Source organism: Hymenobacter aerophilus DSM 13606, from assembly GCF_000382225.1.
In the GTDB taxonomy this organism is placed as follows: Bacteria; Bacteroidota; Bacteroidia; order Cytophagales; family Hymenobacteraceae; genus Hymenobacter; species Hymenobacter aerophilus.
Genome location: NZ_KB907802.1, coordinates 1 through 56,019 on the forward strand (window position 1 = coordinate 1; position 56,019 = coordinate 56,019).

The 56,019-nt window shown below is 61.8% G+C and carries 53 protein-coding genes; 27 read left to right on the forward strand and 26 right to left on the reverse strand.

Features of this window, described 5'->3' with window-relative positions:
• The 3 genes from H145_RS23895 to H145_RS0102725 all read right to left on the reverse strand — a co-directional run.
• Positions 1–252, reverse strand: a 252-nt coding sequence (locus H145_RS23895; RefSeq protein ID WP_169513155.1) for an IS1 family transposase, incomplete at its 3' end; no start/stop codon positions are given.
• A 22-nt stretch (positions 253–274) separates the two neighbouring features.
• Complete coding sequence (locus H145_RS24580; RefSeq protein ID WP_205619293.1) at positions 275–559, reverse strand: hypothetical protein; 285 nt, start codon at positions 557–559, stop codon at positions 275–277.
• A gap of 46 nt (positions 560–605) precedes the next feature.
• Positions 606–4,115: a methylmalonyl-CoA mutase family protein gene (locus H145_RS0102725; protein WP_019946603.1), complete on the reverse strand. Its 3,510-nt coding sequence runs from the start codon at positions 4,113–4,115 to the stop codon at positions 606–608.
• A gap of 149 nt (positions 4,116–4,264) precedes the next feature.
• Here H145_RS0102725 and H145_RS0102730 point away from each other — a divergent pair, with 149 nt between their 5' ends.
• A complete protein-coding gene (locus tag H145_RS0102730) occupies positions 4,265–4,570 on the forward strand; it encodes a hypothetical protein (RefSeq protein ID WP_019946604.1) in 306 nt (101 codons plus the stop codon).
• 36 nt (positions 4,571–4,606) lie between these two features.
• Positions 4,607–5,035 (forward strand): hypothetical protein, encoded by a 429-nt coding sequence (locus H145_RS0102735; RefSeq protein WP_157541043.1) that lies wholly within the window; start codon positions 4,607–4,609, stop codon positions 5,033–5,035.
• 369 nt (positions 5,036–5,404) lie between these two features.
• Here H145_RS0102735 and H145_RS0102740 read toward each other — a convergent pair whose 3' ends face one another.
• From H145_RS0102740 to H145_RS0102750, 3 genes are all read right to left on the reverse strand, one after another.
• Entirely contained in the window at positions 5,405–6,169 is a 765-nt protein-coding gene (locus tag H145_RS0102740) for a peptidase associated/transthyretin-like domain-containing protein (RefSeq protein WP_157541047.1), read from the reverse strand.
• Positions 6,170–6,421: 252 nt separating this feature from the next.
• Positions 6,422–6,826, reverse strand: a complete 405-nt coding sequence (locus tag H145_RS0102745) for a GlcG/HbpS family heme-binding protein (RefSeq protein ID WP_019946607.1) — start codon at positions 6,824–6,826, stop codon at positions 6,422–6,424.
• A gap of 74 nt (positions 6,827–6,900) precedes the next feature.
• Complete coding sequence (locus tag H145_RS0102750; protein ID WP_019946608.1) at positions 6,901–7,251, reverse strand: hypothetical protein; 351 nt, start codon at positions 7,249–7,251, stop codon at positions 6,901–6,903.
• Between the two features lie 196 nt (positions 7,252–7,447).
• On the opposite strand from H145_RS0102750, the gene lepA reads away from it, so the two are divergent.
• The 7 genes from lepA (at position 7,448) to H145_RS0102785 (ending at position 14,535) form a co-directional block, all read left to right on the forward strand.
• Positions 7,448–9,235, forward strand: coding sequence for a translation elongation factor 4 (lepA, locus tag H145_RS0102755; RefSeq protein WP_019946609.1), 1,788 nt, complete (start codon positions 7,448–7,450; stop codon positions 9,233–9,235).
• A gap of 103 nt (positions 9,236–9,338) precedes the next feature.
• The gene (locus H145_RS0102760) at positions 9,339–9,542 is read left to right on the forward strand and encodes a hypothetical protein (protein WP_019946610.1); all 204 of its coding nucleotides are present in this window, start codon (positions 9,339–9,341) and stop codon (positions 9,540–9,542) included.
• Between the two features lie 22 nt (positions 9,543–9,564).
• A complete protein-coding gene (locus tag H145_RS0102765; RefSeq protein ID WP_019946611.1) occupies positions 9,565–10,473 on the forward strand; it encodes a bifunctional 5,10-methylenetetrahydrofolate dehydrogenase/5,10-methenyltetrahydrofolate cyclohydrolase in 909 nt (302 codons plus the stop codon).
• A gap of 186 nt (positions 10,474–10,659) precedes the next feature.
• Positions 10,660–11,298 carry a 7-carboxy-7-deazaguanine synthase QueE gene (locus H145_RS0102770; RefSeq protein ID WP_019946612.1) on the forward strand — a complete coding sequence of 213 codons (639 nt, stop codon included), beginning with the start codon at positions 10,660–10,662 and terminating at the stop codon, positions 11,296–11,298.
• A 41-nt stretch (positions 11,299–11,339) separates the two neighbouring features.
• Positions 11,340–13,289, forward strand: coding sequence for an OmpA family protein (locus H145_RS0102775; protein WP_026351221.1), 1,950 nt, complete (start codon positions 11,340–11,342; stop codon positions 13,287–13,289).
• Positions 13,290–13,625: 336 nt separating this feature from the next.
• The gene (locus H145_RS0102780; protein ID WP_157541051.1) at positions 13,626–13,994 is read left to right on the forward strand and encodes a hypothetical protein; all 369 of its coding nucleotides are present in this window, start codon (positions 13,626–13,628) and stop codon (positions 13,992–13,994) included.
• A 175-nt stretch (positions 13,995–14,169) separates the two neighbouring features.
• Positions 14,170–14,535, forward strand: coding sequence for a hypothetical protein (locus H145_RS0102785; RefSeq protein ID WP_019946615.1), 366 nt, complete (start codon positions 14,170–14,172; stop codon positions 14,533–14,535).
• A 127-nt stretch (positions 14,536–14,662) separates the two neighbouring features.
• On the opposite strand, the gene H145_RS0102790 is transcribed toward H145_RS0102785, so the two are convergent.
• The 5 genes from H145_RS0102790 to H145_RS0102810 form a co-directional block, all read right to left on the reverse strand.
• On the reverse strand, positions 14,663–15,958 hold the full coding sequence (locus H145_RS0102790; RefSeq protein WP_019946616.1) for a citrate synthase: 1,296 nt from the start codon (positions 15,956–15,958) through the stop codon (positions 14,663–14,665).
• Positions 15,959–16,191: 233 nt separating this feature from the next.
• A complete protein-coding gene (gene mnmE, locus H145_RS0102795) occupies positions 16,192–17,613 on the reverse strand; it encodes a tRNA uridine-5-carboxymethylaminomethyl(34) synthesis GTPase MnmE (protein WP_240471648.1) in 1,422 nt (473 codons plus the stop codon).
• Between the two features lie 114 nt (positions 17,614–17,727).
• A complete protein-coding gene (locus H145_RS0102800; RefSeq protein WP_019946618.1) occupies positions 17,728–18,387 on the reverse strand; it encodes a metal-dependent transcriptional regulator in 660 nt (219 codons plus the stop codon).
• Positions 18,388–18,501: 114 nt separating this feature from the next.
• Positions 18,502–19,521: a 3-oxoacyl-ACP synthase III family protein gene (locus H145_RS0102805; protein WP_019946619.1), complete on the reverse strand. Its 1,020-nt coding sequence runs from the start codon at positions 19,519–19,521 to the stop codon at positions 18,502–18,504.
• A gap of 83 nt (positions 19,522–19,604) precedes the next feature.
• A complete protein-coding gene (locus tag H145_RS0102810; protein ID WP_019946620.1) occupies positions 19,605–20,840 on the reverse strand; it encodes a glycosyltransferase family protein in 1,236 nt (411 codons plus the stop codon).
• A gap of 170 nt (positions 20,841–21,010) precedes the next feature.
• Between H145_RS0102810 and H145_RS0102815 the strand changes: the two genes are divergently transcribed.
• Positions 21,011–21,835, forward strand: a complete 825-nt coding sequence (locus tag H145_RS0102815) for a 2,3,4,5-tetrahydropyridine-2,6-dicarboxylate N-succinyltransferase (protein WP_019946621.1) — start codon at positions 21,011–21,013, stop codon at positions 21,833–21,835.
• Positions 21,836–22,079: 244 nt separating this feature from the next.
• Positions 22,080–22,877 carry a hypothetical protein gene (locus H145_RS0102825; protein ID WP_019946623.1) on the forward strand — a complete coding sequence of 266 codons (798 nt, stop codon included), beginning with the start codon at positions 22,080–22,082 and terminating at the stop codon, positions 22,875–22,877.
• A 109-nt stretch (positions 22,878–22,986) separates the two neighbouring features.
• Here H145_RS0102825 and msrA read toward each other — a convergent pair whose 3' ends face one another.
• Together msrA and H145_RS0102835 are read right to left on the reverse strand one after the other, a co-directional pair.
• A complete protein-coding gene (gene msrA / locus H145_RS0102830; RefSeq protein ID WP_019946624.1) occupies positions 22,987–23,526 on the reverse strand; it encodes a peptide-methionine (S)-S-oxide reductase MsrA in 540 nt (179 codons plus the stop codon).
• 189 nt (positions 23,527–23,715) lie between these two features.
• The gene (locus H145_RS0102835; protein WP_019946625.1) at positions 23,716–24,603 is read right to left on the reverse strand and encodes a 3-hydroxyacyl-CoA dehydrogenase family protein; all 888 of its coding nucleotides are present in this window, start codon (positions 24,601–24,603) and stop codon (positions 23,716–23,718) included.
• Between the two features lie 342 nt (positions 24,604–24,945).
• On the opposite strand from H145_RS0102835, the gene H145_RS23900 reads away from it, so the two are divergent.
• Positions 24,946–25,104, forward strand: coding sequence for a lmo0937 family membrane protein (locus H145_RS23900; protein WP_019946626.1), 159 nt, complete (start codon positions 24,946–24,948; stop codon positions 25,102–25,104).
• 123 nt (positions 25,105–25,227) lie between these two features.
• Here H145_RS23900 and H145_RS22440 read toward each other — a convergent pair whose 3' ends face one another.
• Together H145_RS22440 and H145_RS0102850 are read right to left on the reverse strand one after the other, a co-directional pair.
• Positions 25,228–26,031: a hypothetical protein gene (locus tag H145_RS22440; protein WP_019946627.1), complete on the reverse strand. Its 804-nt coding sequence runs from the start codon at positions 26,029–26,031 to the stop codon at positions 25,228–25,230.
• Between the two features lie 125 nt (positions 26,032–26,156).
• Complete coding sequence (locus H145_RS0102850) at positions 26,157–27,779, reverse strand: ABC-F family ATP-binding cassette domain-containing protein (RefSeq protein ID WP_019946628.1); 1,623 nt, start codon at positions 27,777–27,779, stop codon at positions 26,157–26,159.
• A gap of 282 nt (positions 27,780–28,061) precedes the next feature.
• On the opposite strand from H145_RS0102850, the gene H145_RS22445 reads away from it, so the two are divergent.
• Entirely contained in the window at positions 28,062–28,535 is a 474-nt protein-coding gene (locus H145_RS22445) for a DUF4199 domain-containing protein (RefSeq protein WP_019946629.1), read from the forward strand.
• A 357-nt stretch (positions 28,536–28,892) separates the two neighbouring features.
• Positions 28,893–29,291: a hypothetical protein gene (locus tag H145_RS0102860; RefSeq protein ID WP_019946630.1), complete on the forward strand. Its 399-nt coding sequence runs from the start codon at positions 28,893–28,895 to the stop codon at positions 29,289–29,291.
• 189 nt (positions 29,292–29,480) lie between these two features.
• Here the strand turns inward: H145_RS0102860 and H145_RS0102865 are convergent, their stop codons facing one another.
• Positions 29,481–29,891: a hypothetical protein gene (locus H145_RS0102865; RefSeq protein ID WP_157541053.1), complete on the reverse strand. Its 411-nt coding sequence runs from the start codon at positions 29,889–29,891 to the stop codon at positions 29,481–29,483.
• A gap of 129 nt (positions 29,892–30,020) precedes the next feature.
• On the opposite strand from H145_RS0102865, the gene H145_RS0102870 reads away from it, so the two are divergent.
• The gene (locus H145_RS0102870; RefSeq protein WP_019946632.1) at positions 30,021–30,872 is read left to right on the forward strand and encodes a murein L,D-transpeptidase catalytic domain family protein; all 852 of its coding nucleotides are present in this window, start codon (positions 30,021–30,023) and stop codon (positions 30,870–30,872) included.
• Between the two features lie 95 nt (positions 30,873–30,967).
• On the opposite strand, the gene H145_RS0102875 is transcribed toward H145_RS0102870, so the two are convergent.
• Positions 30,968–31,162 carry a hypothetical protein gene (locus tag H145_RS0102875; RefSeq protein ID WP_019946633.1) on the reverse strand — a complete coding sequence of 65 codons (195 nt, stop codon included), beginning with the start codon at positions 31,160–31,162 and terminating at the stop codon, positions 30,968–30,970.
• 177 nt (positions 31,163–31,339) lie between these two features.
• On the opposite strand from H145_RS0102875, the gene H145_RS0102880 reads away from it, so the two are divergent.
• Positions 31,340–32,149 (forward strand): M48 family metallopeptidase, encoded by an 810-nt coding sequence (locus H145_RS0102880; protein ID WP_019946634.1) that lies wholly within the window; start codon positions 31,340–31,342, stop codon positions 32,147–32,149.
• Positions 32,150–32,267: 118 nt separating this feature from the next.
• Entirely contained in the window at positions 32,268–33,200 is a 933-nt protein-coding gene (locus H145_RS0102885; RefSeq protein ID WP_157541056.1) for a diacylglycerol/lipid kinase family protein, read from the forward strand.
• On the opposite strand, the gene H145_RS0102890 is transcribed toward H145_RS0102885, so the two are convergent.
• Both H145_RS0102890 and H145_RS0102895 read right to left on the reverse strand, forming a co-directional pair.
• Entirely contained in the window at positions 33,175–34,401 is a 1,227-nt protein-coding gene (locus H145_RS0102890; RefSeq protein ID WP_019946636.1) for a metallophosphoesterase, read from the reverse strand. The two genes, H145_RS0102885 and H145_RS0102890, sit on opposite strands and share 26 nt — an antisense overlap.
• A 94-nt stretch (positions 34,402–34,495) precedes the next feature.
• Positions 34,496–35,128, reverse strand: a complete 633-nt coding sequence (locus H145_RS0102895) for an LON peptidase substrate-binding domain-containing protein (RefSeq protein WP_019946637.1) — start codon at positions 35,126–35,128, stop codon at positions 34,496–34,498.
• A gap of 194 nt (positions 35,129–35,322) precedes the next feature.
• On the opposite strand from H145_RS0102895, the gene mtgA reads away from it, so the two are divergent.
• A complete protein-coding gene (mtgA, locus tag H145_RS0102905) occupies positions 35,323–36,069 on the forward strand; it encodes a monofunctional biosynthetic peptidoglycan transglycosylase (protein ID WP_019946638.1) in 747 nt (248 codons plus the stop codon).
• Between the two features lie 204 nt (positions 36,070–36,273).
• On the forward strand, positions 36,274–36,735 hold the full coding sequence (locus tag H145_RS0102910; RefSeq protein WP_019946639.1) for a YybH family protein: 462 nt from the start codon (positions 36,274–36,276) through the stop codon (positions 36,733–36,735).
• Between the two features lie 134 nt (positions 36,736–36,869).
• On the opposite strand, the gene H145_RS0102915 is transcribed toward H145_RS0102910, so the two are convergent.
• On the reverse strand, positions 36,870–38,006 hold the full coding sequence (locus H145_RS0102915) for an App1 family protein (protein WP_019946640.1): 1,137 nt from the start codon (positions 38,004–38,006) through the stop codon (positions 36,870–36,872).
• Positions 38,007–38,134: 128 nt separating this feature from the next.
• Positions 38,135–38,944 carry a M48 family metalloprotease gene (locus tag H145_RS0102920; protein ID WP_019946641.1) on the reverse strand — a complete coding sequence of 270 codons (810 nt, stop codon included), beginning with the start codon at positions 38,942–38,944 and terminating at the stop codon, positions 38,135–38,137.
• Positions 38,945–39,236: 292 nt separating this feature from the next.
• Here H145_RS0102920 and H145_RS0102925 point away from each other — a divergent pair, with 292 nt between their 5' ends.
• Positions 39,237–40,349 (forward strand): DNA topoisomerase IB, encoded by a 1,113-nt coding sequence (locus tag H145_RS0102925; protein WP_019946642.1) that lies wholly within the window; start codon positions 39,237–39,239, stop codon positions 40,347–40,349.
• A gap of 134 nt (positions 40,350–40,483) precedes the next feature.
• Here the strand turns inward: H145_RS0102925 and H145_RS0102930 are convergent, their stop codons facing one another.
• The gene (locus H145_RS0102930; protein WP_019946643.1) at positions 40,484–42,082 is read right to left on the reverse strand and encodes a hypothetical protein; all 1,599 of its coding nucleotides are present in this window, start codon (positions 42,080–42,082) and stop codon (positions 40,484–40,486) included.
• 320 nt (positions 42,083–42,402) lie between these two features.
• Here H145_RS0102930 and H145_RS19685 point away from each other — a divergent pair, with 320 nt between their 5' ends.
• Positions 42,403–44,001, forward strand: coding sequence for a hypothetical protein (locus H145_RS19685; RefSeq protein ID WP_019946644.1), 1,599 nt, complete (start codon positions 42,403–42,405; stop codon positions 43,999–44,001).
• Positions 44,002–44,124: 123 nt separating this feature from the next.
• Here H145_RS19685 and H145_RS0102940 read toward each other — a convergent pair whose 3' ends face one another.
• The gene (locus H145_RS0102940) at positions 44,125–44,547 is read right to left on the reverse strand and encodes a hypothetical protein (RefSeq protein WP_019946645.1); all 423 of its coding nucleotides are present in this window, start codon (positions 44,545–44,547) and stop codon (positions 44,125–44,127) included.
• A 157-nt stretch (positions 44,548–44,704) separates the two neighbouring features.
• Between H145_RS0102940 and H145_RS0102945 the strand changes: the two genes are divergently transcribed.
• Positions 44,705–45,136 (forward strand): hypothetical protein, encoded by a 432-nt coding sequence (locus tag H145_RS0102945; RefSeq protein ID WP_019946646.1) that lies wholly within the window; start codon positions 44,705–44,707, stop codon positions 45,134–45,136.
• A gap of 6 nt (positions 45,137–45,142) precedes the next feature.
• On the opposite strand, the gene H145_RS0102950 is transcribed toward H145_RS0102945, so the two are convergent.
• The 3 genes from H145_RS0102950 to H145_RS0102960 all read right to left on the reverse strand — a co-directional run bounded on the left by H145_RS0102950 (position 45,143) and on the right by H145_RS0102960 (position 48,671).
• Positions 45,143–46,648, reverse strand: coding sequence for an exonuclease domain-containing protein (locus H145_RS0102950; RefSeq protein ID WP_019946647.1), 1,506 nt, complete (start codon positions 46,646–46,648; stop codon positions 45,143–45,145).
• A gap of 240 nt (positions 46,649–46,888) precedes the next feature.
• Complete coding sequence (locus H145_RS19690; RefSeq protein ID WP_019946648.1) at positions 46,889–47,353, reverse strand: ferritin-like domain-containing protein; 465 nt, start codon at positions 47,351–47,353, stop codon at positions 46,889–46,891.
• Between the two features lie 130 nt (positions 47,354–47,483).
• Positions 47,484–48,671 carry an AI-2E family transporter gene (locus H145_RS0102960; protein ID WP_157541062.1) on the reverse strand — a complete coding sequence of 396 codons (1,188 nt, stop codon included), beginning with the start codon at positions 48,669–48,671 and terminating at the stop codon, positions 47,484–47,486.
• A gap of 196 nt (positions 48,672–48,867) precedes the next feature.
• Here H145_RS0102960 and H145_RS0102965 point away from each other — a divergent pair, with 196 nt between their 5' ends.
• The 5 genes from H145_RS0102965 (at position 48,868) to H145_RS0102985 (ending at position 55,981) form a co-directional block, all read left to right on the forward strand.
• Complete coding sequence (locus tag H145_RS0102965) at positions 48,868–50,778, forward strand: DNA topoisomerase IV subunit B (protein ID WP_019946650.1); 1,911 nt, start codon at positions 48,868–48,870, stop codon at positions 50,776–50,778.
• Between the two features lie 30 nt (positions 50,779–50,808).
• The gene (locus tag H145_RS0102970) at positions 50,809–51,264 is read left to right on the forward strand and encodes a hypothetical protein (protein ID WP_019946651.1); all 456 of its coding nucleotides are present in this window, start codon (positions 50,809–50,811) and stop codon (positions 51,262–51,264) included.
• Positions 51,265–51,870, forward strand: coding sequence for a PIN domain-containing protein (locus H145_RS0102975; RefSeq protein ID WP_019946652.1), 606 nt, complete (start codon positions 51,265–51,267; stop codon positions 51,868–51,870).
• An 87-nt stretch (positions 51,871–51,957) separates the two neighbouring features.
• Entirely contained in the window at positions 51,958–54,900 is a 2,943-nt protein-coding gene (locus tag H145_RS0102980) for a DNA gyrase/topoisomerase IV subunit A (RefSeq protein WP_262489207.1), read from the forward strand.
• A 160-nt stretch (positions 54,901–55,060) separates the two neighbouring features.
• The gene (locus H145_RS0102985) at positions 55,061–55,981 is read left to right on the forward strand and encodes a tetratricopeptide repeat protein (RefSeq protein ID WP_019946654.1); all 921 of its coding nucleotides are present in this window, start codon (positions 55,061–55,063) and stop codon (positions 55,979–55,981) included.
• The last annotated feature ends 38 nt before the right edge of the window (positions 55,982–56,019 follow it).

Sequence of the window (56,019 nt, forward strand, 5' to 3'; positions counted from 1 at the left end):
TAGCTGCGCCATCACGGTTTGCGCGCTGATGCCCAGTACGCGGGCCGTGTCGCGAATGCCGCTGCCGTTCAGGGCCAACTGCTCAATTTTGTCGGCCGTGCCAGGCGCCGCGCCTTTGTGCTGATAGTGTAGCTGAAAGCGGCGGCGACACCTCGTGCAGCGGTAGCCCTGTCGTCCATCGGCTGTACGCCCATGCCGGTACACGTGTTCAGGCTGGTGGCAATGCGGACAAACAACAGCTTCGTAGATCATACCCCAAGATAGTACTTTCTACTTATCTAACACACGACCATGATTTGAAATAAAATATAATAATAGTAACACCGATAAACAAAAGAAATAAACCTAGCATAGTTCCGCTCTTCTTCTCGAATGCCAACCCACTTAATAGACAAATCCCTAAACCAAAGAAAAACCTTATGGCGCTTGCACTCTCCGGCTCTTCAGGGACTTGTAATATTGGTGCTACAGGTTCTTTAGGAGCTTGTGGTGTTTGTGGAATTGCGTTTAGAGCCGCCTGAATTTCAGGCGGAATCTTTACGATGGGGTACGTCGGCATGATAAATATTTGTCAAGAAGAAATTAGTCTATTATCGTCCTTCTGTCTACATATTCCGCCGATACTGCCCGCCGACCTCGAACAGGGCGTTCGTAATCTGGCCGAGCGAGCAGAACTTGACGGTGTCCATTAGCTCCTCGAAGAGGTTGCCGTTGGCCACGGCTACTTGCTGAAGCTGCTTGAGGCGGGCGGGGGCCTGGTCGGCGTTGCGGGCCTGCAGGGCCTCCAGCATCGTAATCTGGTACTGCTTTTCCTCCTCGGTGGCGCGGATTACCTCGGCGGGTACCACCGTGGGCGAGCCCTTGGAGGAGAGGAAGGTGTTGACGCCGATGATGGGGTACTCGCCCGTGTGCTTGAGCATCTCGTAGTGCATGCTCTCCTCCTGAATCTTGCCGCGCTGGTACATGGTTTCCATGGCGCCCAGCACGCCGCCGCGCTCCGTGATGCGGTCGAATTCGAGCAGCACCGCTTCCTCCACCAGGTCGGTGAGCTCCTCGATGATGAAGGAGCCCTGCAGCGGGTTTTCGTTCTTGGCCAGGCCTAGCTCGCGGTTGATGATGAGCTGGATGGCCATGGCCCGGCGCACCGACTCCTCGGTGGGCGTGGTAATGGCCTCGTCGTAGGCGTTGGTGTGCAGCGAGTTACAGTTGTCGTAGATGGCGTACAGGGCCTGCAGGGTGGTGCGGATGTCGTTGAAGTCGATTTCCTGGGCGTGCAGGCTCCGGCCGCTGGTCTGGATGTGGTACTTGAGCATCTGCGAGCGGGCGTTGGCGCCGTACTTGAGCTTCATGGCCTTGGCCCAGATGCGGCGCGCCACCCGGCCAATCACGGCGTACTCGGGGTCGATGCCGTTGGAGAAGAAGAACGAGAGGTTGGGGGCAAAGTCGTTCACGTCCATGCCCCGGCTCACGTAATATTCCACGAACGTGAAGCCGTTGGAGAGCGTGAGGGCCAGCTGGGTGATGGGGTTGGCGCCGGCCTCGGCAATGTGGTAGCCCGAAATCGACACCGAGTAAAAGTTGCGGACCTTCTCGTTGATGAAGTACTGCTGCACGTCGCCCATGAGGCGCAGGGCGAATTCGGTCGAGAAGATGCAGGTGTTCTGGGCCTGGTCTTCCTTGAGAATATCGGCCTGCACGGTGCCGCGCACCTGCGTGAGGGTGCGGGCCTTGATGCGGGAGTACACGTCGGCGGGCAGCACCTGGTCGCCGGTTACGCCGAGCAGCAGCAAGCCCAGGCCGTCGTTGCCTTCGGGCAGCGGGCCCTGGTAGTGGGGGCGGGGCTGGCCATACTCTTTATAGATGGCGTCGATTTTCTGGCTGACTTCCTCTTCCAGCCCCTGCTCCTTGATATACAGCTCGCACTGCTGGTCGATAGCGGCGTTCATAAAGAAGGCGGCCAGCGTGGCGGCGGGGCCGTTAATGGTCATGGAAACCGACGTGCTGGGGTTGGCCAGGTTAAAGCCCGAGTAGAGCTTCTTGGCGTCGTCGAGGCAGGCGATGCTCACGCCGGCGTTGCCGATTTTGCCATAAATATCGGGCCGGAGGTCCGGGTCCTCTCCGTAGAGCGTCACCGAATCAAACGCCGTGCTCAGGCGCTTGGCGGGCAGGCCCATGCTCACGTAGTGGAAGCGGCGGTTGGTGCGCTCGGGGCCGCCTTCGCCGGCAAACATGCGGGTAGGGTCTTCGCCCTCGCGCTTGAAGGGGAACACGCCGGCCGTGTAGGGGAACTCGCCGGGCACGTTTTCCTGCAGCTGCCAGCGGAGCAAATCACCCCAGGCGGTGTAGCGGGGCAGGGAAACCTTGGGCACCTGGGTGCCCGACAGGCTTTTAGTATGCGTCTGGATGCGGATTTCTTTGTCGCGCACCTTGAACACGAACTCGGGGGCCTGGTAGGCGGTTACCGTTTGCGGCCAGGTCTCCAGGAGTTTCCAGTTCTGCCCGTCCAGCCGAAGCTTGACCTCCTCGAAGGTGCTCTCCAGGCCGGCCACGAGTGCTCCGGGCTCGACTCCGGCACCTGCTGGGCCGCCGCCGTTACCAGCTCCTCCGGCACTGTTTCCAATTCGGTCGTTGCCGAGGCTTTCAACGGCTCCGACGGCTTGTCGGATTCCATAGAGCTGCTGCGCTGTGGCAGACTGTTTTTGAACCCACTGGTCATACTGGCGGTTGGTTTCGGCTATTTCGGAAAGATACCGCGTGCGGTGCGGCGGAATGATGTAGATTTTCTCGGAGTCTTCGCCCGAGGTTTCGAGCTGCGAGGCAAAGGCGTGGCCGGTGCGCTCCTCGATAACGCTCAGCACGGCGCGGTAGAGGCGGTTCATGCCGGGGTCGTTGAACTGCGAGGCGATGGTGCCGAACACGGGCATCGTGTCGAGCGGTTTCTCCCAGAGGCCGTGGTTGCGCTGGTACTGCTTGCGCACGTCGCGCAACGCATCGAGCGCGCCGCGCTTGTCGAACTTATTGAGGGCAATGACGTCGGCGAAATCGAGCATGTCGATTTTCTCCAGCTGCGTGGCCGCGCCGTACTCGGGCGTCATCACGTAGAGGCTGGCGTCGGAGTGCTCGATGATTTCGGTGTCGGACTGGCCGATGCCGGAGGTTTCGAGGATGATGAGGTCGAAGTCGGCGGCCCGCACCACGTCCACGGCATCCTGCACGTACTTGCTCAGGGCGAGGTTGCTCTGGCGCGTGGCCAGGCTGCGCATGTACACCCGCGGCGAGTTGATGGCATTCATCCGGATTCGGTCGCCTAGCAGCGCCCCGCCCGTCTTGCGCTTGCTGGGGTCGACGGAGATGATAGCAATGGTTTTCTCCGGAAAGTCCAGCAGAAAGCGCCGCACCAGCTCATCCACGAGGCTCGACTTGCCCGCCCCGCCCGTGCCGGTGATGCCCAGGATTGGAGAGGTCTTTTTAGCTGTTAGCTGAGAGCTGTTAGCCGTTGGCTTGTCGTTGTTTTGGCCAGATTCGTCGGCCGAAGAGCTATCAGCTAACGGCTCTGAGCTAAAAGCTTTTTTAAACTCCTCGGGGAAGTTTTCGGCGGCGGAGATAAGGCGGCCGATGTCGCGGGCGTTCTTGTCTTTGAGGTGGGCGGCCTCGCCGTTGAGGTTCTGGCCGGTGGGGAAGTCGGACTGTTCGAGCAGGTCATTAATCATGCCCTGCAGGCCCATGGCGCGGCCATCGTCGGGCGAGTAGATGCGGGTGACGCCGTGGTTCATCAGGTCCTCAATCTCGGAGGGCAGAATCACGCCGCCGCCGCCGCCGAAGAGCTTGATGTGGCCCGCGCCGCGCTCTGCCAGTAAATCGTGCATGTACTTGAAGTACTCGTTGTGGCCGCCCTGGTAGGAGGTAATGGCAATGGCCTGGGCGTCCTCCTGAATGGCGCAATCCACGATTTCCTGCACCGAGCGGTTGTGGCCCAGGTGAATAACCTCGGCGCCGCTGCTCTGAATAATGCGGCGCATGATGTTGATGGCGGCGTCGTGCCCATCAAACAGGGCGGCGGCCGTTACGATGCGGACGTGGTTTTTGGGTTTATAAGGCGCTACGGGAGCTTGCATATCGAAGGGCGGTTTGGGTGGGTTTCAGGAGGGCTAAGGTACGAAACAGGCAGCGAGGGCGCGTTTGCTACCCCAGATACCATGCAGGTATCTGCTAAGTGGCAGCACCGCTAACGGGTTTCACTAACTTTACGCAAAGCTGAATCAGGATGCTGAAAAACCTGCCGCATGTATTGATAAGCCTGTTGCTGCTGGGCGCGGCGGCGTGGCTGTACGGGTTCTTCATGCCCGCCTTCATCGAGGGGAAAAACATCGACGACCTGTACAGTATTATGTACACAGCTGGCCCGGCCGATGAAGTCAGGAATACCCAGTCAGACGGCACTACCGACTACCGTAAGACCTATTACGCCGCGGAGAAAGCCTGGCGCACCAGCCGTAACGACTGGCTAGATACCGGCTCCGGCGTGGCCATCAGCAGCCTCACGGTTTTACTGTTTCTGCGCGCCAACTGAGTACAGACATGGAAGCAGTTTCGGCGAGTAAAAACCGTGAGTAAAACTCGCTTTTTCGTTTGGCTGAATGTCGGGTGGGCTTTGCTGTGGGCTTCGCTGTACTGGTATTATCACTACCGTTCTATTCGCGGCGACTTTCCTCCCTTCGCCGATTCTATCGGCATTCCATTAATGTATGGGCAGGCGGCGTTGCTTATGGGCTGGCTCGCCAGCAACGCCTTGTCTCTGCTGGCCCTGTGGCCCGCGCAATTACCGGCCTTATTGTTTGAGCAGCCCAGGCACCGTACCCGGCTGGCAGCGCTGGTGCAGGCAGCGGTCTTCCTGCCGCTGATGTTTGCCAGCCTGTATGCTATTCTTTCTGTACTGGACGGCGACCACCTAACGATTCCCGTTGCACTGCTGTTCGTATATCTGCTGCTTGTGCTACAGGCGGGCTATATGCGGGCAATCAACAGGCGGCAGTAATTTTATACGTGTCAAGGGGAGTTGCTAAAGTGCCAAGGCCTCCTATCGTAGTGGCAAGAGCCGCTGTCGGGGTGGCAAGCCGTACTATCGGGCCGACAACGCCTGCTGCCGTAGTGACAATGACCACTGATAAGGTGACAAGAGGTTTTGCCGGGGTGACAAAGCCCAGTGTCGGCGTGACAAGGCCTGCTGCTGGGGTGGCAAGCCTTCGTGTCGAAGTGTCAAGCCGTAATGTGGAGGTGGCAAGGCCTGCTGCCGAGGTGACAAGACTTGCGGCCGAGCCGACAAGTCACTTTGCCAGGGTGGCAACCCTTAGGAGTGGGGTGGCGATTCCGGCAGAGGGAGCCTGGGGCCGCCGGGCCCAACTTGTCACTTCCAACTCTGCACGTTCAGATATAGGCTGGGTCGGCCACGGTAAAATTTCCACTCGTCCTGACTTTTATTTCGGGTGTAGACCAGATGCAGGGGAGTCGGAAAGGCCGCCGGAACGTCGAAGGATTGGTAATTGGGCGTTACTCCCACCGCGTCGAGCCACTGCAATGCTACCACTACCTTTTGCCCCTTACTGAACTGCAGATTATACGGCCGCAAATCGACCTTTACCCAGCCTTGCTGCTGGTCAGTCAACACCAGTTGGATGTCTTGGGGCAGCAACAGTTCCGCGGGGCGTTTATCGCGCACTGCGTAGAATACCAGCCGCAAGCGCACTTGCCGAAACGGATTGTGCTGCACATACACGTTGAAATCGTCAACGTAGCAATTGCGGGGCGAAGTAATGAATGTGCCGAACTCTGAGCCCAGCATTTCGCGGCGGCGGACACTGTCCTTCACGATGCTATTTACGCCCCAGTGGGCTATGCCGCCAGTGCCGGTGCGGCCCAGCACCTGCGGCTGTAGCTGCCGGTGGCGCACGGTTACCCCGCGCAAAACCTGGGGTTGCGCTTGCAGGCGAATAGTAACTGCCGGCTGCCGCAACTGCCCCAGCAGCAGTCGGGCCGGCCGGAAGCCCACGGCCGTGACGATAACCGAATCGGTAGCCGATAATTCCGGTGAGTAGGGGAAGCGGAAGCGGCCCTGCGCGTCGGCTACCGTGCCGGCGGCCTTATCCTTCACACCCACGGAAGCAAAAGGCACTGGTGCAGCGGCAGAGTCGGTGCGAAGAATGCGGCCGTGAAGGTTTTGGGCCGAAAGTAGGAGTGGGGAGCCGCATAGTAGCAGGGAGAGCAATAGGCGCATTCTGGACGGGTTGGTACGGGCGGAAGAGTGCGCCAGACTGCTGAGCGTTGCATGTTCTATCGCAATCCTGCTCCTTTGACGAAGGTCTTTAAACCCAAAAACGCCGGACCCAACCCAGGCCCGGCGTTCAGTATGATTTAGGCAGAAGGGCTATTTCACCGCCTGCATCCCGGCCTCGGCAACGGTGTGGTCGTTTTCCACGGTGCTGCCCGACACGCCGATGGCGCCGATGATGTCGCCCTGCGCATTTTTGATGGGCAGGCCACCGGGGAAGGTGATGAGGCCGCCGTTCGACACTTCAATGTTGAACAGCGAGCCGCCGGGCTGGGAGGCTTGGCCCAGGTCGCCGGTGGGCATATCGAAGTAGCGGGCCGTTTTGGCCTTCTTGATGGCAATATCCACCGAGCCCAGCCAGGCGCCGTCCATGCGGGCGAAGGCCGTGAGGTTGGCCCCGGCGTCGACCACGGCAATGTTCATTTTCAGGTTCAGGTCGCGGGCTTTCTGCTGGGCGGCGGCTACGGCCTGTTCGGCTTGCTTAAGGGTGATACCGTTCATGGTTGTGGTATTGGTGAACTTATGCGTACGGCGCCGGGGCCGGAAGGGTGGGCCGGCCCCGCCCGGTGCGGCGGCTACTTGGCGTGTTTCTCCAGCTCTTTGTCCAGCTCGTCGGCGGCCTTTTCGATGTCGTGGTAGCCTTGCTGGGCGGCGCGCTCCTTGGCGGCCAGCAGCCCGTCGCGGTGCACGGTTTTGAAGTCGCCGAACGGGAATTTGTAGCGGCCCTTGGTGTCTTCGCCCATGCTGGTGTCCTCGCCCAGGTGCCACTTGGCGTACTCCTGGTAGTCGTGCTTATCGAGGAACTGGTTCTCGGCGTCGGTGTCGGGGTTGTGCTGGCTCCAGTGGCCCGAATCGTTCTTGATTTTGCCGTCCTTGATGAGCTGCTTGGCGTACTTGACGGCGGCGGAATTGAGTTTGACTGACATAGCGGATTGGTAATAGGTGTGAAATGGAAAGAAGGCAAACCGAAGCCGGTCACGCGGGTTAGAGCCCGGCTTCGGCAGCTTCCTTATACGCGCGGGGCGCGGGCGGGGGTTAGGGGCGCCTGCGAAGCCCGACGGGGCGGCCGTAGCATATCCGGGCGTCGTTGCGTACCTTTGAAGCTAGAAAAAACTGCCCTCTGTGAAGAACATCCGCAATTTCTGCATCATTGCCCACATCGACCACGGCAAAAGCACGCTCGCCGACCGCCTGCTCGAATTCACGAGTACCGTGGCCAAGCGCGACATGCAGGCCCAGCTGCTCGATAACATGGACCTGGAGCGGGAGCGGGGCATCACCATCAAGAGCCACGCCATCCAGATGCAGTTTCCCTACAAAGGGGAAATCTACACGCTCAACCTGATTGACACGCCCGGCCACGTCGACTTCAGCTACGAAGTAAGCCGCAGCATTGCCGCCTGCGAGGGCGCCCTGCTCATCGTGGATGCCTCCCAGGGCATCGAGGCCCAGACGATTTCCAACCTTTACCTCGCCATCGGGGCCGATTTGGAAATCATTCCGGTACTCAACAAAATCGACCTGCCCCACGCCATGCCCGAGGAGGTAAGCGACGAAATCGTGGACCTTATCGGCTGCGAGTACGAAGACATCCTGCACGCGTCCGGCAAAACCGGCCTCGGCATCGAGGGCATCCTCAACGCCATCATCGAGCGGGTGCCGGCCCCCAAGGGCGACCCCGAAGCGCCGTTGCAGGCCCTGATTTTCGACTCGGTCTTCAACTCCTACCGCGGCATCGAGGTGCTGTTCCGCATCAAGAACGGCACCATGAAAAAGGGCGACAAGCTCCGCTTCATGGCTACCGGCAAAGAATACGGCGCCGACGAAATCGGCATCCTGGGCCTCAACCAGGAGCCGCGCCAGGAAATGCGTGCCGGCAACGTGGGCTACCTCATTTCGGGCATCAAGGAGGCCCGCGAAGTGAAGGTGGGCGACACCATTACCCACGTGGCCAACCCCACCAAGGAACCCATCAAGGGCTTTGCCGACGTGAAGCCGATGGTTTTCGCCGGCATCTACCCCGTCGATACCACCGAGTACGAGGAGCTGCGCTCGTGCATGGAGAAACTCCAGCTCAACGACGCCTCGCTGGTCTGGGAGCCCGAAACGTCGGTGGCCCTGGGCTTCGGCTTCCGCTGCGGCTTCCTGGGGATGCTGCACATGGAAATCGTGCAGGAGCGGCTGGAGCGCGAGTTTGGCATGACAGTGATTACCACCGTGCCCAGCGTGCAGTTCCACGCCACCGGCAGCAAAGACCAGCTGCTGACCATCAACGCGCCGAGCGAGATGCCGGAGCCCAACCTCATTAAGCACATCGAGGAGCCCTACATCAAGGCCCAGATTATCACGGCCGCCGACTACGTGGGCCCCATTATCACGCTGTGCATGGACAAGCGCGGCGTCATCAAAGGCCAGAGCTACCTGACTTCCGAGCGGGTGGAAATGACGTTTGAGCTGCCGCTGTCGGAAATCGTGTTCGACTTCTTCGACAAGCTTAAAACCATCAGCCGCGGCTACGCCTCGCTCGACTACGAGCTGATTGGCTTCCGCGAGTCGGACATGGTGAAGCTCGATATTATGCTGAATGGCGAGAAGGTGGATGCCCTGTCGGCCATTGTGCACCGCAGCAAGAGCTACGAGTGGGGCCGCCGGCTGTGCGAGAAGCTGCGCGAGCTGCTGCCCCGCCAGCAGTTTGAAATTGCCATTCAGGCCAGTATCGGCCAGAAGATTATTTCGCGTGAGACCGTAAAAGCCCTGCGCAAAAACGTAATTGCCAAGTGCTATGGCGGCGACATCAGCCGCAAGCGCAAGCTGCTTGAAAAGCAGAAGGAAGGCAAGAAGCGGATGCGTCAGGTGGGCTCCGTGGAGATACCGCAGGAGGCCTTCCTGGCCGTTCTGAAGCTGGATTGATGAGTGAAGCGCGCCTCCCGTGGAGGCGCGCTTTTTTTTGCGCGTACCGATTGTTCCACCTGATGCACTTCTTAACCGGGCGTGTGTTGCTTTCCCCCAAACCATGCCGACTGAGCACCACTTAGTAAAAAACTGCCGCAGCCAGGACCAGCTCGAAAAAATCCGCAAAGGCCAGGAGCGCAAGTTCCGCTGGCGCGACGATTGGCCCGTGATGGAGAAGGCCCTGCTCGAAGCCGGCGCCGAAGCCATTGCCGCCCACGAAGCCGCCGCCGCTGCCGGCGACGAGCCCCAAACAACCGCCGAATAACCAACCCCCAGCCGCCCGCGCCATGACCGCCGCCCCCGACGCCACGACCTACCGCCTCATCGACGGCAAGCAAACCGCCGAGGACATCAAAGTTGAAATTGCCGCCGAAGTAGCCGCGCGTAAAGCCGCCGGCCACAAAACGCCCCACCTGGCCGCCATCCTGGTGGGCCACGACGGCGGTTCGGAAACCTACGTGCGCAACAAGGTGCTGGCCTGCGAGCGGGTCGGTTTCGAAAGCACCCTGCTGCGCTACGAAGACAGCATCACCGAAGCCGAGCTGCTGGCCAAGGTGGCCGAGCTGAACGAGGACCCGCAAATCGACGGTTTCATTGTGCAGTTGCCGCTGCCCCGCCACATCGACACCAACAAGGTGATTGAGGCCGTGCGCCCCGACAAGGACGTGGACGGTTTCCACCCGATGAACATCGGGCGGATGGTGGCTGGGCTGCCGGCGCTGCTGCCTGCTACGCCCTCGGGCATTGTGGAGCTGCTGCGCCGCTACGAGTTGCCCACCGACGGCAAGCACTGCGTGGTTATCGGCCGCTCCAACATTGTGGGTACCCCGGTTAGCATCCTGCTGGCCAAGAACCTGGAGCCCGGCAACTGCACCGTTACTTTATGCCACTCGCGCACCCAGAACCTGCCCGATATTACCCGCACCGCCGACATTCTGGTAGCGGCCCTGGGCCGGCCCGGCTTCGTAACGGCTGATATGGTGAAGCCCGGCGCGGTGGTGATTGACGTGGGCACGACCCGGGTGGACGACGCCAGCAAGAAGTCCGGCTGGGCGCTGAAGGGCGATGTGAACTTCGGGGAAGTGGCCCCGCTGGCTTCCTACATCACGCCCGTGCCCGGCGGCGTGGGCCCGATGACCATTGCCATGCTGCTGCTGAATACGCTGCGCGCCGCCAAAGCAGAGGTGTACCGGTAGGGGCCTGAGTGCCTGAGCGACAAGGCGCCACCCCAAACGCTAAAGTCCAATTAAAAGCCGCCGGAGCTTTCAGAACTCAGGGCGTTGTACTACTTTTAAAGTCGGTCCGCCGGGAAGAGCGCCAGTTGCACCAGCAGTTGGACTTCCCGGCGGCCCGACTTGTTTTTTTTCAGAAGATTACCCGTTTTGCTGCACCAACTTGCCGTAACTCCCACTGCGCCGGCCGCCGATTCGCTGCCCGTGATGGAGCAATTTTATACCATTCAGGGCGAAGGCTACAACACTGGCCGCGCCGCCTATTTCATCCGCCTCGGCGGCTGCGACGTGGGCTGCGTGTGGTGCGACGTGAAGGAGTCGTGGCCCCTGGATGCCCACCCGCGCCACTCGCTGCCCGAGCTGGTGGCGGCCGTAACGGCGCACCCCGGCCGCAACGTGGTCATCACCGGGGGCGAGCCGCTGATGCACGAGCTGGGCCCCCTGACGGCCGCATTGCAGGCCGCCGGCTGCCGCACCTGGATAGAAACCAGCGGCGCCTACCCGCTCAGCGGAAACTGGAACTGGATTTGCGTATCGCCCAAGAAGTTCAAAGCGCCGCTACCCAGCGTGCTGGCCGCGGCGCACGAGCTGAAAATCGTGGTCTTCAACAAAAGCGACTTTGCCTGGGCCGAGGAGCACGCCGCCCAGGTGGGGCCGGAGTGCCGCCTCTACCTGCAGCCCGAGTGGAGCAAGGCCGCCGCCATGACGCCGCTGATTGTGGACTACGTGAAGGCCCACCCGCATTGGCAGGTGTCGCTCCAGACCCATAAATACCTCGATATTCCTTAGCGCCGAGTTGCCTGGCGCCCACTTGATTTAGCCCGTATCCTATGCGTCGTTCGCTCCTTGTGCCGCTGGTGCTACTGCTTGCTGCCGGTGGCCTTACGCCGCAGCTGGCGGCTGCCCAGGCCCGGCTCAGCTCCACCAACACCAAGGCCCGCAGCCTCTGGGACAAAGCCCAGGCCCACGCCAAGGGCCGCGACTTTACCAAAGCCCTCGAAACGCTCGACCAGCTCACGCAGAAGTTTCCGTCGCTGGGCGAGCCGTATCTGTTGCGCGGCTCGCTGCTCAAGGCGATGGGCGAAAACCAGGCGGCCTTCGAGGCCTACCGTACCGGCCTGCCCAAGCTGCCCGTCGATGCAGCTCGCACCAACGACTACTACATGCTCGGCGAGCTGGCCATCAGCTTCGGCGACTATGCCACGGCCGCCGACGCTTTTCAGAAGTACCTCAAACTGGCTCCTAAGGGCCAGCGCAACATTGCGCAGGCCCGGCGCCAGCTGCTAAACTGCGAGTTTGCTGCCAAGGCGATGGCCACGCCTACCGGCCCCGAGCCCACCCGGCTGCCCGAGCCGCTCAACACCTTCCGGTTTCAGTATTTCCCGGTGCTCACCGCCGACAGCCGCTTTCTGCTCTTTACCGGCCGGCCCACCGCGGGCTCCGACGAAAACCTGTACGTGAGCCGCCAGAATCCCGATGGCACCATGGGGGCGCCGTCGTCCATTTCGCCGGCCATCAACACCTCATTCAACGAAGGGGCGGGCGCGATTTCGGGGGATGGCAAAACGCTGGTTTTCGCTTCCTGCGACCGGGCCAACTCGGTGGGCAACTGCGACCTGTATATTTCGCGGCGCACCGGCAACACCTGGAGCAAACCCGAAAACCTGGGCCGCAACGTCAACTCGCCCGAGTGGGACTCGCAGCCCACGCTTTCGGCCGACGGGCGCACGCTGTACTTTACCAGCATGCGACGCGGCGGGCAGGGGCAGGAAGACATCTACGTGACCACCCTCGACGAGCAGGGTAACTGGACGCCCGCCCGCAACGTGGGCGCGCCCATCAACACGCCCGGCAAGGATATGGCGCCCTTCATCCACGCCAGCGGCACCACGCTCTACTACGTTACCGATGGGCTGGTGGGCATGGGCGGCCTCGACATCTACCGCTGCGAGCTGGCCCCCGATGGAAAGTGGGAAGCGCCCCGCAACCTGGGCTACCCGCTCAACACGTTCGAGAATGAGGCTTCGCTGTTTATCAGTTCCGACAACCGTCGGGGTTTCTGCTCGCGCTGGCGCACCGCCGAGCCGGGCGTAAAGCGGCAGCGCGACCAGCCCGTGGAGCTGTATTCGTTTGAGGCGCCGGCCAGCGTGCGGGCCCGCGAAACCAGCACTTACGCCCAGGGCCGGGTGTACGACGCCGTGACCAAAAAGCCAATTGCCGCCGACGTGCAGCTCTACGACCTCAACACCAACGAGCTGGTGCAATATGTGAACTCCGACGCCGAAACCGGCGAGTACACCGTGGTGCTCAACGAGGGCCGCCAGTACGCCATGTACGCCGCCGCCGACAAATACCTGATGCGCAGCCTGAGCTTCGACTACAGCAGCCGCCGCAGCTTCGACCCGCTCACCCTCGACCTGTACCTCGACCCGGTAGGCACCGGCCGCAGCGTGGTGCTCAACAACCTGTTCTTCGATGTGGGCCAGTACGAGCTCAAGCCCAAGTCGCGCACCGAGCTCAACCGGCTGGTGAGCTTTATGAAGCAGTACCCGGCCATTCAGGTGGAGGTATCGGGCCACACCGACGATATCGGCTCCGACGACGACAACCTGGTTTTGTCGCAGAACCGGGCCAAATCGGTGTACCGCTACCTGCTGAGCCAGGGCGTAGAGGCCGCCCGCCTGCGCTTTAAGGGCTACGGCGAGGCCCGCCCGCTGGCCCCCAACGACTCCGAGGAAAACCGCCAGCAGAACCGTCGCATCGAGCTTCGAATTCTGTAGGTTCCTGCCAAACCGGCCAATCTGGGCCCGGTTTGCCTTCAGCTCCAATCGAAAAAGGACAATTACCCTAGTAATTGCACTTTTTTCGATTGGAGTTTTTCTTTTTCGTAGCATATCCAGAAGGTTGATAATGAGGCTTCTATTAAATCGTTGTAAAAGTTATTGATTAGAATAGTGATAAAAAAACATTTTATAGTTTAATATTTTGGTGTACATTTGATTATTCCCACACAGCAGCCGGCGCTGGTGGGAACCACAGCAAATGCACTATTTATATAGTACTGCGCTGCTAAATCGTCTCAAGCAATCATTCTCAACCTTTTCTCCTTTTTCACCATGAAGAAAGTTGCACTATTCGTTTGCCTGCTTATTGCTGCCCCCGGGGTAATGCTGGCCGCTAAGCGCGCCGACAACCCGACCAGCATCACGGCCCGCGCTACGGCCCTTACCCGCGCCATTGCCGACCGCATCCGGCTCGATGAAGGCCAGTACCTGCGCCTCAAGCAGCTCAACATCCGCATGCTCAGCGAGCAGGAAGACCTGAAGTCACGCTTCGCCGCCGAGCAGCCCATCCTCGACCAGCGCCTGGCCGATGCCCAACTCTACTACGAAATGGCTCTGCTCGATATGCTGCGGCCCGCCCAACGCTCCTTGTTCGACCAGCACCGCGCCAGCATGACGGCCCTGGGTACGCTGTCGAAGTAACAGCGCCCGTGCAGCCACGGTCCGGCCCAGTGGGCGCCGGACCGTGGGCTGGAGGGGTACAAACGCTTAGTAAAATTTATATTGCTTATATCATATTTCTGTAGTATCTTGACAATACAGTTTTGGATAGTGCAGTTGGACAGGTCCTCATTTTTCCACCAAACCTCCTACAACTATGAAAAACGTTCTTACTCTACTGGCCCTGGCTTCTTTCCTGGCCGCCGCAAACCCAACCGCAGCTCAGGCCGATGGCGGGGGCGTTACACTGGGTGAGCGGGCCACTGCCATGACCTGGCGCATTGCCGAGCGCACTCAGCTCAGCGAAGGCCAGTACATCAAATTGCGCCGCCTGAATGTGGGCCTGCTCTCCGAAATGGCCACGCTGCGCAAGGAACTTAAAGCCGACCCCGCAAACCTCGATAAGGCCCTGGCCGATGTGCTCCAGCGTTACGAATGGGATGTAGCCGCGCTGCTCCAGCCCAAGCAGCTCGCCGTCTACGACGGCCTCAAATCCGAATTCACTGCTGTTAATATTCGTTGATTGGCAGTTGAGTAGCGAGTGGTGCCTCTGGTAAAACTCGAATAGCCTAAGCATAAAAAAAGCCCGCCGAAGCGGGCTTTTTTTATGCGCTGATGTGAACTGCCGGCTCAGCCGGCAGCTCCATAGCTTAGGCCGTGCGCTGGTCGATGGTCACGTAGTCGCGCTCGGTTTCGCCCACGTAAATCTGGCGGGGGCGGCCGATGGGCTCCTTGTTGGTGCGCATCTCCTTCCACTGGGCAATCCAGCCGGGCAGGCGGCCCAGGGCAAACATCACCGTGAACATCTCGGTCGGGATGCCGATGGCCTTGTAGATGATGCCCGAGTAGAAGTCGACGTTCGGGTAGAGCTTGCGCTGCACGAAGTACTCGTCGGTGAGGGCAGCCTGCTCCAGCTCCTTGGCAATCTTGAGCAGGGGGCTGTCTTCGAGGCCCAGGGCCTTAAGCACGTCGTCGGCGGCCTTCTTGATAATGGTGGCGCGGGGGTCGAAATTCTTGTACACCCGGTGGCCGAAGCCCATCAGGCGGAACGAGTCGTCCTTGTCCTTGGCCTTATCAATCCACTTCTGGGTGTCGCCACCGTCGCGCTGGATAGATTCAAGCATCTCCACCACTTCCTGGTTGGCGCCGCCGTGCAGCGGGCCCCACAGGGCGTTGATGCCGGCCGAAACCGAGCCGTAGAGCGAAGCGTTGGCCGAGCCCACGAGGCGCACCGTCGAGGTCGAGCAGTTCTGCTCGTGGTCGGCGTGCAGGATGAGCAGCTTGTTGAGGGCCTGCACCACAATGGGGTTGATTTCATACTTCTCCGTGGGGAAGCTGAACATCATGTACAGGAAGTTGGAGCAGTAGTCGAGGTCGTTGCGCGGGTAGTTGAGCGGGTGACCCATGTTGTTCTTGTAGGTCCAGGCCGCGATGGTCGAAATCTTGGCCATCAACCGAATAACGGTCAGGTCGATTTCCTCCTTGCTCAGGTCGGGCGCTACGCTTTCGGGGTAGAAGGCGGTCAGCGAGCAGATGAGGGAGCTCAGGATGGCCATCGGGTGGGCTGCCGTGGGGAAGCCGTCGAAAATCTTGCGCACATCCTCGTGCACCAGCGTGTGCTGGGTGATCTGGTTGCTGAAGTTGGTCAGCTCGTCCTGGGTAGGAAGCTTGCCATAAATCAACAGGTAGGCTACCTCAATGAAACTCGACTTCTCGGCCAGCTGCTCGATAGGGTAGCCGCGGTAGCGCAGGATGCCCTCTTCGCCGTTGAGGAAGGTGATGGCGCTTTTGCAGGCTCCGGTGTTCTTGTAACCGGGGTCGAGGGTGATGTAGCCCGTCTGGTCGCGGAGCTTGCTGATGTCGAAAGCCTTTTCGTGCTCGGTGCCTTCAATAACGGGGAGCGTGTATGACTGCCCGTTGAGCGTCAGTTCAGCAGATTCTGCCATAAAGCGTAGGTTGAAAAGTGGTGGTTCAGGATGAAATTAACCAATAAACCGGCAAGCGGTCATTTGGCTGTTGGTTACTAGCTATAGTACAAGCCGGCCGGCAAACTTGTTTGCGGAGCGGCTAGCTACAAAGTAACACCGCCAAGCCGATAAAACCGGCATTCGGGCCGCCTTTTTATCAACCAGCCCAACCTTGCGGCGTCATCACTGCCCACTGGCCACTTATCTGCCGCCTACTTGCCGATGCAGAACTGGGTGAAGATGCTGGTGAGCAGGTCGTCGGAGCTTATTTCACCGGTTATCTGGCCCAGCGCGCCCAGGGCGTGGCGCAGGTCGGCGGCCAGCAGCTCGGTGCCGTCGCCGGTGCTCAGGCCCACCAGCACGGCGTCGAGGTGGCGGTCGGCCTGCTCCAGGCTGCGGGCGTGGCGCAGGTTGGTGACGATGGTGCTGGCCCCGGTATGGTCGAGGCCCTGCAGGCGCACGCGGGCCAGCAGCGCCCCCCGCAGCTCGTCGAGCCCCGCGCCGCCGCGGGCCGCTGCTAGCAGCAGGGTATCGGGCCGGCTTTGGAAAGCAGCCGCCTGGGCCTCGGAAGCCAGGTCGAGCTTGTTGCCCACGGCCAGCACGGCCACGCTGGCGGGCAGGTTCAGGGCTTCAATTTCTGCTTGAAGCGTAGCCGGCGAAGTTGTCGTAATATCAAACAGATACACAACCAGCGCCGCCTGCTGTACCCGCTGCCGGGTGCGCTCCACGCCCATAGCTTCCACCACGTCGGAGGTTTCGCGCAGGCCGGCCGTATCTACGAATCGGAAGCGGATGCCCTCGATGCTCACCTCGTCCTCGATCAGGTCGCGGGTGGTGCCTGCCACCTCCGACACGATGGCGCGCTCCTCGTTGAGCAGGGCATTGAGCAGCGTGCTTTTGCCGGCGTTGGGCCGGCCGGCAATAACGGTGGTCACGCCGTTTTTGATGACGTTGCCCAGCTCGAAGGAGCGCAGCAGCCGGCGCACCAGGGCCTGCACCTGCTGCAACAGCACCACCAGCCCGGTGCGGTCGGCAAACTCCACGTCCTCCTCACCGAAGTCCAGCTCCAACTCCAGCAGGGCCGCAAAGTGCACCAGCTGGCCGCGCAGTTCCCGCAGCTCGCGCGAGAAGCCGCCCCGCATCTGGCGCAGGGCCACCTGGTGGCTCAGGGCCGAGTCGGCGGCAATCAGGTCGGCTACGGCTTCGGCCTGAGCCAGATCGAGGGCGCCGTGCAGAAAGGCGCGCTTGGTAAACTCGCCGGCTTCGGCCAGGCGGGCGCCGTGGCGCAGCAGCAGCGCCAAGACCTGCCGCACAATGTAGTCGGAGCCGTGGGTGCTGATTTCCACCACATCTTCGCGCGTGTAAGAGTGCGGGCTGCGGAAAAGCGACACGACCACCTCATCGAGCACCTGAGTTCCGTCGCGCAGCGTGCCGTAGTGCAGGGTGTGGCCGGGCTGCTCGGCCAGGCGCTTACCGGCAAACACCTCGTCGGTAATGGCAATGGCCCGGGGGCCCGAGAGGCGCACCAGCGCAATGGCCCCGGCGCCGGGCGGGGTCGAGAGGGCGACGATGGTATCGGAAAGGGCGAGGGGCAGGTCGGCGGCCACGGCAGTCTGGAATAAATGAGCCCGCAAAGGTACGGCGGCTTGAAAGTGAAAGCGCCAAAACCAAAAGGCAAAGCCGTTGAACGGCCCTGGTTTAGGTGTTCAACGGCTTCGCCTTTTCCCTTTTATCCTTGGCTTTAAAGCTCAACCCGCCAGCATCAGGTTGCGGCTTACTTCGACTGATATTAATTGTTTGCGTTCCTGGTTGATATTGATTTCAAGCGAATTGTCGAACAGAATCTTATCCAGCACTTCAATGTGCGTACCCAGACCGACGCCTACTTTGTCGAGGTACTGCAGGAAGGGCGCGGAGGTGTTCTTGACGGCCACCACGCGGCCCTGGTCGCCGGGGCGCAGGTCGGCCAGCAGGCGGTGCTCAGGCCGGTGCAGCACACCCTCGGCCGTCGGGATGGGGTCGCCGTGGGGGTCGAGCTGCGGGAAGCCCAGGAACTCGTCGAGGCGGCGCACCAGCAGTTCGGAGTCGACGTGCTCCATCTGCTCGGCCACGTCGTGCACTTCATCCCAGTGAAAACCGAAATGCTCGACCAGAAAGACCTCCCAGAGCCGGTGCTTGCGGATGGTGTTGAGCGCCACTAGCCGTCCGGCCTCACTCAGCGTGACGCCCCGGTAGCGGGTATAGTTGACGAGGCCCTTCTCGCCCAAGCGGCGTAGCATATCGGTAACTGAAGCGGGCCGGGTCTGCAGCTCTTCGGCTACGCTGTTGGTGCTTACTTCCGTGCCGGGTTGGGCCTCCGAGAGCTTATAAACGGCTTTCAGGTAGTTTTCCTCGGTGAAGCTGGGCATTGGAACAATTAGTAATTAATAATTAATAATTAGAAATCAACTGTTTATCAGCCCCAAAAGACCCATAAAGCAGTCAATTTTTAATTCCTAATTATTAATTGTTAATTAAAAAATCTACCACTTGATAAGCGCCGAGGCCCAGGTGAAGCCCGAGCCGAAGGCGGCCAGGCACACCAGGTCGCCGCGCTTGATGCGGCCTTCCTGCACGGCTTCGCTCAGGGCGATGGGCACGGAGGCGGCGGTAGTGTTGCCGTAGCGCTGGATGTTGCTGAAAATCTTGTCGTCGGAGAGCCCCATTTTCTGCTGCACGTACTGCGTGATGCGCAAGTTGGCCTGGTGCGGAATGAGCATGTCGAGGTCCTGGGGCTGGTAGCCGTTGGCGTCGAGCGCCTCCTTGATCACCTGCGGGAAGCGCACCACGGCGTGCTTGAACACGTTCTGGCCATTCATGACGGGGTAGAGCTCGACCTCGTTCTCCAGGTTCTGTATGAAGGCGGTGCGGTTCTGGCGGTTCGAGCTGGGCTCCTTTACAATCAATTCCTCGGCGTGCTCGCCCTGCGCGTGCAGGTGCGTGCTCAGTACGCCGTGTCCCTCGCGGGTGCTAGGGCGCATGACCACCGCGCCGGCGCCATCGCCAAAAATAACCGACACGGCCCGGCCGCGGGTGCTGATGTCGAGGCCCGAAGAATGGATTTCGGAGCCTACCACCAGCACGTTGTCGTACATGCCGGTTTTGATGAACTGGTCGGCCATGCTCAGCGCGTACACGAAGCCCGAGCACTGGTTGCGCACATCGAAGGCCGGTACGGGAGCCTTGATGCCCAGCTCGCGCTGCAACAGCACGCCCGAGCCGGGGAAGAAATAGTCGGGCGAGAGCGTGGCAAACACAATCATCTGCACATCGTCGGGCTCCAGGCCGGCCATTTCGAGGGCGCGGCGGGCCGCTTTGGCGCCCATGTTGGCGGTGGTGTCGGTGCCTTCGGTAAACCAGCGCCGCTCCTTGATGCCGGTGCGCTCCTGAATCCACTCGTCGGTGGTGTCCATGAGGGTGGTGAGGTCGGCATTGGTAACCACGCGCTCGGGCACATAGTGGCCGACGCCGGCAATTTCGGAGTTGCGTAAGGAGTTAGTCATCGGGGGAGGGATTTGCGGAGCAGTACAGAAGAAAGCAAGCGCCGAAGGTAAAGAAAATCGGTGCCCGTTCCATAAACGGGTTGCTAAGGTCGGCAGTTACCCAATATATTCAGCAGCGCCGATAATTTTTTAGCTTCCGATTCCCAGAAAGCCAGCGGCGGCGGCCCCTGCGGGTAGTAAGGGCGGGCCTGCAGGGCCGCAGCCAGCTCCAGGGCCGGCGGGTATTCGGCCTGCTGAAAATCGAAGGCCAGCCCGGCGTTGGCGGCATCGGCCAGCGGCTGCCAGAGCGGGTTAGGCGGCAGCACCAGCGGCAGAGCCAGCCCCAGGTACTCGAACAGCTTGGTTGGCACGCATCGGGCCGTGCTGGGGTGGGGCCGGTAGGGCAGCAGCCCCAGGTGCGCGCGGCGCAACTCGGCCACCAGCGTCGCGTGGGGCACCAGCGCCGCACCGCCTACCAGCGTAACCGCCCCTTTCGCGGCCGCCACGGCTGCCTCCAGCCGCGCCAGCAGCGCCGGTTGCTGGCAGGCCCCGATAATGGTGAGGTGCGCCAGCGGCCACACCGTGCGCAGGTGGGCCGCAAAACGCAGCGCCTCCCACACCCCGTTCAGCTCCGAAATAGTGCCCGAGTAGACCAGCCGCAGCGGCTCCGGAAACCCGGGCAGCCGGCGCGGCCAGGCGGCCGGCTGGGCATCGTAGGGCTGGTACTTGTTTTCGATGATAAGAACGGGTGGTTGGTTTCTGGTTTTTGGTTTTTGGCTTTTGGGAAGAAGTGCCGAGGCTGCTGGGGCAGCGGCAGTAGTCAGGGCTCCGGCCGCGAAGGGCAGTTCGGCGGCATAGCTGCGCTCGGCCAGCAGCACGGCCGCGGCGCGGGCGGCGGCCAGCGTTTCGAGGCGGCGCACCAGCCCCGCCAGCAGGCTCCGCGCCCAGGTCGGATACACGGCCTGGGTCTGGATGTTGAGGGCGTAATTTTCGCGCACATCGTACACGAAGTGCCGCCGGCCCCGCCCGAGCCACTGCCAGAGCACGGTGGCCGGCAGCAACTCGGGCGCGTGCACAAACACCACATTGGGCCGCACCTGCCGCAGCAGTTGCCAGTAGCGCCACTGAGCCCGCAGCCGCGCCAGGCTCAGGCGGGAGCCCTGCAGCAGCGCGTGCACGTGCAGGTTGGCCAGCAGGTTGGGTGGGGGCGGGGCCGCCCGGCCCGCCACGTGCACCTGGGTGCCCGGCCGCCCGGCCAGTGTGCGCCCGAACTTGCCCAGCATCCGGGTATCGTCGAGGGGCTTGAGCACGGAGGCCAGCAGAATGGTGAGGGCGGGCATTGGGTTTGTGGTTGGTTTCTCGTGGTTCGGGGAGTGGCTGCGGAAGGGGGAAGTGACTGCCGGAGCCCGGCGTTGCTACCAGCGCCCATCGTCTGCTACCTTTGGGCTGGCCGGCCGCGAAGCCGGCAACCCAACTGCGAATTACGAACAACGCTCAACGAAAATCGAAAATGACCAACCTGCAACCCCTGATTGAAGCCGCCTGGAACGACCGGAGCCTGCTCCAGCAACCCGCCACGCTGCAAGCCATCGAGCACGTTATCGAAGAACTCGACAAAGGCCGCCTGCGCGTGGCCCAGCCCGCCCCAGGCCAGGAGGGCGGCTGGCTGGTAAACGACTGGGTGAAAAAGGCCGTGATTCTCTACTTTCCGGTTCGCCAGATGGAAACCATCGAAGTCGGCCCCTTCGAGTTCCGCGACAAAATGCGCCTCAAAACCGACTACCAGGGCCAGGGCGTGCGCGTGGTGCCGCCGGCCGTGGCCCGCTACGGTGCCTACCTGGCTTCGGGCGTAATCATGATGCCCAGCTACGTAAACATCGGCGCCTGGGTGGGCGAGGGCACCATGGTGGATACCTGGGCCACCGTGGGCTCGTGCGCCCAGATCGGGGCCGGCGTGCACCTGAGCGGCGGCGTGGGCATTGGCGGGGTGCTGGAGCCGGTGCAGGCCGCCCCGGTTATCATCGAGGACGGCGCCTTCGTGGGCTCGCGCAGCATTTTGGTGGAAGGCTGTTTTGTAGGAAAAGAAGCCGTTATCGGGGCCGGCGTGACCATTACGGGCAGCACCCGCATTATTGATGTGACGGGCACCGAGCCCCGGGAGTACCGCGGCCATGTGCCGGCTCGCTCGGTGGTGATTCCGGGTTCGGTGGCCAAGCAGTTTGCGGCCGGCGAATACCAGGTGCCCTGCGCCCTCATCATCGGCCAGCGCAAGCCCAGCACCGACCTCAAAACCAGCCTCAACGACGCCCTGCGTGAGCACAACGTGGCCATCTAAAATCACAGATGTTGCAGATGTTGCAGATGAAAATTGATTCGTTCTGGATTACTGATAAGAATTGATTCGGTTGAAAGAACTGCTTGGGTAAGTTGATAACCGGCATATTGGCTGGCCTTCTATCTTTGGGGAGTTTTGATGAGCTGCTTTCGACCTACGCCTGTGCTGGCAGCCGCGTCATCCAATCTTTTTTTCATCTGCAGCCCAGAACGAATCTGCGCTATCTGCAACATCTGCAACATCTGTGATTAAGAATGTAGTATCGGCCGCGCAGGCCCGCGAGGAAGTGCGCGACTATGTGGCCCAGGAGCTGAGCCTCGACCCGGAAACCATCCAAACCCGCGTAGTTTTCAACCGCGAGCTGCCCTGGGTGGATGGCCGCACCCGGCCCTGCTTTCTGGTAGAATGGGCCGAGCCCAACGGCCGCGACGGCGTGGCCCTGGCGGGGCCCTACACCCACAATTTCTTCGAGTTCACCCGCGCCGACGCCTACCAGCTGGGGGCCCAGAATTCGTGGCGTCAGCAGCTGCTCAACCTGTATGCCGGCTGCGAGCTGGTGGTGCACGCCCGCCTCACCCAGCAGCTTACCGACGTGCCCGACCCCACGCGGCTGGCCGTTATCAAGCAGAGCCTGCAGGAGCGCAGCAACTGGCGCGTGGCCGTAAACGTGTCGTTGCGTGAGTTTCTGCGCTTGGGCACCGACGAGTACTACATCTTCAACGGCAGCTGGGTCTGGAACCCGCACTACCACTACTCGCCCATCAAGGGCTTCGTGCCCTTCGGCGACAAAACCCTGATGAGCCTGCCCAAACAGGAGTTTATTCCGGTGAAGTCGCACTCGCCCTTCGAGGCCCTGCCCGAAGTAGGCGAAGACGGTGCTTACCCCGGCGAGCTGGTCAGCTTCATCATCGTGCGCAACGACCAGATTATCGAAACCCGCGACCTGGACCTCTACACCCGCACCCTGATGAACCAGGTGGCTACCTTCTATGCCCTCGGCCGCGACCAGGGTCCTTTCCAGATTGAAATGGCCGGAGCTTAGACGTGAGATATAAGAAGTGAGAGGTGAGACTTTCGTGCTGACAGCCCAATCAATTAGGGTCGTCGGCACGAAAGTCTCACCTCTCACTTCTTATATCTCCCTTCTAAATTTACGCCGCCTCACTTTTCAGCTTGTCGCCGAACACCGATTTCACTTTGTCTACTTTGCTCTTCACCACGAACTGGCAGTAGGGCTGCGTGCGGTTCTGGTTGTAGTAGTTCTGGTGGTAGGCCTCGGCGGGGTAGAACTCCGGCAGGGGCAGAATTTCGGTGGTGATGGGGCCGTCGAAGGCGTTGGCGTCAGTCAGCTTCTGCTTGTAGGCTTCGGCCAGGCGCTGCTGCTCCTCCGAGTTGGTGTAAATGCCCGAGCGGTACTGCGTGCCCGCGTCGTTGCCTTGGCGGTTGAGGGTGGTGGGGTCGTGGGTTTTCCAGAACACCTCCAGCAGGTCCTCGTAGCTGATAACGGCCGGGTCGAAGGTGACCTGAATCACCTCGTTGTGGCCCGTCAGGCCGCTGCAGACTTCCTTATAGGTGGGGTTGGCAATGCGCCCGCCGGTGTAGCCCGACACGACTTTCTCCACGCCCTTCAGGTTCTGAAAAACGGCCTCGGTGCACCAGAAGCAGCCGCCGCCAAATGTAGCTTGTTCCATAAATCGTTGATTTTCGCTGATTAATCGTGATGACGCTGATTTTGTTCAGCGCTGCAACTATAACGCACAAGGGCTGGCGGCTGTTCATAAACCTGAACGAATGCTGGCCAGGCAGCCTTATACGGCAACCTGCCACGCGCCATCCGAAACAGCGTCATCACGGTTAATCAGTGAAAATTAACGAGTAAATCAGCGCTTGAAACGGTCGGCCAGTACCAGCTCTTTGGTGCCGTGGGTCCAGGAGTAGAAGCCTTCGCCCGATTTCACGCCCAGGCGGCCGGCCGTTACCATGTTCACCAGCAGCGGGCAGGGGGCGTATTTGGGGTTGCCCAGGCCCTCGTGCAGTACCCGCATAATGGCCAGGCACACATCGAGGCCGATAAAGTCGGCCAGCTGCAGCGGGCCCATGAGGTGGGCCATGCCCAGCTTCATCACCGTGTCGATTTCCTCGACGCCGGCCACGCCCTCGTGCAGCGTGATGATGGCCTCGTTAATCATGGGCATCAGAATGCGGTTGGCCACGAAGCCGGGGTAGTCGTTGACCTCGGTGGGCGTTTTGCCCAGTTGCCGTGACATATCCATCACTTTGGCCGTCACCTCATCGGAAGTCGCGTAGCCGCGAATCACCTCCACCAGCTTCATCACCGGCACCGGGTTCATGAAGTGCATGCCAATAACCTGCGTTTGGCGCTTGGTAACGGCGGCAATGCGGGTGATGGAAATCGAGGAGGTGTTGGTAGCCAGAATAGCCTGCTCGGGCGCGTACTGGTCGATTTCGCGGAAGATGTTGAGCTTGAGCTCGACGTTTTCGGTGGCGGCCTCCACCACCAAATCGGCCTGCAGCACGCCCTCGGAAAGGCTGGTGTAGGTTTTGATGCGGCCCAGCGTGGCCGTTTTGTCCTCGTCCGAGAGGCTGCCTTTGCTTACCTGCCGGTCGAGGTTTTTGCCGATGGTGGCCAGCCCTTTGTCGAGGGCCGGCTGGTTGATATCAATGAGGGCCACGGCGAATCCGTGCTGGGCAAAAACGTGGGCAATGCCATTGCCCATCGTGCCCGAGCCAATAACGGCAACGTTCATAAAGGTGGAAAAAAGGGGGTGGGAAGAAACGAAGGCCCGCCAAAAAAGGGGAGAAGCGGGCCTAAGCAAAGCTACGCCGAAAACCGGCGGCTGCCCAATTGGTTCGTCCGGCAGCCCGCCAGGGGCCGGCTTTTTTTGGCAAGCCAAAAAGGGCCTTTGCAGTCAATCAGGACAGGTTTGGACTGTGCTAATGAAAAATAGGTGAAGCTGAATAAAACCTTTTGGGCGAAGGTGCGCGTACAAACCCGCAGAATGGCTTCCGGCCCTGCAAATCATCTACTGCTCCTCGGAAACGCTGTTTTTTCTCTCTCCCCTTTTTTCCCACTCTCTTCCTTTTCAATCATGGGTAATCTGTTGTACATCATCGCCGTCATTCTGGTCATCATCTGGGCTATCAGCTTCTTCGGCGGCTTCTTCACCGGCAGCATCATTCACGTACTGCTCGTAATTGCCATCATCGTAATCCTGCTCCGCGTCATTCGGGGCGGCAGCGCGGTCTAACTACCGCAGCCTGCCGGCCGGTTGGAAATACCGGCATCTGAAAAACCAAAAAATCCCCGTCCGAGCAATCGGACGGGGATTTTTTGTGTGCGCCGATGGGGCGTTTCAGCGCCTAAGCCGCGCTTATTTCAAATCGTACATAAAGCTGAAACGAATCACCGGCTGGCCATAGATGTCGTCGAAGCCATCGTTGAAGTTGTAGAGCACCACAATATCGGCGGCAAACCGCTCGCCGAAACGGTTGCGGTAGCCCACGCCGGCCAGCGGGGTGCGCACATCATGCTTGTAGGTGTACACGATGCCGTTATTGTAGTCAATACCCAGCGTTTCGGCCTTAGTGTATTCGTACTCGGCGTGCAGAAAGAACTCCTTGTACACAATAAACTGCGCGAAGCCCTTAAAGCCCAGGCTGTTGGTCTTGATGGTTGGTCCGCCCCGGCCAAAGGAGTAGCTGTTGTAGGCGTACGAAATGCCCGGACCGGCCGCAAACCGCTCGGTGAAGCGGTAGCCGATGGCGGGCGCTACGCTGGCGCTGAACTGGTTGTAGCCGTCGTAGCCGCTAAAGCCCAGCCCGAAATTGGTGTACAGGAAATACTTGCGCAGCGGCGGCGGGGGCGGAGCCACGCCCGGGCGGTTAGGCAAATCCATGCCCGAGGGACGGTTGGGGTCGTAGGCCGGGGCGCGCGAAGCCGGCACGTTGGGGTCGGGCTGGTACACGGGCGGGGCGGTAGCGGGGGCAGGCTGCTGCGGCTCAGTGCGGGGCGTAGGCGGCGGCCGGCGGGCGGGGGCCGAGCCGGGCGGGGCCGTATTCAGCTGCGGCTTTACGGTGCGGGTCGTATCGGCGGGCGTGGTTTGGGCTTGGGCAGCGGCCGGGGCCAGCGCGAGGCCGGTTCCGCCCAGCAGCAGCGAAAACAGGAGTCGTTTCATTGGTAGATATAGATAGGGGAGTGGGTATTCTGCAACGGGCAAAAAGGGGAAATGGTGCGTCACTGCTCTGCAATAACGCACCATTTCCCCTTTCCCGTATTCAATACCGAGAGTTGCCGCTAAAGCTACGAAACCAGCTGGTACATGCGGCGGCGCTGCTCGCGGATATTCTCGTCGGCCAGGTACTCCTCGTAGGTCATGCGGCGGTCGATAATGCCGTCGGGCGTGAGCTCGATGATGCGGTTGGCTACCGTTTCAATCACCTGCAAGTCGTGCGAAGCAAACAGCAGCGTGCCGTTGAACTCCTGCAGCGAGTTGTTGAGGGCCGTGATGCTTTCCAGGTCGAGGTGATTGGTGGGGTCGTCGAGCGTGAGCACGTTGCCGCCTTCCATCATCATCTTGCTCAGCATGCAGCGCACCTTCTCGCCGCCGCTCAGCACGTTGCTTTTCTTGAGCGACTCCTCGCCCGAAAACAGCATCCGGCCCAGGAAACCCCGGATAAACGACTCGTCCTTCTCGGTGCTGTACTGGCGCAGCCAGTCCACCAGGTTCAAATCTGTATCAAAGAACTCGGTGTTTTCCTTGGGGAAGTAGCTGGGCGTGATGGTGGTGCCCCACTTAAAGGTGCCGGTAGCGGGCTTCACCTGCTCGAACAGAATGTCGAACAGCAGGGAAGGGGCCCGGTCGTCGCGGCTAACGAGGGCCACCTTGTCGCCCTTGTCGAGCATGAACGACACGTTGCGGAAGATGGTCTGGCCATCCACCTTGGCGCTCAGGTTTTCCACCGTCAGCAGCTGGTTGCCGGCCTCGCGCTCGGGCTTGAAGGCAATGTAGGGGTACTTGCGCGAGCTGGGCTTGATTTCTTCGAGCGTGAGCTTCTGCAGCAGCTTCTGGCGCGAGGTGGCCTGCTTGCTTTTGGAAGCGTTGGCCGAGAAGCGCCGCACGAACTCCTCCAGCTCCTTGCGCTTGTCCTCGGTTTTCTTGTTCACATCCTGGCGCTGGCGCAAAGCCAGCTGGCTGCTTTCGTACCAGAACGAGTAGTTGCCGGGGTACATGGTAATCTTCGAGAAGTCGAGGTCGGCCATATAGTTGCACACCGCGTCGAGGAAGTGGCGGTCGTGGCTGACCACAATCACGGTGTTCTGGAACGAGTCGAGGAAGTTTTCGAGCCAGAGCACGGTTTCGGCGTCGAGGCCGTTGGTGGGTTCGTCGAGCAGCAGCACGTCGGGGTTGCCAAACAGCGCCTGGGCCAGCAACACCCGCACTTTGTCGGACGTGCCCAAATCGCCCATCAGCGTCTGGTGCTTGTCTTCCGAGATGCCGAGGCCCGAAAGCAGCTCGGCCGCCTCGTACTCGGCATTCCAGCCTTCGAGGTCGGCAAACTCGCCTTCCAACTCGGCGGCCCGCTCGCCGTCGGCGTCCGAGAAATCGGCCTTGGCGTAGAGCGCATCCTTCTCTTCCATCACCTTCCACAGGCGCGTATGGCCCATAATCACGGTCTGGAGCACCGGAAAGGCGTCGGCCGCGAACTGGTCCTGCTTAAGCACCGACAGGCGCGAGCCCTTGGGCATATCTACCGAGCCGGTGTTGGCCTCGATTTCGCCGGCCAGAATCTTCAGAAACGTGGATTTACCGGCGCCGTTGGCCCCGATGAGGCCATACACGTTGCCGGGCATAAACTTGATGGTAACGTCTTCAAACAAAACGCGCTTGCCATAGCGCAGGCTTACGTTGGAGGTGCTGATCATAGAAAGGGGTAAGCAAGAAAGAATGCAACGGGCCATCCGCCGCGCCAGGCGCCGCGTAGCCGGCCGCAAAAGTACGGAAATTGCCTTCGTCGGTGAATTATCGGAACCCGTAATGGGGCTAAGGGGCAGAAAAGGGCGGCAAACCACAACCACTAGACCATCAGGATGGTATAATATGGAGCGCCGCCCGGCCGCCATAAGCCAACATCCCGTCTGGTGTTACTGGTTCCGGCTGCGGGCCACCGTTCTGCTCCCTCACCCACAACCCCACCCGTTACTCTTATGGCTGAATCTAAAGTTACTCCCGAAAACAACGGCGTCCGCTACGGCCTCTATACCTCGGTTGGCATGATGATTTACTTCGTTATAGCCTCGTTTTTCAACCTGTCTGACCGGATTGAGTTCAGCTTTTTGAACGGCGCCATTCTGGCCGTTGGCGTGTGCGTGGCCATTGTGCACTATAAGCGTAGCTGCCAAGGCCGCATGCCCTACTTAGGAGGCTTCGGCACGGGTATCGTCACAGCTCTGGTGGCCTCCATCGCGTTTGGGCTGTTCTTCATTCTCTACGCCGGCGTCCTCAACCCCGGTATCATGAGCGGTCTGCAGGCCCGCGACCTGTTCGGCTACGACCTGTCGGTAACCATTGCTTTCCTGGCCATTATTCTGCAGGGGGCTATGTGGGGCATGATTATCTCGCTCGTGGCTATGCAGTACTACAAAAGCCCCGACCATAAGCCCATGGGACAGGAAGATTAATCGGCTGGTTAAACAGCCTGTCAATCATTCCGCAGTATGATTATATATGGCCTTCCGGAAGTGCAATACGGCTGTAGCTTTCGCATCATTCAAGTGAAATGACTTTATGTCAGTTGTTTATGAAAGACAAAAGGATGATGGCAGAATTCCACCTGTTAACTTAATATAATTATTTAATGTTTCATGTAAATGTATTATTTTTATATATAATTATGTAGATTTTATATCAGAGCTTTTCAATGTGGCTTTTTATGTATATTATTGCATGATATAAATGCTTGGTGGAATTATTTGAAGAGCCGGGTGGTTTACCGCCAACCTACTCCCAATAGTCCGCCAACCCAGCACCTACTTATCATGAAAGTCTTTCTTCTCACCCTCATTTTCCTGGGTAGCCTCAGTTCGATGGCACTAGCCCAGAAGAAGGAACACTTCGCCGAACGGCCCGAGGGCCGCGACCTGACGGCTGTGCAGGCGGAGGCGCTGACCCGGCAGATGACTGCCCAGCTTCAGCTCAACGAAGCGCAGGTGGCCCGCGTGCACCGCATCAACTACATCAAAACCTCGCAGGCCGACGAAATTCAGTGGCAGTACCACGAGAACCCGTCGCTTATGCAGCAGGCGCTTTCCGAGCTCCAGTCGCACTACGACGCCGAATGCGGCCGGATCCTCACGCCCTCGCAGCTCAGCCTGATGCGCGAGCAGCAACCCGCCACCCCGGCCCCGCAACCCGACACGCAGGGCGGACTGGGCTAACAACTCTTTCATTCCACATCCAACCCAAAACGACTCCGGCCCCTCCCGAATTTATTCAGGAGGGGCCGGAGTCGTTTTGGGCGCAGCCGGCAGTTCGCAGCATTACCGCACCTAGCGGCTGACAAGCATTTTCCGGTTGGCCAGCGCCGCATGCGGAGGCACAACAGACGGCTACCTAAGTTAATAATCCTACTTACCTGTTTGGGGCAGCACGGGCAGAATGACTTCCGTAACGGTGCCGGTAGCGCCGCTGCGGAGCATGACGCGGTAGGCGGCCGAACGCGGGTGGTTGGGGGCGCACTGGATGCCGGGCACCACGTAGTAGATGTACACCTTGTCGCTCTGCTCGCCCAGTTCCTCCTCGTCGGGGTGGCCCATCAGCTTGGTTATATCGTTGATTCGGGCACCGAATAGGTCGGCGCGCTGCTTTTCGAGCACCGGCACGAGCTGGGCGCGCTGGCCCAGGCAGCCGTAGCGGTCGGCGCGCCAGGCGGCGGCGTCGAAGCCGGGCAGGCTGGGCAGCGCGTGGCCGCAGCTGGTAAGAGCCAGCAGCGCCGCGGGTAGCAACAGCCGGGAAAGAGGCAAAGAAGGAAGTTTCATGAGGGGAAATGAGACCCGCAGCGGGCAGCAGATTTGCAGAAAAAATGCTAGTTTTGGTCTGGCCCTAACCGAGGGCCGTTGCAAGTTACCCCCAAATTCGCTGCTTCCCGCACCGCTCACCGCAGGCCCATGCTGAAGTTCCCGACGCTGACCGCCGGATTCCTCCTGACTCTTTTTAGCGGCTTCACGCCCGCTGCCCACGTTGCCGCCGACGCGCCCAAAGCCGCGGCTTCCAAGGCGCCCGTTACCTCCGACAGCCACCGGCTGCCGGCTCTTGCCACTGCGCTGAGCCCGGCCGAGCGCAGCAGCTACCTGGCTGCCTTCGAGCAGCACGTGGCCCGCACCTACATCCGGGCCGGGCTGACGGCGGCCGCGCTGCCGCTGCCCGTATACCGGCAGGCGCTGCTGGGGTTCTACAACCTGCAGCAGCAGGGCCGTATAAAGGCCGGCTGCCACACGCTGAGCATCGCCGATTTCAGCCAGTCGAGCAACCGCGAGCGGCTGTGGGTGGTGGATGTGGCCGCGGGCCGGCTGCTGCACCACACGCTGGTGGCCCACGGCAAAAACACGGGCGAGGAGTATGCCCGCAACTTTTCCAACGTGGAGGGCTCCGAGAAAAGCAGCCTGGGTTTCTACGTCACCGGCCCCACGTACCAGGGCAAGCACGGCCTGTCGCTGCGGCTGCAGGGCGTTGATGCGGGCTACAACACCAACGCCGCCAGCCGCGCCATCGTGGTGCACGGCGCCGACTACGTGAGCCAGGCATTTGTGAGCCGGCACGGGCGGCTGGGGCGTAGCCAGGGCTGCCCGGCGCTGCCGGCGGCCGAGTCGGCGGCCATCATCCGCACCATCAAAGGCGGCACCGTGCTCTACATTCATGGGCCGGCGGAGGTCGGCTACCGCTCGGCGCTGCTGGAGCTGGATGCCGCGCTGCTGGCTTTTGCCCGGGAACTGCAGAGCCAAGGCGCGCAGGCGGGCTAGCTGCTGAACTACGCTCAAGGCTCCTGAACTCACCAAAAAGCCCGCTGCCGGTATGTACCGGCAGCGGGCTTTTTGGTGAGTTCAGGGGGGAGGGCTTAAGCCCGGTCGCTGGTTGTGCGCACCAGGTTGATGCCGGCCATGAAGAAGATCAGGCCCACAATGAAGGGCACGAGTGAGTTCATCTTGCTCAGGCCCAGGCCCCCGATCTGCAGGAAGGCCAGCGCGGCCCAGATAATGCCGATGATGCCCAGAATGGTGAGGATGCTGCCGAAAGTGCGTTTCTGATTCATAATCAAGGGGAAAAGAGGTGGGGAGGAGAAAACCGCAACGGGAGAGAGGTTGGTGTTTGGGCCTGATACGTGACAGATGGATTATTGGGTTTCGGGGCCGGGCGCAACCCTTACCGCGGGGCCGCGTTACGCAACGCTAAAGACCTCCCTTTCTTCCATTCCTTTTCCTTCCCTGCTATGCGTGGCAACTTCCGATACCTGCTGGCCCTGCTGATGGCCGCTTTTGCGTTCATTCCTTATTACTGTAACACCCAGAAAAACGAGGTGACCGGCGAGGTGCAGCACGTCAATATGTCGGCCGAGCAGGAAATTGCACTCGGCCTGCAGGCGGCCCCCGAAATGGCGGCCCAGTACGGCGGCCTGCACCCCGATCAGCAGGCCCAGGCAGCCGTGCAGCGCATCGGCCAGCAGATTGTGCAGAGCACCAAGGCCCGCCAGACGCCCTACCAGTTTCAGTTTCATCTGCTGGCCGATGAGAACACCATCAACGCCTTCGCCCTGCCCGGCGGCCAGATTTTCATTACGGCCGGCCTGCTGAAAAACCTGACCACTGAGGGCCAGGTGGCCGGCGTGCTGGCCCACGAAATCGGCCACGTGGTAGCCCGGCACTCGGCCGAGCAGGTGGCCAAATCCAACCTCACCAACGGCCTGACCGGCGCCGCCGCCATCGGCCTCTACGACCCCGAACGGCCCGGCACGGCCGCCAGCGCCGCCGCCGCCGCCATGGTAGGCAAGCTGCTGACCATGCGCTACGGCCGCCAGGACGAGCTGGAAGCCGACAAGCTGGCCGTGGATTTCGTGCCTTCGGCCGGCTACGACCCGCGCTCCATGATTCAGGTGATGGAGATTCTGGACCGCGAAAACCACGGCAGCAACCCGCCCGAGTTCCTGAGCACTCACCCCAACCCCGGCAACCGCATCCAGGAAATCGAGCGTGATATTGCCGCTGATTTCCCGCAGGGCCTGCCGGCCGGCCTTAAGCCCTAACGGCCGCAGCGCCTCAAATTCTTTCGCGTTTGACGCGCATAGCCGGCCATTGGTCGGCTATGTTCGTTTAACGCCTGACTGGCCCGGCACCCCGCGGGCGGGTTTGAGCGGCTACGCTATGAAAGAGAATTCTTCTGCCCAGTTGCAGCGGCTGTTGTTCGTGCTCAACCCCATCTCGGGCGACATCGATAAAACCCAGCTCCGGGCGACCATCGAGGCCTATTGCGCCGAGCGGGGCCGGCAGGCCGACTTCTACCAGACCACCGGCGAGGACGACCTGGCCCGGTTACGTAAGTTGCTGGCCGTGGATCCGCCGCCCGATGCCGCGTTTGCCGCCGGCGGCGACGGCACGGTGAGTCTGGTGGCCGAGGCGCTGGCCGGCAGCTTGGTTCCGCTGGGCGTGCTGCCCCTGGGCTCGGGCAACGGCCTGGCCAAAGACCTGGGCATTCCGTTGCAGCTCGAAGCGGCCCTGGCCCTGACCTGGCAGCACGCCGTCCGCCAGCTCGACACGTTGCGGGTGGGCGGGCGCTTCGTGGTGCATCTGGCTGATCTGGGCTTCAATGCCTGCGTAGTGAAGCGCTTCAACGAAGGCAACGTGCGCGGGCCGGGCGCCTACGTGCGCATTGCTACCCAGGAGTACGCCGGCTACAAGCCCGCCACCTACCGCATCGAAACCGAGCACGGCAGTTGGGAGGGGCCGGCTTTCATGCTGACCATTGCCAACGCCAACACCTTCGGCAGCAACGTCGTCATCAACCCCAACCGCGAGCTGGACGACGGCCAGTTCGAAATCTGCCTGATTGAGCCCTTCCCGGGCCTGGCCGCGCCCGGTCTGCTCTACCGCCTATATTCCAGCACCTTCGACGATTCGGACTACACCCGTCGCCTCAGCTGCCGCCGCGCCCGCATTGCGGTAGCCGGGGCCACCGAGGTGCTGGTGCAGCTGGATGGCGAGCCGTACACGCTGCCCTGCCCGGTCGAAATCAGTCTGGAGCCGCGCAGCCTGCGGGTGCTGGTGCCGCCCGCTACGGCCGCACAGGAGCAGCCGTAGCCGCTGCCGATGCTTCGGCTGCCGGGGCCCCGGCGGCCGGTGCGCCATTGAGCCGGAGCCGGAACACCTCGGGCGCGCCGCTGGGCGGTTCGTAGGTGCGCAGCCACGTTTCGTGGGGGCCGTAGAAATCGAGGCCGAAAAAGCCCTGGTGCTCGTGCACGAAGGTGGCCCGGCCGCCGGCCTGCACGAAGGCCGTTTTGCTGCCCGCGCCGCTTACAAGGTAGTGGCCGCCGTCGCGCTGGAAATACTGCAGGTTGTGGTCGTGGCCGGCGGCGTAGATGACGCCGGGAAAATCGCGCAGCACCCGCAGCAGGCGGCGGCGCATTTTGCGGTAGCGGGGGTGGGCCATGTCTTCGGCCGCGCCCACGGTTTTGCGGTACAGCGGCAGCAACGAGCCGATAAAAGGCAGCGGCAGGTAAGCGCGCTTGCTCACCGTGGTCAGCGGAAATACGTGCTGCTTGGCCGTGAATTTGCCCCCATGCAGGGCGTTGGAGTACAGCGGGTGATGGCCGGCCACGAGCACCTGCTGGTGGCGGTTGGCCTCCAGCAGCGCCCGCAGCTCGCGGAAAGGCTGGCGCGAGTCGGCGGCCGGGCGGGCGCCCTGCTGCACCCACCACTGGGTGTTGAGCACCAGCAGCAGCAGGCCCTCGGCCAGCTGCAGGGTTACCGGGCCGGGGGCGCCGTCGGTTGGCAGGTAGTGGGCCGTGGGCAGGTGTTCGTGCGCATAGGCTTCCTGGCGGCGCAGGTATTCCCAGCCGTCGGGGCGGCCTTTGTTCCAGTCGTGGTTGCCGCTGAGCAGCACCACGCGGCCCGCAAATCGGCCCAGCGCGGCCAGCAGCGCATTAAAGCGGGCCTCGGCGGCGGCCCGGCCGGGATGCTCGGGGGCGGGCAGGCCCACGGGGTAAATGTTGTCGCCGAGCAGGATGATGGTGCCGGCCGCGCCCGTTTCCTGCTCCCACTGTTCCAGCAGCTGCAGTACCGGGTCGGAGCCGTCGGTGGCCACGGCGCCGGGGTCGCCGAGCAGGGCCACGCGGTGGCGCGGCGGGTGGCCGGGCTGGGGGCGCGTGGCCCAGTTGGCCGCGGCGGGCGCCACGTAGGTCCGGCGGCGGTAGGCCCGCTCGCGCAGGTAGCGCCGCCCCAGCCACAGCGCCAGCAGCCCGGCCAGCAGCAGTACGGCGTAAAAAAGGTAGGCGCTGGTCATATCAAAACTACTAATTGGAGCCGGAGCAAACCTGGCAGGCCGTAAACGGGCACTAGGTCATTTACGCATCCTGCTTTCAACTACGCATCAGCAGTTAAAACGAAGGCGGGGTGAGGTTTTTAAAGTGGCCGTTGAGGCGCACGCGCTCCTTGAGGCGTTCGGTTTCCTGCAGCACGGGCAGAATCCGTTCGAGGTGGCGCAGGGCCAGCACCTGGCGCTCGGCCTCGGTGTCAGCCTCCAGCAGCTCGTACTCCTGCTCGGTGCTCATGCCCAGCTGGTGGGCCACGTCGTAGATGCGGAAGCTGCTTGGCAAATCCAGAAACAGGCGCCGCAGGCCCAGAATGCCGTAAAGCTGCTCAATCAGTTCGGCGGTTCGGCCGTGCAGGGCGGGGTCGGCCTCGGCGTCGTCGGGCAGGTCGCGGACGGTGGCACCGGCGTAGAGCTTGCCGGGCAGCTCGCGCTGGAACTCGTCGATTTCAAACACGCCAACGGCTTTGGTGCGGATGTCGAGCTCGCCCGAGGGGTAGTTTTTCTCTACATCCACGAGCCGCACTTCGGTGCCGCGCCGGCTAACGCCTCCGTTTATATAAGGCGGAATGCCAAACGTGATGCCCTCCAGCAGGCAGTCGCGCACCAGTTGGCGGTAGCGGGGCTCGAAGATGTGCAGGTTGAGCTTTTCGCCGGGAAAAACCACCAGATTGAGCGGAAACAGAGCAAGTTGGCGCATAAGCAAAAGGGAAAGCAGGGCGAGGAAGCTACGGGGCCTGGGCCGTAATAACAACGGCCGAGCCCAAATCTTCCCGGAGCGGAGGCTGCTTTTTTGGCGGCCGGGTGGGGGCGCAGCGTGGGCTTCCCCGCCGCAGCCGCTATTTTTGCCCGCACTTCCAGCCGGAAGTCGGGCCTTTTCAAGCTGCTGCGCGCGTGACAGATTTCAAACACATTGCCCGTCAGGCGGGCCGGATTTTTCTGCAGGTGCTGGCCGTGGCCTTCCTGACTTCGGTGGCCTGGGTGCTGCTCTACCGCTGGGTGAGCCCGCCCGCCACCTGGCTTATGCTCGACCGCCGGGCCCACGCCCCGGTGGGCAAGGGCTACCACGGTATCCGCGAAGAAAACCGCCGCATTCAGTACCGCTTCAAAAGCCTCGAAGACGTGTCGGAGCAGTTGCCGCTGGCGCTGGTGGCGGCCGAGGACCAGCGGTTTCTGCTGCACCACGGCTTCGACGGCGACGCGCTGCTGAAGGCGGCCAAATCGAACATGAGCGGCGGCAAGCAGCTGCGCGGCGGCAGCACCATCACGCAGCAGGTGGCCAAAAACGTGTTTCTGTGGCAGGGCCGCAGCTACGTGCGCAAGGCCGCCGAGGCCTACTTCACGCTGCTCATCGAACTGCTCTGGGACAAGCGCCGCATTATGGAAATGTATCTGAACGTGGCCGAAATGGGCGACTGTATTTTTGGGGCCGAAGCCGCCTCGCAGGCCTATTTTGGCAAGGCCGCCGCCAAGCTCAGCCCCGCCGAGGCGGCCCTGCTGGCCGGCGTGCTGCCCAACCCACTGCGCTTTCGGGCCAGCAACCCGGGCCCCGTGGCCCGCTCCAAGCAGCGCCGGGTGCTGCGCCGGATGCGGCAGTTGCGCGGCACCGAGTACGTGCGGGAGCTGATGGCGAAGGAGTAAGCTGCTTGTCATCCTGAGCCCAGCGAAGGACCTGTATAGAAGGCACTGAAGCTTTTTAGAAAGTCAGGTTTGATAACGAGTTTGTCATCCTGAGCGGAGCGAAGGCCCTTATCAAGTTGAAACGATGACTGTTGAAGCGTAGTAAGGTCCTTCGCTGGGCTCAGGATGACAATATTGCCTCACCAATCAACTAAACTGCGCCCCATGAAACACCTGCTTTTCCCGCTGCTGCTGGCCGCCGCGGCCACGCTGCCCGCCTGCTCGCCGCGCCTGGCTGCCCTCACGCCCGCCACCGAGGCCGCGGCCCGCCACGATATTGCGGCGGTGCTCAACACCCAAACGGCGGCCTGGAACCGCGGCGACGTGGCCGGCTTCATGCAGGGCTACTGGCAGAACGACTCGCTGGTGTTCATCGGCAAAAGCGGCCTCACCTACGGCTGGCAGCACACGCTCGACAACTACCGCCGCAGCTACCCGAGCCCCGCCGCCATGGGCCAGCTCGATTTCAGCCGCCTGCAAATCTGCCCCCTCAGCCCCGATGCGGCCCAGGTTATCGGCCGCTGGCACCTGGCCCGCCCGGCCGCCGGCGACCTGCAGGGCCACTTCCTGCTGGTGATGCGCCGCATTGCCGGCAAGTGGGTGGTCGTGGCCGACCATTCGAGTTAGGATTAGGAATGAATGTCATTCAGAGCGCAGCGAAGAATCTCGCGTGCAGTCGTTGGAATATCCTGCCGATTAGCACGCGAGATTCTTCGCTGCGCTCTGAATGACGTTCTTTCCTAATCCCTAATCCCTAATCCCTAATCCTCCACTTCATCCTTGGCCTTTTCCTCTTTCACGGCCGGAATGGCCTGGTGGAAGATGAGGCCGGTGGCGGCGGCGTGCTCGGCGGCCTGCACCGTGTCCTGCACCAGCAGCATTTCCACCTTATCATTACGCAAATCCTCGCGCACCTGCTCGACCAGGGCGGCCCGGTCGGCGCGGTTAACGTCGCGGATGTAGATGGCCAGGATGCGGCCGGGGTGGCGGCGCACCACCTCGCGGTAGATGTTGGCGTCTTCCTGGCCCGAGTCGCCGATGAGGATGAAGGGTAGCAGCGCGTAGGTGAGCAGCAGGTTATCGATTTCCTGCAGCTTGTGGGCGTGGTGGCTGCTGGCGGCGGCCGTCTGGCGGCGCTGCAGACCGGCATCGCGCAGCAGCAGCGGGCCGGGCGGAATGTCGTTGAGGGCCAGGAAATCGTCGAGCAGGTCGTAGAGGTTCCAGGGCGACGAGCTGACGTAGAAAAACGGGTTGTTGCGCCGGCCGTTACGGCCCAGCTGCAGCTGCCGGTAGAATTCGGCCACGCCCGCAAACGGCAGCCGCGAGCGGGCGTTGCGCAGCAGCACCGTGCGGGCCATGCGCAGCAAATCGGTGGCCGACGTCTGGATAACCGTGTCGTCGAGGTCGGAAATGATGCCGTACTCGGCATCTGCGGGCGGAATGAGCACCATGGCGCGGGTGCGCAAATCGGGCGGGGTGGGGAAGGGGGCGGGCGCCTTCAGCAGCTGCACCGCCACCGGATACCACAAAAAATCGACCGGCGTGGGCAGCGTCTGCGGGGCCAGGTTGAGGGTAAAGTAGCCTTCCTCGTCGGTGAGGATGGGGTGCTCGGAGCCGTCGGCGGGCCGCACGCTGAGCTGGGCGCCGGCAATTTCGTTGCTGTCGAAGCGCCGGTACATGTTCAGCAGGTTGTGCCAGCGCGAGTCGGCCGGGTCGGGCTCACCAATGCCCTTGTCGGTGAGCAGGCGGCCCTTCACGTAGAGGCGCTCGGGTGTGCCGTAGCTGCGGTAGGGCACCAGCTGCAGCGGGTGCAGCAGCCCGAGGCGGGCCCGCAGCCGGGTCAGCGAGTCGTCGGCGCTTTCGGCCCAGTCGTGGAATTTTTGGCGGATAGGAGGCATACAGGGGCAAAGAAAGCAGTTTACCGGCGAGCGGCCGAGTCCGGCGCCGGACCGCCGGCGCCGCGTCAGTCATAAAAAAGGCTCCCGGCAATTTGCCGGGAGCCTGCTAAACATCAGCTTCAGCGTGCCTAGAGGGCGCTTTTCAACTGGTTGAAGTCGTCGGAGCCGGCCGTGCGGTTGCGGCAGTTCAGCTCGTCGGCCTTGGCCTGAATGTTCTGCACGCGGTTGCCGGGGTTGGGGTGGGTGCTCAGGAACTCGGGCGGGCTGGCCTGGCCGTCGTTCTGGGTTTTGATGAAGAAGCCGGCCGCCCCGTCGCAGGCGTAGTAGTTGGTGCCGTTGAGGTATTCCACCGAGTACGCATCGGCCTCGGTTTCGTAGTCGCGGCTGAATTTGAGCTGGCCCAGGCTGCTGGCCACATCGACCAGCGTGTTCTGGTTGTCGCCCAGCACCAAGCTCAGCAGCACGCTGATGCCGTACTGCTGCTGCAGCTGGCGGGAGGTGTGGCGGCGGTCGGCGTGGGCAATTTCGTGGCCCAGCACCCCGGCCAGCTGCGTTTCGTTGTCGAGGTACTTAATCAGCCCCGAGTACACGTAAATGTGGCCGCCGGGCGTGGCAAAGGCGTTCTGGGTCTTATCATCCTTGATGATTTTTACGTCCCAGGGAAACTCGTTGCGGTACTGCAGCTTGCCCGAGTTGAGCACCCGCAGCACGATTTTGTTGAGGGCCGCGTAGGCCTGCGGATTCTGGCTGGCTTCGAGCAGCTGGCCTTTGGCCCGGAAAGTGGAATCGGTCTGGGCGGCTACTTTTTCGCCCAGGGCCTTGTCGTCTTCGAGGGAGAAAAGGAGCACGCCGTCGCCATCTTTGGAGCAGGAGGCCGCGCCGCCGAGGGTTAGGGCCAGACCCGCCAGCAGGCCGGTTTTTTGCAGAACATTCCGCATAGAAAGCAGTAAATTGAGGGGTTGAAAAAAGGGAGATGTACGGGCCGCCTAGAAAAAACGGTGCCAGGGTTGGCCGCACTTTGAGGCGCGCATTGCTTTGGGCGCTGCTTACCGGGGGGCAAAAGTAGGCCTCAAAGGCCCGGAAAACCACTAAGCAGGCATAAAGGGCCCGTTTGCCGGTTGCGTGGGTGCCGCTGGCTGCGGCGTCGGGTGGCAGCCACCTTCGGGCGGGTTTCTGCGTAGAGCAGAACCCGCCCGTCAGCTCTGGCGCGCCTTTCCCGTTCCGCCTCCTATGGTTACCACTGCCACCGCCCGCCCCAAAACCAAGAAAAAACGCCTCGCCCCGCTGCCCGAAGCCCACGAGCTTTACAAGGACCCCGCCCGCCAGGCCGAGCTGGCCGGCCTGCGCTACCTCACCGACAGCAAGCCGGGCCTGACCCGCGAAACCACCCGCGCCGGCAAGGTGCGCTACCGCACGGCCAAGGGCGAGCTGCTCACCGACGAAAAGACGCTGGCCCGCATCGAGGGCTTCGTGATTCCGCCGGCCTGGACCGACGTCTGGATTTCGCCCTCGCCCAACACCCACCTGCAGGTAACGGGCCGCGACGCCAAGGGCCGCAAGCAGTACCTCTACCACCCCGCCTGGGACCAGGCCCGGGCCCTGACCAAGTTCAGCCGCCTGCGGGCCTTTGGCGAGCAGCTGGCCGGTTTGCGGGCCCGTATGCACAAGGACCTGGCCCGGCCCAAGCTCGATAAAACTAAAGTGGTGGCCCTGGTGCTCACGCTCATGGATCAGTCGTTTATCCGCGTCGGCAACAAGGAGTACGCCAAGAAAAACAAGACCTACGGCCTGACTACGTTGCGCGACAAGCACGTGCAGGTGAGCGGGGCCGATGTGCGCTTCAGCTTCGTGGGCAAGAAGGGCGTGGCCCACGACCTGACCATCCACGACCGGAAACTGGCCCGCATGGTGCAGAAGTGCAAGGAAATTCCGGGCCAGCACCTGTTCCAGTTCTACACGCCCGACGGCCAGCGCCACGAGCTCGAATCGGGCGACGTGAACGACTACCTGCACGAGGCCACCGGCCTGAGCCTCTCGGCCAAGGACTTTAGAACCTGGGGCGGCACCGTGAAAATGGTGGAGTGCCTGGAGCGGATTCTGGACGAGGAACCCGAATTTCCGCGCCCCAAAACGCTGAAGCGGGCCATCAAGGACGTAGCCGAAAACCTGGGCAACACGCCCACCGTGTGCTCCAAATACTATATCCACCCCCAGGTAATCGAGCTGTTCAACTCCAACCAGCTCCTCGACTATCTGCGCCGCCACGATGCCGACCCCAGCCAGAACGACCTGCTCACGCCCACCGAGCACATGGTACTGGAGATGCTCAAGGAGGTGAAATAGTGAGATGGTGAAATGGTGAGTTGGTGAAATGGTGAGTTTATTGTTCAAAAGTCCTGATTACGCCATGTGTGCCGTCAGGATTTTTGAACAGTAAATTCACCATTTCACCAACTCACCATTTCACCAACTCACCGCTACCTTCCTGAACCGTCACGGTCGAAGGCGTGGGAGAGGACGTTGTGGGCCCGTTTGTCTTTGGTTTCGGAGCCGGGAAAGAACTCGTTGTTGCGGGCCGTGTCGAAGAAGCGGGTGCGCTTGCGCAGGCCGGCCACACGGGAGGAGTCGCGCACAAGGTCTTCGTGGGGGCCGCCGTAGATGTCGATGAAGGGCGAGCGGCGCACGTTGCCCGATACCAGAAACTCGTCTTTTCCCTCCAGGCCGTGCAGGCGCACCCGCTTGGTTTCGCGCGGGTCGAAGCGGCGCTGGTACAATAACTCGCCCTGGGCCTGGCCGCGGGGTACTTTTTCCAACGAATACACCGATACCACGGTGGCCGTGTCGTTGAGGCGTTCCACTACGAACCGCTCCTTGTCATCGGTGCCGGCTACCAGCACTTCTTCGGCCTGCAGCCGGTAGTAGGTTTCGGCCACCTGGGGCAGCTGGGCGCGGCGGGCCTGCAGGGCGCGTATCATGCGCGGGCCTTCGTAGGCGTACACCGCGGGCGGCAGGCCCTGGCGCACGGCGCGCGTTATTACTTCGTCGGTGAGGCGCTGCTGCAGCGCGTGGGCCGCTGCCAGGTAGGTGGTGCGGGGCACCGTGGGCAGGGCGCGGCTGTCGATGAAGCGGCCGTTGCGGGTGTAGCCGGCAATGCTTTCGTAGCGGGGCCCGAAGGTGCGGAATTTGCCCACCAGCTTGCTTATCAGCCACGAAGCCCAGCCATCATCAAACCGGAAAAAAACCTGGTCGCGGTCCTGCGGAACGGGTTTCCAGAGCCGCCGGCCGCCCGGCTGGGCGTAGGCCGCCCAGCTCCACTGGCCCTCATGCCGGTCCCAGTCGCCGAGCCAGATATCGAGCAGGCGGGCGCGCACGAAGGCCGCGCCGTCGAGCTGGTCGCGCTGGCTGTCGTAGCGCTCGGGCAGCACGTCGTCCGACTCGTCGAGGTCCACGGCCCCGGCCACCGGCCCGTCGATGTTTTCCTTGCCCTCATACTTGCGCTCAACCAGCACCACCCGGCCCTGAAACCGCTCGGAGGCGGGCCCCAGACTGGTTTCGTTGGGGCGCACGTAGTAGGGGCGGGGGCTGGCGTGGGGCACGCCGGCGGCCTCGGCCAGCGGCGGCACCACGAAGGCTCCGTAGGGCATGGCCGCCGAGGTGGCGTCGCGCACGGCCCCGTACACGAAGGTGGGCCGCAGGAACTTGGGCAGCGTTTTTTCGGGGTTTTTATCGATGGTGCGCACCGCGTAGCTGCGGCCCGCCGAGTCGGCCATCGTCAGGCTGGTGGTCTGGAAGCCGCCACCCATCTTCACGAATTCCAGCCCACCCGGCACCAGTGTTTCGGGTTTTAGGATGGGCAGCGTTACGGGCTCGGCCCAGGCCCGGCGGTAGTGCGCACCCAGCACCCAGCGGCCCAGCGGCCCGCGCTGGTAATGGCGGCCGGCCGTTACCAGCGCGCTGTCGGCGCCGGCGGTCAGGGGCGTGGTGTACTTCAGGCGGGCATCGGGCTGGAAAAAGGGCTTGCGGCTGCAGGCCAGGGAGCTGAAAAGCAGAAAGGGCAGAGCGTAACGGTAGTTCATGCAGGGCGGAAAATTCGCGGCTAGGTTCCTTCAACGCAACGCGGGCTTCGCAGTTGAGAAGTGAGATATGAGAAGTGAGATATGAGCCCGGTGTCATTCAGAGCGCAGCGAAGAATCTCGCGTGCTGATGTTGCCATGACGCCTGAATGAAACCTAGCGAGATTCTTCGCTGCGCTCTGAATGACACCGGGCTCATGCCTCCCCTTTTCCCCTCTCACTTCTCATGTCTCCCATACACAACCGCCGGGGTAGGGTTTGCGGTATAAGGGCTGCCGGCCCGCCTGGTGGCGACAGTTCTCCGGCTCTGCTTCTGCTATATCGTGTCTTTCTCCTTTTCTTCGGCCGCGCTGCTGGCTGGCCTGGGCAGCGGGCTGCTGCTCTCCTGCTCGGCCCGCGCCCAGCCGCCCACTACGGCGGCCCGTCCCGTCATCGGCCCCGACTCGACGGTAGTGGTGGCCGCCGGCGCCCAGTACGACCGGGGCGCAGTGCACCGCTTCTTCTGGGGAACCCACTACCGCGACCTGTGGAAGCTGCCGGTGCGCGTGCCGGTGTTCAACCTGCGCACGGCCGTGCCGGGCGGCCTTACGCCCGTGAAGGAGGGCGGCTCGTTCCAGACCAAGAACCTGCGCCTCGTTGACCAGGAGGGCCGCGAGTACGTGCTGCGCTCGGTGGATAAGGATGCCACCAAAGCCCTGCCCGCGGGCCTGCGCGAGGGCGCCATCGGCCGCATCATGAAGGACCAGACCAGCGTCATTCACCCCTACGGCGCCTACATTGCCGCCCCGCTGGCCCGCGCCGCCGGCCTCTACCACACCAACCCGCGCCTCGTGTACGTGGCCGACGACCCGGCCCTGGGCGAGTTCCGCGAGGGGTTCGGCTACGCGCTGTATTTGTTCGAGGAGCGGCCCGACGGCGACCAGACGTCGGTGGAAAGTTTTGGCCGCTCGGCCCGGGTGGAAAGCTCGCGCAAAGCTTTTACCAATCTGCTGGCCAGCTCCCGCTTTCAGGTAGATGCCCGCCAGTACCTGCGCAACCGCCTGTTCGATATGTGGCTCGGCGACTGGAGCCGGCGCGAGGACCAGTGGCGCTGGGCCAGCTTCCCGAAGCCCGGCGGCGGCACCACCTACCAGGCCATTCCGCGCGACCGGGACCACGCTTTTTTCAAGTTTGATGACGGCCTGCTCACCCACATTATCGGCTGGGTGAAAACCAACTACCAGAGCTTCCACGAGCGAATCCGGCTGGCTGATGTGGAGGGCCTCAACCGCGCCGCCCGGCCCATGGACAAGTCGCTGCTGGCCTACCTGACCCGCGACGACTTCCGGCAGGTGGCCGACTCGCTGCGCGGCACGCTCTCGGATGGCGTAATTGCCCGCGCCCTGGCCGTGTGGCCGCCCGAAGTGCGCGAGCTGAGCCAGGCCGAGTTCACGCGCAAGCTGCGCGCCCGCCGCGAGCAGCTGCCCCAGGTGGCCGACAAGTTCTACCAGCTGCTGGCCCGCGACGTGGAGCTGCCCGGCACCGACGAAAAGGAGCGGTTTGTAGTGGAAGCCGCGGGGCCCGACGCAGTGCGGGTGCAGCTGCTGCGCCACTCGCCCAAAGGCGATACGCTGCTGCACCAGCGTACGTTTGTGGCCGCCGAAACCCGCTCCATCAAGCTGTTTGGGCTGGGCGGCAACGATGCCTTCGAGCTGCGCGGCCAGCCCACCGGCCGCATCCGCCTCGACATCTACGACGGCGCGGGCCAGGATTTGATTGAGGCCACGCCCGCCCCCACCAGGCGTTCCGGCAGCCGCCTCACCATCTTCGACAGCGGCGACGGCAATACCATCCGCGTGGGCAAATTCAAAACCAAAGCCTACCAGCCCCAGGCCCGGGAGTTCGACGGCCCGGGCTGGCTGCTGCGCCACCGGCTGTATTAGCCGGCCGGCCCGCAACCAGTTAAGCGCCAAGCCCCTGAGTCCGTGCTGACTTCAGGGGCTTTGCGCTTATCTAAAGGCCATCATCCGAAAAAGCATATTGCCCTTTACCAGGCCTTTGGCGGCCTACTTACCTTCCTGCAGCCAGTTGGTAGCGGCACCCTCGTCGCTGAACAGCTGTACTTTGTAGCCTTTTTGGGCAGCCAGGGCCGAAGACTGGGCCAGCACGGCCAGCGGCGTAGCGGGGGCCGTGCCGGGCTGCCAGGTGGCGGCAACGAGGCAGGCCAGATACACGGGACGGTCGTTGAGGGCCGGGCTGAGCTCGGGCAGGTACTCCTGGGCCAGCCATTCCACCATCTCGGCGCTCGACTGCGAGCGGCGCCGCGAATCAACCAGCCAGCCGCTTACCTGGTGCTCAATGGCGACTTGCAGTACCTGAGTGTAGCCTTGCTGCAGCTCGCTTTGCGATACATCGCGCAGCCAGCGGGCAATTAGTAGGTTGAGGTCGGAACGGTAGGTGATGGAAATGGTGGGGGTATCGGCAGGCATGCGGAAGCTAAACAGTAGGGCAACTCAAGAACAAAGATAGGCGCACTTTGCTGAGTGGGCGCACGAGGCGCCGCCCACCCGCCTGGGCTCAATATGCTGCCCGGCCTATTGAGTGGCTGCCGGGCAGGTGGTACATTTGCCGTTATTCTCCCCGCCGATGCGCACATTTGCCGCCCCCGATTACCTGAGCCTGCAATTCCGCTCCGACCTCAACTTTCTGGTAACCCGTTGGCTGCGGCCCGTTTCCGATGCTGAAACCCGCGCCGGCTACCGGCTGATTCTGGCGGCGGCCCGCGAGTGTAACTGCCCGTTCTGGCTGCTGGATGTGCGCCGCCGCCCGCCGGCCGAGCCCGCTACCACGCGTTGGGGCCTGCAGGAGTTTTTTCCGCAGCTGGGCGCCGCCCTGGGCCAGACGGTGTACATGAGCCAGCTGCTTTCGCCCACCTATCAGGCCCAGACCGACAACGAGCTGGCCTTTCAGCAGGCCGAGCAGCAGGGCCCCGCCCAGGGCTACCACATGCGCCGCTTCAACGACGAAACCAAGGCCGTAAACTGGCTGCGCCAGCAGCAGGGGCCGGCCGCTGGCTGAAAACAGCTAGCCGAATACCTTCACCTGGTCCTTGTGCTTGGTGCGCAGGTACTGGCGGATAATCTGCTGCACGTCCTTGTTGTCGTTGTAGCGCGTGATGGCGTCGCGGAAGTCCTCGAAGCGGCAGGCCGCAAATGTTTCATCGACGTAGCCGAAACCCAGGTAGCGGCCGTTTTCCACCACTACCAGGCTCTTCTCGTCGGCGCGGCGGCCGGCCCCAATCACCACAAACGAGCCGTGCTCGTAGGTAAACGACTCGATGGCGGCCTCCACGCGCTTGTTGTACTCCTCGGCCGGCTCCAGGCCCAGGCAGGCGCCCTGGCAGCGGTGCACTTGGTAATCGAAGCAGGCGCCCGGCGTTTTGTACAGGTCGCACAGCTTCTGGCACAGGTTGAACTTGGATACCTTGTGAAACAGAAAACCCTTGGCCTTGAACTGGTTGCCCAGCGCAATGAGCGGGTGCGACTCGGCGTGGTCGTCGGCGCGGCCGTAGTAGAGGTGCTTGTAGCCCTTGTCGTCGGTGCGCAGAAAGATGCCCGCCGGAAAAACTGAGCGCCGCTGCTGGCGGTTGTAAAGCGGCTTCAGCCGCTTGATTTCGTGCGATTCGTAGAGCAGCGCCACCAGCTCCGAGCCGGTCAGCTCCCAGGTGATTTCCGAAATCGAGTTCTTGAACTCGATGCTCTTGCGCGACTTGTAATCGACGGCAAAGTGCTGCTGAATGCGCTTGTATATGTTGATGCTCTTGCCCACGTAAATCACCTCGCCCGCCTCGTTGTGAAAGTAGTACACGCCCGCCTCCTGGGGCAAAGCGGCCACGTGCGCGGGCGTAATGTTGGGCGGCAGCAGCGCCGTTTTAATGGCTTCCTGCACCGCCTTCATCTTGCGGGGCGAGGGCGCTTTGATGGCTGCCGAAGCAGCCGTAGCGCCCGGCTTGCGGCCCGCCGGCGCCTGGGCATCCACCACGGCCAGCGCGTCGGCCGGGCTCAGGCCCCGGGCCGCGGCCGGCGCTTCCTGCTCCTGGCTGATGTTGAGCAGCCGCCCGAACAAAATGGCCGTAGCAGCCGCGTCGCCGGCGGCGCGGTGGCGGCCGTTCAGCGGAATGCCGATGTTCTGGCACAGCTTACCCAAGCTGTAGCTGGGCTGGCCGGGCATCAGCGAGCGGCTCAGGCGCACCGTACACAGCGTTTTGCGCGAGTAGGTGTAGCCTAAATCACCGAACTCCTTCTTCAGAAACGAGTAGTCGAAGCGCACGTTGTGGGCCACAAACACGCAGCCCTCGGTCATCTCCACCACCTTGCGGGCCACCTCGTGGAACTTGGGCGCGTCGCGCACCATATCGTCGGTAATGCCGGTGAGCTGGGTGATAAAGAACGGAATGGCCCGGCCGGGGTTGATGAGTGAGCTGAACTCATCCACCACTTTCTCGCCATCATGAATGTAGATGGCAATTTCGGTGATGCGGTCCTGGGCCGGCTGGCCCCCGGTGGTTTCAAGGTCGATGATGGCGTACAACGGCTTCTTTTAGCTGTTAGCTATTAGCTGGTAGCTGATAGCTCTCGTTCTGATAAATACCCGGCAGGGCTAAATTGGCTAAGCAGATTGGTAACAAAGATACCCGCCCGGAAGGTTGCAGCCAGTACAAAGGCTGTCGGCCGGCACCGGATTTCGGTTCTGTAAGCCAGGATGCCACAAAAAAAGGAGCCCACCAGATGGCGGGCTCCTGTTCAAAACTGAAAGCTGGCAGCTAACAGATTACATTTTGTGCTCGGTAATCCAGTTTTTGGTCGACAGAATTTCGCTGTGCTGCTTCTGAATCACGTTGCGGGCTTCGGCCGGCAACTCGTTCGACTGCAGGGCCGTTTCGTAGCCTTTCAAAGCCGTGGCGTCGCCGGTTTCGCACTCGCCCAGAATGGCCGAGTCGTTCTGGCCCGTAATAGCCGACTTAAGGTTGATCCAGCCGCGGTGCACGGCAGCGGCGGCGTCCGTCAGGGCGCCTTCCACGGTGCCTTCCTGCTCGGGGCTGATGCCGAACTGCTGGGCGTGCTGGCTCAGCTCGGAAGCGAACTGGGCGCGCTGCTGGCTGAACTGGCTCAGCTTGGCTTTCAAATCGGCACTGCTGACGCCTTCGGCCGCTTCCTGGTAGCCTTTGGCGGCCGTTTTGTTGAGTTCTACGAGGTCGTTGTATGCGCGGGCGGTTTCGCCGGTGATAGTAGCCATGAGTTGGGAAGTTAAGAGTAGAAGATAGGCGCCGCACCTAGCGGCGGCAACTGCGTCCTTATACTGCCGGGGGCCGATGCCGGGTTACGTGCAAAATTGTGGTTACGCCGGCCACGGGCCTAGTGCGGCCCTACGCCGTGCCGCGGCCCAGCATCTGGTTCCAGAGCCGCTTTAAGCCGCCCGGCTCGGCCGATTCGGGTTTAAGCGAGTCGTCGCCGTCGGCCGTGTCGCCCAGCAGAAAGCCCCAGGGCTCGGTTACCTTGTTGGCGTCGAGCACCACCTTGATAACGGCCATCAGCGGGATGCTCAGAATCATGCCCGGCGTGCCCCAGAGCTCGTTGCCCAGTATCAGGGCCAGAATGGCGGCCAGCGGATTGATGCTCACCTGCGAGCCGGTAATCATGGGCGTGATAAAGTTGCCCTCCAGAAACTGCACGAACACAAATACGCCGATAACCAGCGCGGCCTGCAGCGGCGAGCCGGTTTCGACCAGCGTGACAATGGCCGGAATGGTGGCGCCAATCAGGATGCCGATGTAGGGAATCACGGCCAGCACCGAGGCGAAAATGGCGAAGAAGATGGCAAATTTCACCCCCAGCACCAGCAGCCCGATGCCGTTGAGCACTGCCACAATCACAATCACCTTCAGAAGACCCGAAATGTAGGCCTGCACCACCGTCTGGATGTTATCGACGGTGTGCAGCACCTCGGTGCGCTTGTCGGGCGCTACAAACCGGAACATGAACTGGCGCAGGTGGTCGCGGTAGAGCAGCAGGCAGAAGATGTAAATCAGCACCTGGGCCAGGTTGCTGAGCACGGCCGTGGTGGTGTTCAGCGTGGTGCCCAGGTAGGTGCCGCCCGACTTCTTGAGGGCCTTCATCGTGGATTCTTTCAAATCGTCGAGGCTCATGGGCTGGTAGCCGAACTTGCGTTGCGCCCACTGCTGGCCGTCGCGGAAAAACTCCAGCAGCTTGTCCTGCAGCTTGGGTAGCTCGTCCTGGAACTGGGCCAGCTGGGTGCCGAAGGCCACAATCAGGCCCGCAAAAAGGGCCAGCACCAGCAGCAAACACAGGATGATGGCCAGAATGCGGGGCACCTTATGGTTTTCGAGCCACTGGCAGATGGGCAGCAGCAGCAGCGAAAACAGGGCCCCAAACAGCAGCGGCAGCAGAATATCGTCGAGCTTTTGCAGGGTGTAGACCAGCAGCACGGCCGCGAGCAGGAAGAACGCAAACTTCACGCTCGACACCTGCCGGACTATCGGTGGCGGCTGGGGCGTGGTAGTAGGCAAACGGTGCGGGCTTAAAGGAGAATTCATTTTACTAAAATTATTGGGAGAGAGAAAGTCGGGCGGCAAGGCGTTAGTGTAGATTCGGAAGATGAAAATCGGGCTGGTTACGCCGGCGGTTGGGAAATGCGGCGAGCTTTTGCTAACTTTACTAGCGAAAGGAAACGCGGAAAAGGTCAGTTTTCTGCGTTATTTTACCTCAACTTTTGACTGGCAACCCTCCGGCATGGCTGAAGAACAGATTTCCGTGGCCACCCACGGCTACACCGAAGACAGCATCCGCTCGCTCGACTGGCGCGAGCATATCCGGCTGCGGCCGGGCATGTACATCGGCAAGCTCGGCGACGGCTCAGCTTACGATGACGGCATCTACGTGCTGGTGAAGGAAGTGATTGACAACTCTATCGACGAGCACGTGATGGGCCACGGCCGCACCATCGAAATCAAGATTTCGGAGGACAAAGTGCAGGTGCGCGACTACGGCCGGGGCATTCCGCTGGGCAAAGTCGTGGACGTGGTGAGCAAGATAAATACGGGCGGCAAGTACGACAGCAAGGTGTTCCAGAAGTCTGTGGGCTTAAACGGGGTGGGCACCAAAGCGGTTAATGCGCTCAGCAATTACTTTCTGGTGCAGAGTGTGCGCGACGGGCTGATGAAGTCGGCCGAGTTCTCGCAGGGCATGCTGACGAGCGACCCCAAGCCCCAGAAAACCAGCCAGCGCAACGGTACGCTGATGGTGTTCCAGCCCGACGACTCGATTTTCAAGAACTACCGGTTCTACCCCGAGTACCTCGAAAATCAAATCTGGAACTACGTTTATCTCAACGCCGGCCTCACCATCCACTTTAACGGCCAGAAGTATTACTCCGAGCACGGTTTGCTCGATTTGCTGTCGCGCAAGGCCGACCCCGAAACGCTTCGCTACCCCATCATTCACCTGAAAGGGGAGGATATTGAGCTGGCCCTGACCCACGGCAACGACTACGGCGAGGAGTATTACAGCTTCGTGAATGGCCAGTACACCACCCAGGGCGGCACCCACCTGGCGGCGTTCCGCGAGGCCATCGTGAAAACGCTGCGCGAGTTCTATAAGAAGGACTACGACGCGGCCGACATCCGGGCTTCGGTGATTGGCGCCATTTCGGTACGGGTACAGGAGCCGGTGTTCGAGAGCCAGACCAAAACCAAGCTCGGCTCGCTCAACATGGGCCCCGATGGGCCGACGGTGCGCAACTTCATCGTCGATTTCGTGAAGGAGCATCTCGACAACTACCTGCACCGGAATCCGGCCGTGAAGGAGGCCCTGCAAAAGCGCATCGAGCAGAGCGAGCGGGAGCGTAAGGACATGGCCGGGGTGAAGAAGCTGGCCAACCAGCGCGCCAAAAAGGCCAACCTGCACAACCGCAAGCTCCGCGACTGCCGCTTCCACTTCGGCGAGGGCAAGCACGACGAGGAGGACCAGACCACGCTGTTCATCACGGAGGGCGACTCGGCCTCGGGCTCCATCACCAAAAGCCGCAACGTGCAGACCGAGGCCGTATTCAGCCTGCGCGGCAAGCCGCTGAACTGCTTCGGGCTGAAGAAGAAAATCGTGTACGAAAACGAGGAGCTGAACCTGCTTCAGCACGCGCTCAACATCGAGGAAGGCATCGAGAACCTGCGCTACAACCGCGTGGTGATTGCCACCGACGCCGACGTGGACGGCATGCACATCCGGCTGCTGCTGCTCACGTTCTTCCTGCAGTTCTTTCCCGATTTGGTGCGTAACGGCCACGTGTATATTCTCGAAACGCCGCTGTTCCGGGTGCGCAACAAGAAAACGACCATTTACTGCTACAACGAAGCCGAAAAGCAGGCCGCCATGCGCCAGCTCGGCCGCAACCCCGAAGTCACGCGCTTCAAGGGCCTGGGCGAAATCAGCCCCGACGAGTTCGGCAAGTTCATTGGTGAAAACATCAAGCTGGAGCCCGTGATTTTGCAGGCTGAGCGCTCGGTGCAGCAGATTCTGACTTACTACATGGGCAAGAACACGCCCGCTCGCCAGGAATTCATCATCGACAACCTGCGCCTCGAAAAAGACCTGATTACCTCCGACGTGCTCCCCGTAGCGGAGGTGGCCGAGGAGGATTTGGCGTAAATTTCAATACCGTACTTAATTTCATCTGCCATGACAGGCCTGTTTCCCCAACCCGATATCATCGTATATTCTGCCAGTCAGGAGCCCCGGCTGCTAGTTGAGGTGAAGGTGCGGCAGCCAGTCACCAATAGTACCGACTCAGAACACTGGCCTAGTGAAATCCGGCAGCAGTTTGGGCGGTTCGATTGCTACTTCCTGCTGGTTACACCGGAGCGGATGGCGCTTTTCCTGCCCGGCGACCCATCCGGCGGAAGTACTATGGTGTGGGCCGATTCTTCTTCTGTGCTACGAGAGCAACTGGATACGGAGAAATTCCCCTTGCAGCAACTAGATGGGCAACAACTGGTGTCGGTGGTGTATTCTTGGCTGATGTTCAGCCAATTTACTCCGGCCGAGGAGTTGCTGGCCGATCCGGCTCAGCAGTGGTTGGTAAACTCTGGACTGCACGAGGTTATTTTTCATGGCGATATTCAGCAGGCTGCTTGAATGAGGTACGTATTCGTAGAATCTAACTTCATCCTGGAGCTGGCTTTTCGACAGGAGGAGGCTACTGCCTGCGAGAAAATTATCGGTGCCGCTGAAGCTCGGGAAATTATGCTGGCAGTTCCCACGTATTGCCTGACTGAGGTATTCCAAACGCTGGGTTACCGTCGGCAGGAACGCCAGCGGGCCGAAGATTTTCTGCAGAAGGAAATAAAGCAGCATCTTCGGGAGCAAGGGGCTGTCGACGCCGAAATCAAGCAGCTTAGCACTGCCCTGCGGGAGTTGTTGATTTCCCGAACTGCCACGCAAACCTCCGCCTTGTTTGGCCTCGCTTCCCGGCTTACGCAACTAGCGCATATCATCCCATTAACGGCCGAAGTGTTGCAGGCCGCGCCGCGGGCTCAACAGCAACATTCGCTGACCGCTCAGGACGCCTTGGTTTACGCAACAGTTCGCCAAGGCTTGGCTGGGTTGGGTCCGGCTGAACACCTGTTTGTTTCCCGTAACAAAAACGACTTTCAAAAGGAGGCCTTACTTGCTGAGCTACGGGAGTTGAACTGTAGTTATATGAGCAGCTTTCAGGCCGTTGCCGGTAAACTAGGTTTGTAAGAGAGTAAGCGTAGAATCCTCCCGCTGCCACGTTGGCCGGGAGAGTGGTACAAGAACAAATAAGCGCGGCCCCGGGCCGCACCCCGTATGTCCGAAGAACTGAACCCCCAGGCTGCCCCGATGAACTCCGAAACCAACGCCGACGAGCCGCGCTACGCCGCCGGCGACTCGGTGGAGCTGGGCGGCGCCGACGCCACCGCAGTGGCCGATACCGAGGAAGTTTTAGCCGAGTCCGGCGCCGATGTGGAGGCTATTATTGAGGCCGAAGCTATTCCCGACGAGGAGCTGTCGGGGCAGGAAGAGGAGGAAGCCAAGTTTGCGCCCGGCGAAACCATTCACGACGTGGCCACGGTGCGCGGCATGTACCAGAACTGGTTTCTGGACTACGCCTCCTACGTGATTCTGGAGCGCGCCGTGCCCGCCATCGAAGACGGCCTCAAGCCCGTGCAGCGCCGCATTCTGCACGCCATGAAGGAGATGGACGACGGCCGCTTCAACAAGGTAGCCAACGTCATCGGCCAGACCATGCAGTACCACCCCCACGGCGACGCCAGCATCGGCGACGCCATGGTGAACCTGGGCCAGAAGGATTTGCTGATTGAAACTCAGGGCAATTGGGGCGACATCCGCACCGGCGACTCGGCCGCCGCGCCCCGCTACATCGAGGCCCGCCTGAGCAAGTTCGCCCTCGACGTGGTGTTCAACCCCGACATTACGGAGTGGCAGATGAGCTACGACGGCCGCAAGCGCGAGCCCACCACGCTACCCGTGAAGTTCCCGCTGCTACTGGCCCAGGGCGTGGAAGGCATTGCCGTGGGCTTGAGCACCAAAATTATGCCCCACAACTTCCGCGAGCTGTGCCAGGCCAGCGTGGCGGTGCTCAAGGGCAAGAGTTTCGAGCTGTTCCCGGATTTCTCGACTGGCGGGCTGGCCGACATCAGCAACTACCAGAGCGGGCAGCGGGGCGGCAAAATCCGGCTGCGGGCCACCATCGAGAAGGCCGACAAAACCATGCTCGTCATCCGCGACATTCCGTACGGCACCACCACCACGGCGCTCATGGAAAGCATCGTGAAGGCCTCGGAAGCCAACAAAATCAAGATTAAGAAGGTGGTCGACAACACGGCCGCCGAGGTGGAGGTGCAGGTGCACCTGCCGACCGGCGTGAGCCCCGACCTGACCATGGACGCGCTCTACGCCTTCACCGACTGCGAAATCAGCATCTCGCCCAACACCTGCGTTATTATTGAGGATAAGCCGCGCTTCGTGGCCGTGGAGGATATGCTGCGGCTGAGCACCCAGAAAACGGTGCGGCTGCTGGAGCGCGAGCTGGAAATCCGGCAGGACGAGCTGGGCGAAAAGTGGCACTCGGCTTCGCTGGAGAAGATTTTCATCGAAAACCGCATCTACCGCAAAATCGAGGAGTGCGAAACCTGGGACGAAATCCTGCTCACGATTGAAGGCGGCCTGAAGAAATTCACGCGGGTAGCCGGCGAGAAGGAAAAGGCCAACGACACGCGCATTCTGCTTTCCCGCGCCATCAGCGAGGACGACCTGACGCGGCTGACTGAAATCCGCATCAAGCGCATCAGCAAGTTCGACGGCTTCAAGGCCGATGAGCTGATTGCCCGCTTGGAAGCCGAACTGGCCGAAGTGGCCGACCACCTGGCCAACCTCACGCGCTACGCCATCGGCTACTTCGAGGGCCTGCTGAAAAAGTATGGCGCCGGCCGCGAGCGGCGCACCCAGCTGCGCACTTTCTCGGTGGTAACGGCCCAGAAAGTAGCCGTGGCCAACCAGAAGCTCTACGTGAACTACGCCGACGGTTTCGTGGGCTACGGCCTCAAAAAGGACGAGAAAGCCGTGGCCGTCACCGACTGCTCCGACCTCGACGACATCATCGCCATCCGTCGCGACGGCACGTTCATGGTCACGCGCATCGCCGAGAAAACCTTCGTCGGCAAAGACATTCTGCACGCCGGCGTGTACAACAAGAACGACGACCGGCTGGTGTACAACATGATTTATCAGGACGGTGCCTCGGGCATCAGCTTCGCCAAGCGCTTCCTGGTTTCGGGCATCACCCGCGACAAAACCTACGACCTGACCAAGGGCACCAAGGGCACCAAAACGCTCTACCTGACCGCCAACCCCAACTCCGAGTCGGAGCTGGTGGCCGTGCAGTTGGCCGATAAGGCGGTGGCGCGCGTTAAGCAGTTCGACTTCGACTTTGCCGACTTGGCCATCAAGGGCAAGGGCTCGATGGGCAACATCGTCACCAAGCAGCCCATCAAGAAAATAACCCAGAAAGCGCTGGGCGACTCGACGCTGGGCGGGCGCGAAATGTTCTTTGACAGCGTGGTGGGCCGCCTCAACCACGCCGGCCACGGCCGCTACCTGGGCGCCTTCGACACCGAGCACACGCTGCTGCGCGTGTTCAAGGATGGCAGCTACGACGTGCAGTCGCCCGACCTGGCGTTGCAGTTTGATATGGCCAACCTGCTGCTGCTGCGCAAGTTCGACGCCGGTACCGTGCTGAGCGCGGTGTACCTGGAGGGCGAGTCGAAAACGCACTACGTCAAGCGGTTCCAGATTGAAACCAGCACCCTCGACAAGCGCTTCTCCTTCCTGCCCGAAACCAAAGGCACTAAGCTGCTCGCCGTTACGGCTCATCCCGAGCCGGAAGTGGAAATCAAGCTGCAGCGCGACAAGAAGGCCGACAAGGAAACCGAGAAAATCCGCCTCCACGAGTTCATCGACGTGAAAGGCTGGAAGGCGCTGGGCAACAAGCTCAACTACTACAAGCTGCACGCCCTAACGCTGCTCACCGACGAAGGCCCCGAGCCCGAGCGCAAATCGGCCAAGAAAAAGCCCGCTCCGGCTGCCACGCCCGCCGCTGCCACCACCGACCCCAACGCGCCCCACGAGCCGCTGCCCGACCGCACCGACGAGTTCAACATCTCGGCCGATGAGGTGGCCCAGGCCCGGGCGGTGCTCAAAACGCCCAAGTCGCAGCTGAAGTTTTTTTAGGCAGCAAGCTCGGCAGAAGTCGGCCAGAAGCCGCAGGAGAAGGCCGCCCCAGACCGGGCGCAGCTTCCGCCTGCGGCTTTTGGCCGACCGCGCGTTTGGGCCGTATTGCGCAACTTTGCGTTAGTCGGGCAGATGCTGGCCGCCGGGCCGTTACGTACCTATGCTGATTTTTCGACTGCCGCTGATTCGCTGTGCTGTGCTGGGCCTGCTCCTGAACGGGGCCGGGCTGCTGGCGCCTGCCGCGGCGCAGGCCCAGATCCGAAGCAAGCGGGGCGCTGCCGAAAAAGTGGCGGCTGCGGCCGTGTTGGCGCCGCCCTGCGGGGCACCGCCGGCCAGCGCCGCCGGGCAGGCCCAACTGGCCGAAGCCGCGGAGCTGCTGAAAAACTACCGCGAATCGGAAGCGCTGGGCCGCTACGAGCGGGTGCTGGCCCAGGCGCCGGCCACCTACGAAGCCCTGTGGCGGGCGGCCGTGCTGAGTGTGCGCGTCGGCAACCGCTACACCGACGAAAGCCGCCGGTTTGCCTACTACGCCGCTGCCCGCCTCTACGCCAACCGCGCCCTGGTGGTGTGCCCCGAGGGCGCCGAGGGTCATTACGCCGCCGCCCAGGTGCTGGCCGCCGAGGCGCCGCTACGGCCGTTGCGCAGCCGCCTGCTGGCCTACCGCGAAATGCGCCCCCACGTGTACCAGGCCACCGAAATGCGCCCCGACTGGGCCGAGGCCTGGCAGCAGCTGGGCCGCTGGCACTACCGCGTCGACCACTATAGCCTGCCCGAGCGCCTGTACAGCCGGCTGTTTCTGGGGGGCGTACCGGCGGGCGGCAGCACGTTGCTGGCCATCGAGGCTCTGCGCCGGGCCTACGAGCTGGAGCCGCAGCGCATCGAAGTAGCCTACGACCTGGCGCGGGTGTACCTCAACCGCAGCCAGTACACCCGCGCCCGGCAGGTGCTGCAGGCGGCTCTGCAGCTGACGCCCGTAACGGCCGAAGAACTGGTTATCAACCGTCGCTGCCAGAAGCTGCTCGAAAAAGTTGTTCGGCGCCAGAACCGCCAGCTGCCGCGCCTGTCGCGGCTGCTGCGCTGAGCGGCAGGCCGTATCTTTGCCGTCTCACTCATATAGTC

Excerpts from the sequence above, each read along its gene's own strand:
- H145_RS24580 (WP_205619293.1), bottom strand. The coding sequence starts at position 559 with ATGCCGACGTACCCCATCGTAAAGATTCCGCCTGAAATTCAGGCGGCT.
- H145_RS0102725 (WP_019946603.1), bottom strand. The coding sequence starts at position 4,115 with ATGCAAGCTCCCGTAGCGCCTTATAAACCCAAAAACCACGTCCGCATC.
- H145_RS0102730 (WP_019946604.1), top strand. The coding sequence starts at position 4,265 with ATGCTGAAAAACCTGCCGCATGTATTGATAAGCCTGTTGCTGCTGGGC.
- H145_RS0102745 (WP_019946607.1), bottom strand. The coding sequence starts at position 6,826 with ATGAACGGTATCACCCTTAAGCAAGCCGAACAGGCCGTAGCCGCCGCC.
- H145_RS0102750 (WP_019946608.1), bottom strand. The coding sequence starts at position 7,251 with ATGTCAGTCAAACTCAATTCCGCCGCCGTCAAGTACGCCAAGCAGCTC.
- H145_RS0102760 (WP_019946610.1), top strand. The coding sequence starts at position 9,339 with ATGCCGACTGAGCACCACTTAGTAAAAAACTGCCGCAGCCAGGACCAG.
- H145_RS0102765 (WP_019946611.1), top strand. The coding sequence starts at position 9,565 with ATGACCGCCGCCCCCGACGCCACGACCTACCGCCTCATCGACGGCAAG.
- H145_RS0102775 (WP_026351221.1), top strand. The coding sequence starts at position 11,340 with ATGCGTCGTTCGCTCCTTGTGCCGCTGGTGCTACTGCTTGCTGCCGGT.
- H145_RS0102780 (WP_157541051.1), top strand. The coding sequence starts at position 13,626 with ATGAAGAAAGTTGCACTATTCGTTTGCCTGCTTATTGCTGCCCCCGGG.
- H145_RS0102785 (WP_019946615.1), top strand. The coding sequence starts at position 14,170 with ATGAAAAACGTTCTTACTCTACTGGCCCTGGCTTCTTTCCTGGCCGCC.
- H145_RS0102790 (WP_019946616.1), bottom strand. The coding sequence starts at position 15,958 with ATGGCAGAATCTGCTGAACTGACGCTCAACGGGCAGTCATACACGCTC.
- H145_RS0102800 (WP_019946618.1), bottom strand. The coding sequence starts at position 18,387 with ATGCCCAGCTTCACCGAGGAAAACTACCTGAAAGCCGTTTATAAGCTC.
- H145_RS0102805 (WP_019946619.1), bottom strand. The coding sequence starts at position 19,521 with ATGACTAACTCCTTACGCAACTCCGAAATTGCCGGCGTCGGCCACTAT.
- H145_RS0102810 (WP_019946620.1), bottom strand. The coding sequence starts at position 20,840 with ATGCCCGCCCTCACCATTCTGCTGGCCTCCGTGCTCAAGCCCCTCGAC.
- H145_RS0102815 (WP_019946621.1), top strand. The coding sequence starts at position 21,011 with ATGACCAACCTGCAACCCCTGATTGAAGCCGCCTGGAACGACCGGAGC.
- msrA (WP_019946624.1), bottom strand. The coding sequence starts at position 23,526 with ATGGAACAAGCTACATTTGGCGGCGGCTGCTTCTGGTGCACCGAGGCC.
- H145_RS0102835 (WP_019946625.1), bottom strand. The coding sequence starts at position 24,603 with ATGAACGTTGCCGTTATTGGCTCGGGCACGATGGGCAATGGCATTGCC.
- H145_RS23900 (WP_019946626.1), top strand. The coding sequence starts at position 24,946 with ATGGGTAATCTGTTGTACATCATCGCCGTCATTCTGGTCATCATCTGG.
- H145_RS22440 (WP_019946627.1), bottom strand. The coding sequence starts at position 26,031 with ATGAAACGACTCCTGTTTTCGCTGCTGCTGGGCGGAACCGGCCTCGCG.
- H145_RS0102850 (WP_019946628.1), bottom strand. The coding sequence starts at position 27,779 with ATGATCAGCACCTCCAACGTAAGCCTGCGCTATGGCAAGCGCGTTTTG.
- H145_RS22445 (WP_019946629.1), top strand. The coding sequence starts at position 28,062 with ATGGCTGAATCTAAAGTTACTCCCGAAAACAACGGCGTCCGCTACGGC.
- H145_RS0102860 (WP_019946630.1), top strand. The coding sequence starts at position 28,893 with ATGAAAGTCTTTCTTCTCACCCTCATTTTCCTGGGTAGCCTCAGTTCG.
- H145_RS0102865 (WP_157541053.1), bottom strand. The coding sequence starts at position 29,891 with ATGAAACTTCCTTCTTTGCCTCTTTCCCGGCTGTTGCTACCCGCGGCG.
- H145_RS0102870 (WP_019946632.1), top strand. The coding sequence starts at position 30,021 with ATGCTGAAGTTCCCGACGCTGACCGCCGGATTCCTCCTGACTCTTTTT.
- H145_RS0102875 (WP_019946633.1), bottom strand. The coding sequence starts at position 31,162 with ATGAATCAGAAACGCACTTTCGGCAGCATCCTCACCATTCTGGGCATC.
- H145_RS0102880 (WP_019946634.1), top strand. The coding sequence starts at position 31,340 with ATGCGTGGCAACTTCCGATACCTGCTGGCCCTGCTGATGGCCGCTTTT.
- H145_RS0102885 (WP_157541056.1), top strand. The coding sequence starts at position 32,268 with ATGAAAGAGAATTCTTCTGCCCAGTTGCAGCGGCTGTTGTTCGTGCTC.
- H145_RS0102890 (WP_019946636.1), bottom strand. The coding sequence starts at position 34,401 with ATGACCAGCGCCTACCTTTTTTACGCCGTACTGCTGCTGGCCGGGCTG.
- H145_RS0102895 (WP_019946637.1), bottom strand. The coding sequence starts at position 35,128 with ATGCGCCAACTTGCTCTGTTTCCGCTCAATCTGGTGGTTTTTCCCGGC.
- H145_RS0102910 (WP_019946639.1), top strand. The coding sequence starts at position 36,274 with ATGAAACACCTGCTTTTCCCGCTGCTGCTGGCCGCCGCGGCCACGCTG.
- H145_RS0102915 (WP_019946640.1), bottom strand. The coding sequence starts at position 38,006 with ATGCCTCCTATCCGCCAAAAATTCCACGACTGGGCCGAAAGCGCCGAC.
- H145_RS0102920 (WP_019946641.1), bottom strand. The coding sequence starts at position 38,944 with ATGCGGAATGTTCTGCAAAAAACCGGCCTGCTGGCGGGTCTGGCCCTA.
- H145_RS0102925 (WP_019946642.1), top strand. The coding sequence starts at position 39,237 with ATGGTTACCACTGCCACCGCCCGCCCCAAAACCAAGAAAAAACGCCTC.
- H145_RS0102930 (WP_019946643.1), bottom strand. The coding sequence starts at position 42,082 with ATGAACTACCGTTACGCTCTGCCCTTTCTGCTTTTCAGCTCCCTGGCC.
- H145_RS0102940 (WP_019946645.1), bottom strand. The coding sequence starts at position 44,547 with ATGCCTGCCGATACCCCCACCATTTCCATCACCTACCGTTCCGACCTC.
- H145_RS0102945 (WP_019946646.1), top strand. The coding sequence starts at position 44,705 with ATGCGCACATTTGCCGCCCCCGATTACCTGAGCCTGCAATTCCGCTCC.
- H145_RS19690 (WP_019946648.1), bottom strand. The coding sequence starts at position 47,353 with ATGGCTACTATCACCGGCGAAACCGCCCGCGCATACAACGACCTCGTA.
- H145_RS0102960 (WP_157541062.1), bottom strand. The coding sequence starts at position 48,671 with ATGAATTCTCCTTTAAGCCCGCACCGTTTGCCTACTACCACGCCCCAG.
- H145_RS0102965 (WP_019946650.1), top strand. The coding sequence starts at position 48,868 with ATGGCTGAAGAACAGATTTCCGTGGCCACCCACGGCTACACCGAAGAC.
- H145_RS0102970 (WP_019946651.1), top strand. The coding sequence starts at position 50,809 with ATGACAGGCCTGTTTCCCCAACCCGATATCATCGTATATTCTGCCAGT.
- H145_RS0102975 (WP_019946652.1), top strand. The coding sequence starts at position 51,265 with ATGAGGTACGTATTCGTAGAATCTAACTTCATCCTGGAGCTGGCTTTT.
- H145_RS0102980 (WP_262489207.1), top strand. The coding sequence starts at position 51,958 with ATGTCCGAAGAACTGAACCCCCAGGCTGCCCCGATGAACTCCGAAACC.
- H145_RS0102985 (WP_019946654.1), top strand. The coding sequence starts at position 55,061 with ATGCTGATTTTTCGACTGCCGCTGATTCGCTGTGCTGTGCTGGGCCTG.